This window comes from Pseudomonas sp. GW821-FHT09C09, from assembly GCF_059418105.1.
In genome coordinates, this window is record NZ_JBWKPF010000006.1 from 111,781 (window position 1) to 169,451 (window position 57,671).

Consider the following 57,671-nt stretch of genomic DNA (forward strand, 5'->3'; position numbering starts at 1 on the left):
TGAAGCAGGTGTGCGATGAGTCTGATTGTGTCGATGGCGGCGTTTGCCCTGGCCGCGTCCATTACCCCGGGGCCGGTGAATATCGTGGCGTTGAGTTCGGGGGCGCAGTTCGGCTTTCGTGCCAGCCAACGGCATGTGGCGGGGGCGACGCTGGGGTTTGTGTTGTTGCTGGTGTTGATGGGGCTGGGGCTGCATGAAGTGCTTACGCTGTGGCCGTCGCTGACCCGTATAGTGCAGCTGGCCGGGGTGGCGTTTCTGCTGTTCATGGCCTGGAAACTGGCCACCGATAACGGGCAGTTGAATACGGGAGAGTCGGGCAGGGCGCCATCGATGCTCTACGGCGCAGTCATGCAATGGCTCAATCCCAAGGCCTGGCTGGCCTGTGTGGCGGGTATGGGCGCGTTCGTGGCCGATGGCGAGGCGCGGCTGGTGTGGCAGTTTGCGGCGGTGTATCTGGTGATCTGTTATCTGTCGGTGGGTTGTTGGGTGTATGCCGGGACGTTCTTGCGCGGCTATCTCGGCAACCCGGCAGGGATGCGCTTGTTCAATCGGGTGATGGCGTTGTTGCTGGCGGTGAGTGCGGTGTATTTGCTGTTGCCCTGATCCGTACTCCGGAAAGCGTAGTACGGACCTGAGTTCAACTCATGCGAGAACTCTCAGAAAATGCCGTTGAGCTCCCTGAATACGTGGGGTGGCATGGCCGTGAAGCGGTTATCCCGCAGTTGACTGACTGAATACAAAGCGCTGGCGGTGCGGCCGTTTCCGTCACCGAACCCCTGGAAGCCGACTACAGCCCCCAACACCTGTTTATCAAAGTGCGGATGGCTTGGATTCAGGTTTTTCAGGTGCTGTTCGAGCAAGGCGAATCCGGTAGGGCTGCTGCCGTACTTGGTTGGTGCCCCGGCGTCGCGCACTCGTCCGACAGCCTCCGGCACCAGTTTGCGATGGATGTCCCGGATCACATTCGGGTCGGTCAGGGAGGCTTTGTTCGCTGAATACTCGCGCAACACGCCAAGGACATTGTCGAAGTCGTTGCCGTTGGAGGTCGAGCCTTTCAACATCCAGGCGGTCGCTCGTTGCGAAGGATCGGTATAGCCATGGGGATTGAACAGCGAATCGGGCATCACGTCGTCGTATGGGGATTTGCCCAGATCCAGTTTCAGAATGTTTTGCTGATAGCCCTTCATATACCTGGCTTTTTTGCTTTCAAGTTCGTACAGCACCGCCAGTGTTTCGGTATAGCCCTGCACAGTGCTGCGCGCATCGTTGAGCTGGACAGGATGGCCTTTGACGAACGCCTCCGTTAACTCTTCCAGTGCCTGTCGACCGATCAGCGACTCAAGATCGCCTGCCTGTTTCGACTGGTACGCGGTTTCCTTGACCGCGTTGTTCGCCAGGTGCCGCCATTCTGGTTCGGTAACGCCTCTGGGCAGTTTGAAGTTCTTGTCGCTCAGATGCGTGACAATATGCTGAGCGGTGTTGATCGCATCGGTCTTGAGCAACGCTCGCCCATGGGCCACCGTGTCCAGCGACATCCGCACTTGTGCAGCCGAGCTGGTGTGATCAAGGGCTTTGATAAGGTCATAGCTGTTTGCGCCGCTCAGTATTCGCAGTTGCTCCTTGGCCTGATGCGCAAGAGAGACGGCGTGCCCGCCAAGCTTTGTCACGCTTCGGCCAATGAGTTTGCCACCGGCCTTCAGCAGTTGCGGCAATCCTGACAGCGGGTTGAACAAGCTCAGGATTGTTTTTGCCAATGCCCGTGAAGCCGACAGCAGTTTACCGGCGATTGTCGCAGCTTTGCTGGCGGCTGCGGCAATGCCCGCAGGGGCGGCGAAAAGGGTGATGGCCAGTACGGCTGCGTCGACTATACAGTCGAAAATCGAACCACTTTGCTTTTTTGGATCTCCTGACGTCAGCCCTTCCACGCACCCCTTGAAGGGTATGATCAGGTTGAGAATCACGTTGAAGATGGCTTCGGTCTTTTCAATCGCCTCTTCCCGTACGGTTTGATTGAGACCCAGTTGGTGAATCTCGCTTTCGGTGATGTAAGGGTTCTTTTCGGCGATCAGGCTCGCAAGCTCCACTATACGTTCAGAGCTGAAAGAGGGAATCGGATCGTAGCCGTGGGAGTTGGCGCTGGCAGCAGCAAGCACACCGATCTTGCGTACGTTGATTCTCCATTTGATGCCGCCCGAGGGTACTACGTTCTTTAAGTAGGCTCTCAGATCGACAGGGACGTTTGTCATTTGTTTCTGATCGACGAATCGAGTGTCGAGATTGAAGTCGCCTCCGGAAACCAGCGGTGAAAAGAAGGTTTTCAATTCCGGGTTGTAGCGACACTCCATGCGCAATGGAAACAACTCAAAGCATTTGATGATGTGGTCGTGATGCGCGCACAAAATGATGCCGTAACGCCCCGTTTCGCCCGGGGTGTAGGTGGCAGGGCTGACACCACCGCGTCCGTTGGTTCTTTCGGGTTTGACATTGATTTTCTGAACGCAGTAAACGCCAATTGCAGCTTGTTTGAAAAATTCCGAATCCTGTAGAAACACTTTTGAAATGGCGATCTGGGCGCTGCGTCTCAGGCCTTCGACAATGGCATTGAAGCTGCGGGATGTTTCTGTTTCATAAAGTTCGGCAACGGGCGACAGAAAGGGCAGCTCCGGAAAGGATTTGTAGATACTGGTGCCTTTGATGCGGTCCCAGTCTTGAGTGTGAAGCTCATCCCCCATGTAAAGATCCAGCACCGATACCTTCCTGCCGGCACCACCGCCACTGCCGCGATGTTTCACCAGCAGTTCGTCTGGGTTGCAATTGGGCTCCAGGGATTTCAACTCTTGCAATGCGAGTTGTCTGCGATCGGGAAGCGGTCTGGAAAACTGTTCGGTGGCTTCCAGCACCATGTCGATGTACCGATCGTATTCGCGTATGGCGTGCTCGACGTCTTCCGGGCGGAGGCTGCCTGATGCATCTCGCTTGATGAGACCGTTCATCCAGGCCCAGGACACGATCGGATCCACCGAATCCTCTGCCTTCAATGCTGCCAGTGGCGCGAGCGTCTTTGCCGACTGACTGAACCCCATCAGATGTTGATAAGTCATTTTTCGGCTGACTCCGGGAACCAGCGTTTCGACCAGATGCACCGCCTGCGCAGCGACCACCCAGGCCGGCGTGCCTATCTCCAGGCCGGACGGCCAGTCGGGGAACAGATATTCAGGCGCCATGCCGGCCAGCACCATTTCCGCCACCAGCGGGGCGAGCAGGCTGTTGAGTCCGAGATTATCGACCAGGTGTTTTTCCAGTTGTTCTCGTACATCGCCTGGGTGTTTCATGAAGAAACGTTTGGCGTAAAGATCGAACCCGGCGAAGTGGGTGTTGGCTGCGTCGAGTTCCGGATCAAGGTCCAGCAGCAGAACCGCAATCAATAGCTGTTCTATCAGTTCGGGTGCCGGTTTTTTACTTGTCTCCCCGGGAAACCAGTCCAGTTTGGCCAGGTATTCTTTCGCTCGCCCGGAGCGCCATACCGTGTCCTCGATCAAGCGTTGGATACGATAGTCCGTACTGGTTGGCAGGTTCCCAGCCGAGGCACTCTCGCGTATCAGATCGCTGCCGTAGATGTGTACCAGTATGTCGTCTTCCCAAGTGTAGTGCCGTGTCACCTCGTGAATGATCATCCGGGCGTTTTCATCCAGTTTGAAAGGAGAATCGTCGGGGGTGTCCAGCAGTTCCCAATAGTTGCCGTACTTGGGTGGGAGGGGCAATGTCGAGAAGTTCAGCAGGTCAAGCAGTCCGCGGGTATCTTGCTCGTTGTCCGGTACTTGTAATCCGTTGAAACGCAGCCACTGGCCGAGGCAGATCTCATCACCCGAAACAATCCGGCCACCACTTGAGGCGGCGACCCTGGCCAACAGCTGGAGGGTGGTGTCGAAGTCCGCCAGACCAGCGACATCGCCAGTGATGTCTTGGGGGGAGACATATACTGTGGCCAGCCGATCATTGCTGGAGATCATATTTCGATAACTGAAGTGAAGCCGCCCCGCCTCGTCAACCAGAAAAATTGCATTGTCCGGAATATTGCGTCTTGCACGGACAAAGATTAATTCGTCATGGCGCAGGAGTATTGATAACGACACTTTGCCGTTGCGATGAGCCTGATCAAACGTGCTGCCCTCCACGCACGGAACAAGAATATCGTTCCATGCCCAATCGAGACGTGAAACAGCATATGTATCATCAATGAAGTTTGTGATGCACTCCATTACTTTCTGTTTCTGAAGCGTATTGGCGGAGTTGTGAGCGTAGTTGTCTATTGGCTTCATGATTAAGAATCCATTTTAAATTTTGAAATAAACAGGGTGTGGTGGTTTTTTGTGAAAGTTGTGTTTGTTCAGTAAATAGGTTTTTAGAGTAATGCGATAAAGCGGGAAGAGGGTATGGATTGGAATTCGAAGTGTTTCTTTAGAGGGCAAGAGTAAGGGGAGGAGACTGTTTTAATTGTCTGAGATGTTGCTGGCGATAAGATATGGTAAAAGACCGCGCCCCCTTCAACCGGGAGCGCGGGTTTTGTCGTACCGGTTCAAATCAACGTAATTTGTTGAATAGTGTTGAAGCTTGTGTCCGTGAGGCCACGCAACCTTGCGCCATTGCCTACGCATCCGCCAGAATCCGCCGGCTTGTGGGCCTTGGGGCCGGGTTCTATCGTGTGTCGGTCGCTGACGAATCAGCGATCGGGCTTGACCGTCCGACTCAATCAAGGCGCCAGCGTGCCGTTTCCGTTCAGCTCTCGTGGCTGTTCGTTTTATGGCGGTTGTGCGCGGGATACCTTCGGGTATGCCGGGTTCCTTGATTCCCGGTCGGTCAACCCGCGTACAGCTGCCACCTGTTTCGATTGACCGCGAACGGTTGCAGCTCCGCCATCAAGGAGCTTCACCATGATCAAACCAACACCAAACCCACCCGAAACCGACCCGACCTCGCCCTACGAAACCCTCGACTCCAAGAAATTCCACGAAGCCGCCGAACGCGCCCTCGACCACTACCTCAACCCGTTCCACCCCAGAAAACCTCTGCTCAAACCCAACTCCCGCTACCTCATCGCCCCCGGCATCGCGAACGAAGAACTGCTGGCCGACGCCTGCGAAACCCTGACCTCTGCCAAAACCATGGCCAGCGATTTCGCCGGGATGATCGATGCGCCGCAGCGGCATGTGCTGCTGGGCATCGGGCAACTGATCATGCTGGCGAAACTGGCGGTGAATCGGGTGCTGGATAATCTGGAGGTGGCGGCAGAGCCTCGGCCCTGAGTGATGAAACTGAAACGGCCCCTTCGCGGGGCCGTTTTTTCGTCTGAGGGAAAACTGTTAACGGATGACCATTCGTCTTGAAACCCATCTCGCCTGTCAGATCTGACAGGTGACGATCAACTCCTTTAACGGTGTGATGAGGCTCCATTCCGATATGGCTTGCGCCGGTGCCTGGAGAACAAAATGAACATCAACATCAATTCACTGGAAGCTGATGCAGCGCTGGCGCTGGATCCCTTGCATCTCCCCGGCTCGACACAAAATGTGCAGCCGCCGGGATATGCCCATCTCGGAGTGCCTCAGTCCATTTATCCGGCACCTCCTCCGGCGCCCGCAGGCCTGGCCATCGTGATTGATCCGTGGACGATGTTGGCCGGTTCGCCAAAAGGCGCTTTGGGCGGTGTGTTTGCTGCTTACGATAGCGTGAAGGTGTGGTTAAACGGCATCGCGACTTCCACGGGTGCAACCGTTTTGCCGGGTGATGAGACCAAACGGATATTGCTGTATCTGCCACTGGGATTACTGAGGGACGGTATCAACAAGATGTCTTACCGGGTGGAGCGATTGGGCGGGAATTACGAGGACTCTCGGATATTGGACGTGCTGTACAACAACCCGGCCTCCGGTATCGCGGTCAGCCACCCACCCAGCATCGCCCCGGGGCAGCCGGCCACGTTCACCCTCACGCGCAACTATCCACGCGAATATGACGTGATGACGCTGATCATAGGGACGTGGAGTAAAACAATTCCCTACGTCCATCCAGCCAATCCGGTCACCTACACCCTGACGACCACGGATCTTCAGCAGATCGGTGACGGCACCCATCCGGTGAGTGCCACGGTGGTCGATCAGTTGAGCAACAGCAATGCGTCGCCGACGACTTCAATCACCATTACAGCCAACCAGAAAGTGTATAACCCGCCGATCATCGTGGAGGCGGAGGCGAACAACAGGGTGCTGAACGTGGTAGCACTGAACGGCCAAAACGCCACGATTCATGTGCTGACCTGGACGGGCATGGTTGACGACCAGCCATGCTGGCTCAAATTGCTGGGGTTCAAGGCCGACGGCAGCGCGCATGACCTGCAACTCTGGAACGGCCTGCCGGCGCGGACTAATCCGACCTGGATCAGTCAGGGCAAATATGTGCAGACAGTGCTTAACAGCTATCTGGCGCAACTGGGAGACGGCAGGACACTGACGGTGCAGTTCTGGGTATCGGAGGACAAGAGCAACAACTTTGCGACGGCGACGAAGTTTGCGGATCAGGTTTACAGCGTCGAAGCCTTGGTAGACCAGAAACCAGACATTGGTTCGGTCAAGGGCTCACCAAGCGGCGTGGACATTCCCCCCTATGGCTCCACCTTCGAAACCAGCGTAGTGCTGACCGGTACCGCCGCCATTAACCAGAAGGTCGATGTGCTCGATGAAAGGACCTCAACAGGGGAAGCCACTGCCAGTGACAAGGGGATCTGGACGCACCCGGTCAGCAGTCTGGTGCCGGGGGTTCACCGCTTCATCGCCAAAGCCAAATATGGCAACGGGCAAGAATCGGACGTCAGAGTAATGTACGTCGACCGGGAAGTGACCATTCCAGTCGGAAAGTACCCGGGATTGGTCGCTATTCTTCCGGACGGCTCCTATGTCTACGTGTCTAATGCCGAGAGCAACTCAGTCTCGGTGGTTGATACCCGGAGTCAGACAGTCATCAAGACCATTCCAGTAGGGCAACTCCCGAATGGGATCGCTATTCGTCCAGATGGCACCCAAGCCTACGTGGCTAATCGGAACAACAACTCAGTCTCGGTGATTGATACCCGAAGTCAGTCGGTCATCGAGACCCTCTCACTCGGGGTCGGCGCGTACGATATCGCTTTTCATCCGAACGGTTACCACGCCTACGTATCTAGTTTCACAGAAAATGGTGCAATCTCGGAGATTGATACCCGGAGTCAGTCGGTCATCAAGACCATCCCCGTAGGGAAAAACCCGGCCGGGATCGCTTTTAATCGGGACGGCACTAATGCCTATGTTGCTAATTTCTACGGAAGGTCCGTCTCCGTGATTGATACCCGGAGTCTCACGGTAATAAAGACCATCCCCGACAGGGAGAACCCGCGAGCGTTCGCTATTCATCCGGATGGTTATCATATCTACATGACTGAGTCCGGAAACGGATCAATCTCGGTGATTGATACCCGGAATCAGTCGGTCATCGATACCGGCATCATCTCGGCCTACCCGATATATATCGTTATGCATCCGAACGGCTCCCGTTTCTACGTAACTGATAACAGAGACCATATTGTCTCGGTGGTTGATACCCGGAGTCTCAAGGTTATCAAGACCATCCCCGTCGGAAATGCCCCCCTAGGGATCGCTATACATCCGGATGGCACCCGTCTTTACATCGCTACTGCTTTGAGTAACACCCTCTTAATTGTTGCTGCTAATTAATCGCCCGTTACCCTCACGGCCCGCAGCCACCCGTCGCTACAGGAACAAGGACAACAAAGGGCAATAACAAAGGGGACCAATAACAAAGGGGACGGATTTATTAAATTAAGTCCGTCCTTTTTGCGCAATTATTCAAACCACTCCTGCCGCTCATTGAAGGTGCGTTGAATCAACTCAACCAAGGTCTGCACCTCCCCAACCGTCTGCGATTCACTGTTCACGAAAAAAGGGGACGCATTTATTTACCATGCTGTTGTATCCGTGAACGTGGCGAGCCTTGGGTTTAAAGGTGTTTAAGGATGCTTCCGGCAAGCCACAACGCCTTGCGCCTTTGCCTACGCATCCGCCAGAATCCGCCGGCTTGTGGGCCTTGGGGTCGGGTTCTATCGTGTGTCGGTCGCTGACGAATCAGCGACCGGGTTTCGCAGCCCGGATCAATCAAGGCGCCCAGAGCGTCGTTTCCGTTCAGCTTTTTTTGGCTGATCGCGTAATGGCGGTTGTGCGCGGGATACCTTCGGGTATGCCGGGTTCCTTGATTCCCGGTCTGCGAACCCGCGTACAGCTGTCACCTCCTTTCGTTTCGCAGCGAACCGTGGCAGCTCCATCAATCAGGGAGTTTTACCATGATCAAACCAACGCCAAACCCGCCCGAAACCGATCCGACCTCGCCCTACGAAACCCTCGACTCCAAGAAATTCCACGAAGCCGCCGAACGCGCCCTCGACCACTACCTCAACCCGTTCCACCCCAGAAAACCTCTGCTCAAACCCAACTCCCGCTACCTCATCGCCCCCGGCATCGCGAACGAAGAACTGCTGGCCGACGCCTGCGAAACCCTGACCTCTGCCAAAACCATGGCCAGCGATTTCGCCGGGATGATCGATGCGCCGCAGCGGCATGTGCTGCTGGGCATCGGGCAACTGATCATGCTGGCGGAACTGGCGGTGAATCGGGTGCTGGATAATCTGGAGGTGGCGGCAGAGCCTCGGCCCTGAGTGCTGAAACTGAAGCGGCCCCTGTGCGGGGCCGTTTTTGTTTGTGCTGGAAACCGTTTATCTGGAAAGCACGCTCACCTGTCAGATCTGACAGGTGACGGTGCACTCCTTTCGCGCTGTGATGTAACTCCATCAAAACTGCCACGCGTCGGGAGTACAAGATGAGCAGCTTCGTCCTTTCATCTCAAGTCAGCGCTTTACTCCAGCTCTATCCGATGGCCATCCCCGGAGCGAAAACCAACGTGCTTCCGGCCGGCACTTACGATCTTGGCATCTCCCGGAGCATTCATTCGCCGTCCACCGACCTTTACATGGTGATTGATCCGGTCACGTTTTTTTCCACCGCTTTTGCCGTGGGTGACTCGGTAGAGCTGTACGTCAACGGCCAGGCGACTTCTGTGATCAAACCTATCAAGAAGGGCGAAGAGAACGATCCCATCGAGATGTCGTTGCCATGGGGATGGCTGGTTAACGGCCTAAACACCCTGTTCTATCGGGTGACCCGAGTCAGCGGCAATTTCGAGGACTCGACTCCGATCCTCAATTTGCTGTTCAACAACCCGGCCCCCACCATCATCGTCAGCCATCCGCCCAGCATCGGTCCGGGACAGCCAGCGGTCATTACCCTCACCGTCGGTTACGCACGACCTTACGACACGGTCACCTTGACCATTGGCACCTGGAGCATCACGTTCACCAACCCCGATCCCACCAAGCCGGTCACACACCCCCTGACCGCCGCCGAACTCCAACAGATCGGCGATGGCACCCATCAGGTGTACGCCACTGTGGTCGATCAGTTGAGCAACCGCAATGTGTCGCCAACGACTTCAATCACCATTTCCGCCAACCAGAAAGTGTATAACCCGCCGATCATCGTGGAGGCGGAGGCAAACAACAGGATGCTGGACGTAACAGCACTGAACGGAAAAGACGCCACGATTCACGGCCTGATATGGACGGCAATCGCGGTGGGGCAGCAGGTCTGGCTCAAACTGACCGGACAGAAACCCGACGGCTCGACCGTCATCTTGCAGATCTGGAATGGCGGGGCCAGTCAGGTCAATGCGACCTGGGTCAGCCAGGGGTTCTGGCCCAAACCGTTGCCGGCCAGCTTTCTGTCCCAATTGAGGGATGCCTCCAGTTTGCGGATGGAATTCTGGGTATCGGAGGACAAGAGCAATAACTTTGCGACAGCGACTAAGTTTGCGGATCAGGTGTATACGATCAAGGCAGAGGCACTGGTTGATCCCGTCATCGAAAAAGTGAATGAAAATTCCTCCACTGGTGCGCTCGTCCAGAACGGAGGGTCGACCACGGCAACCACGCTGGTAATCAGCGGCAAGACGAGCGCGGGTAAACAGGTTCAGGTGCTGAAAGACGGGACACTGATCGACACGATCACGGCCAATGCTGCGGGTACTTTCTCTTATACCCACGCGGATGCGACGTTAGGCGAGCGCAGTTATACGGTCAGGGGGATCTACGGAAACTCACCAGTTTCCAGCCCGTACAACCTAACACGGGTAAAGCCGCTTTCGTTTGGCACCGACAGGGCATTGGCTACATCCAATTATCATGTTGCACAAAACAGGCCGCCTGCCAATCCGAACCCAACTGCTACTTACACTCAGGTGCCAGAGGGTGGCACTCCCCCTTATGACTTCTTTTCCAGTAACACGGGTGTGGCAGACATAGATCGTAACGGAAAAGTCCGGGCGGTCGGAAACGGTCAGGCCGTAATGACCGTGCAAGATAGTAAAGGCATGCGAGCAAGTCATACGGTTTCTGTTTCTGGGGTGGTCATCTATTACCATGCCGCCAGTTGGGGTGCACAAATCATGAACAATGCGGCGGCAATGGCTCAAAGCCTTGGTGGGAGATTACCTTCTCGTGCAGAGCTTCATGCATTGCATGCGACTTATCGTCCAGAGGGACAGCCGGATGTCGTGCTGGGATGGATGCGAACCCATCCGTTCTGGACGTATGAAGGTTATCCACTGGTCAATCACTTCTGGACGGTGTACTTCGGCAACAGTCAAGAGTCGTTCGCTCATAGTTGGCAGGGGCCCAGTGCCGTGGCGGTACGATTGAATTAGAAGTAAAAAGAGTAAAAGGGGACGGAGAGTAAAAGGGGACGCATTTATTTACCTACGGCAAATTCATGACCATTGACTTTGCCGGTTATCCCTCACGGCCCGCAGCAATGCGGGCCGTTTTTGTTTTCACCCCCGATACTGCCCCGGCGTAGCCGCCAGATGCTGCTTGAACGCCCGCTGAAAATGCGCCTGATCGGCAAACCCGGCCTCCAGCGCCACGTCCGCAATCAACTGCCCGCGCCGCAGACACTCGCGGGCAAACTGAATACGCTGATTGACCAAAAACGCATGGGGCGTCATGCCGAAGTGCTGTTTGAAGGCGCGGATCAAATAGGACGGTGACAGCTCGGCAGCGGCGCAGATGTCGTCGAGGCTGAGCAGGTCGGTGCAGTTCTGGCGGATGAAGTCGGCGGCGCGTTCGAGTTTGAAGTTTGGCTCGCGCAACGGTTGCGCGATGGGGTTCAGGCGCAGTTGCAGGTCGCTGAAGAACTCTACCGCTGCGCTCTGTTTGCGCAACACGTCTTGCTGCTCGTCGACCAATATCGCGTACAACGCATTCAAGTCGCGAAACAGGCGAGCATCATTCAAATGGGTATCGGAAAACCGCCGAAACTCAAGGTCCGCACTGAACCCCAGCTGATGCTGCAAATCGGTCAGCCACGGCGTTTCCACATACAACATCAGATACGACCACGGCTGATCATCGATCGGGTTGCACGCGTGGACGTCCCCCGGATTCATCAGCACCACCGTGCCGGCCGCCACTTCAAACGAGGATTGCTCATGCACATAGGTGCTGCGCCCGGCGGTGATCGCGCCGATGGAAAAGTGCGCGTGGGAGTGTCGTGAGTAGCAGACCTCGCGGCCATCGGCGATGGCCCGGGCCTCGATGAAGGGCAGGGCGTTGTCGCGCCAGAAACGCGGGGCTTGTTCGGGGTTCTTGGCGGCAACTTTCATTGTTGGGGTTCTCGGCAGGCCAGTGCCCGAGTGTATTAGCTCTGGCCGGCGAAGGCTCGCTCCAGTTCGGCGATGTCGAGCTTTTTCATCCCGAGCATGGCCTGCATCGCCCGTTGGGCCTTGCTCTGGTCGGCGTCGGTCATCATGTGCATGAACGCCACCGGCACGATCTGCCACGACACGCCGAACTTGTCCTTGAGCCAGCCGCATTGCTGCGCCTCCACCGGGCCGCCGGCAGACAGGTTGCCCCAGAAATGGTCGACCTCTTCCTGGTTCTGGCAATTGACCTGAAACGAAATCGCCTCATTGAACTTGAACACCGGCCCGCCATTGAGCCCGGTAAATGTCTGGCCGTCGAGTTCGAAACTGACGGTCATCACCGAGCCTTCGGGGCGGCCGTGAAACTCCTGGCCGGCCTTGCCGTAGTGGGTGAGGGCGGTGATTTTCGAGTGGTCGAAGATCGAGCAGTAAAACTTCGCCGCCGCTTCGGCCTGATCGTCGAACCACAGGCAGGGTGTCAGTTTTTGAAAGCGTTGCATGGCAGTCATCCTCGGCAGGTTGGACACGCTGGATTAATAGCGTAGTCAGTCCGGGGCAGGGCGTAGGCACCATAGATCGACAAGTGCGCCTAGAAACGATTGTCGTTAGACTTGCCGCCCCGATTTTGCCGCAAGGATGCTCTGCAACATGTCTGTCTCTCGTGCGTTGTTTTTTCTCTGCCTGTTTGGCGCCGCTTCGGCCAGTGCCGACCCGCTGAGCTGCCAGCTCACCGATCCGGCAAACAGCTACAGCATCGATGTGAAAGTCGACCACCTGCCGACGCAGAACTTCGAACCGGTGGCGGCGCAAGTCACCCTGCGCGACAAGTCCAGTGGCGAAGTCTTGCAACGCATCGATGCTGTCGAGGCTACGGATCTGATTCCGATTGACGATTCGGCCCGGATATTGCGATGTGACGAACAACGGCTGTTGGTGTTTGGCGACTTCAATTTCGATGGGCATCAGGATCTGGCAATCCGTAACGGCAATGACGGCGGCTACGCGGCAGCTTCCTATGACGTCTATCTGTTCGATCCGTCGAGCCCGGTGCTGGTACTGAACAAGGCGTTGTCGGCGCTGACTCGCGAACCGTATCTGGGGTTGTTCGAAGTCGATTCCACTGCTCGACTGCTCGTCACTCATTCGAAAAGCGGTTGCTGCTGGCGTCAGACTATCAACTGGCAGGTGCAGGACAATTCGCCGGTCAAGGTGGCCGAAAAAGTCGAGGTCGCGCAGCGGCCGTCCGAAGGCAGTCCGCTGATGCCGGCGGGTTATAACGATGTCACCCAGCGGGAATTGAAGGACGGCAAATGGCTGGAGCAGCGTCGCCTTGAAGGACCGGTGGGTGAAGCGCCGGTGATGCTGCGGGGCAAGCTCGACGGCAGGATCGCATTCGAGCTGTGGTGGCAGATGTTGGGTGGCGTCTACATTGGCGAGGTTCGTTATACGAAAACGGGCAATGGCCAACCGATCCGGCTGGTGGGCGAAACCTACGATGATGGAGCCGTGCTGCTGCATGAGCTGGATGCTCAGGGCCGTGTCACCGGCGACTGGTACGTGGCAGGTGAGCCTGATGAGCACGGCTTTCAGGGCGGAACATGGCACAACGGCGACAAGTCCCTGATCTTCGAAGCGCGACCGACTGCTTTCCGGGTTGCACCGCAAAAGTTTCAGACGCCCACGGGCGATCAGCGTGAGGGACGTTACGTGATGATGGCGTCGGACGGGCGATCGGCGTGGCTGACGATCAAGATTACGCCGGCCACCGAGAAGGGCGCGGGTGAGCAGGCGTCCATCCAGATGGCTGTGACGCAGGCGGGAAAACCACCCCGCCAGGAAACCCGGCAATGGCCGTTGCAGGCGGGCAATCTGGTGATTGGTCAGGATCAGCTCGCCGAGCCGCTCTATCGTCTGCGCCTGCTCGACGGAGCGGTGCAAGTGGAGGGTGCCGGTGAGTTCTCTGATTTCAGAGGGGCTTACGCAAAACAACCCTGAAGACGATTGTTGTCTTTATGACAAACATGGAAGTCAATATGACTCTATCTGGGTGGAGTCATAATGACTTCTTTTGGATTATGCAGCTGATTTATAACGATAAAAAAACTGGCACAAGAGTTGATACATCAATCGTACAAACTGATCCGCTCAGGAGTACGAAAAAATGTTCACTTTCTTCGAGAATCCGCTGAACGTTCTGCACCTGTCGAGCAAGATCCTCGTCGCCGGTCTGGTGATGTTGCTGGCCGGTATCTACGGCGCCTACCTTTATCAGGGCCACGTGCCGATTGCGCTGCTGGTGGCGATGCACGCCATGACCATCATCGGTCCGACGCTGCTGAAAATCGGCTACGTGATGCGGCTCCTGTCGCAATATCGGCTGGGCCGGCATCATGCCGCCGTGGTGGCTTGAACATGCGCAGACTCGCCAATGCACCGCTGTTCAGCCTGGGCTTCCGGCCGCTGTTTCTGGCCGGGGCCGGATTCGCCGCGTTGGCGATCCTGATCTGGGGTCTGTGGCTTTACGGCCATTGGTTCGACTTGCAACCGGCGGGCGGCATGCTCGCCTGGCATCGGCATGAAATGCCGTTCGGTTTCGCGACGGCAATCGTTGCCGGTTTTTTGCTGACGGCGGTGCCCAACTGGACGGGGATTCCCGGCGTGCGCGGCGGGGCGTTGATCGTTTTGGTGTCGGTTTGGCTGCTCGGTCGAGTGGTGTGGTGGATGCCGTTGCCCGTTGGATTGATCCTCGCGTTGCAATGGGCATTTCTGCCCCTGTTGGCGGTGGTGCTGGCACGGGATCTGGTCGCCGCGCGCAAACGTGATAACTACCCGATTGTGTTGGTGCTCGGGTTGATGGCGGGGTGTCAGGCGCTGACTTTGATTGGCTTGTACAACGACGACGCAGGTCTGCAACGCCAGGGTGTTCTGGGCGCTTTGTGGCTGGTGGCGGCGCTGATAACCGTGATTGGCGGGCGGGTGATTCCGTTTTTCATCCAGCGCGGCTTGAACCGTCCACCGGCGCCGGCCGCCCATCCGTTGCCCACGCGATTGCTGTTGATCGGCAGTCTGCTGACGGCGATCACGTTTGCGGCGGGTCTCAATAATTCACCCCGGCTGTGGCTGGCAGCGCTGTTTGCGCTCACCGGCAGTTTGCAGATACTGCGGCTGATCCGCTGGCATGATCGCGGGATGTGGAGGGTGCCGTTGCTCTGGTCGTTGTACCTGGCTTACGGCTGGATGGCGCTGGCGATCTGGGCCATGGCAGCGTGGCATCTGGGGCTGCTCGGCCAGCAAAGTCTGGCGACTCATGCGCTGGCCGTTGGCGGTGTCGGCGGCTTGATTCTGGCGATGATTGCGCGAGTCAGCCTCGGTCACACTGGCCGCTTGTTGCAACCGGCGAAGGGCGTGGTGCTTGGATTTGCACTGGTGTTGATCGCGGCGGGTTGCCGGGTGTTGCTGGTGCCGTTTTCCAGTCTGGGGCTTGGGTTGTCGGTGTTGCTCTGGTGCGCGGGGTTCGCGCTGTTTTTACGGCATTACACCGGGATCCTGCTCAAACCGAGGTTGTAGATTCTTTAGCCGCGACGCTCGGCAATCATCAGCAACGACTGCGGCACGGAGCTTTGCGGATGCTGCGGCTCGCGCAGACTGTTCAACTGAAACCCGGCCATGTCCAGCGCATTCAGCCAGCTGGACAAGGTGCGGAAATACCACGGCATCGGCTGCCACTGGCCTTTGAACCCGTCGAAGGTTTCCTCCCGCCAGCCATCCTGATAATCACCCGCGGCCACCGACCATGGATGCAGCGTCTGGATCACCAGCGCGCCGCCGGGCACGAGCAGGGCGTTCATGGCGGCGAGCAGCGGGATGATGTCCTGATGCAGCAGGGAGAAGTTGGCGCAGATCAGGTCGTAGCCATGGCCGATGTCGACTTTTGCTTCCACCAGCTCTTCATAACTGGCGACGTGCACTGGAGACGATCCCGCCGCTTGTGCGGCCTCGACCAGCGTGGCATCACCGTCCACGCCAACTGCTTCGATCCCGCGTTCGGCCAGCGCCCGCAACAGCCAGCCTTCGCCGCATCCCAGATCGAGCACGCGCTCCGGCTGGCGCCCCATCACCGCCAACAGAATCGCCTGATCGGTGACTTGTTGGCGGCTTTCAATGGCGCCACTGCGGATGGCTTCGGTCCAGGCCTGAGCGTTGTGGCTCCAGCTCTGGAGGAGGATGGATTCAGGCGAGGACATGGCGAACTCCAAGAAAGCGGATGCAGGCAAGGATAGGTCAGGTGCAGTCCGCCAGACGAATCCGGTTGCGTCCGCCGCGCTTGGATTCGTAGAGCGCGCTGTCACCCTGTTCGATCAATGCCGCGAGGCTGGCCGGTGGCTGGTCGAAAACCTTGGCGCCGATGCTCAAGGTGACGGCTTCAGGAGTGATGTAGGCCTGCGCAGTCATCGCCTGAAACTGCTCACGCAGCTCGCTGCCCAGCACCATGATCTGTTCGTGGGAAGCATCGCCCAGCAACATGACGAATTCGTCACCGCCCAGCCTTGCCGCCAGCGCGCCCTGAGGCAACTGCGAGCGGATCATTTCGCTGAGCGAAATCAGCAAGCGGTCGCCGGCGGTGTGGCCATACAGATCGTTGATCAGTTTGAAGTTGTCGATGTCGATCAGCAGCAGGGCGCCGGGGCGAGAGCTGGATACTTGATCGAGCAGACGCGGCGCGCGGACTTCGAGGGCGCGGCGGTTGTACAGCGCGGTCAGCGGATCCCGGGCGGCCAGTTCGGCGATCTGTTTTTCCCGGCGGTAGCGCTCGGTGCCGGTCATCGACAGCGCGATCAGCATGATTGCCATCGCGCCTTCGACCAGGGAGACCTGGATGATCTCGCCGCGCAGCGACGCCAGATCGATCAAAGTGCCCGGAATCACCGCGATGATCGCCTTGGTGAAATAGAACGCGCCGTGGATCAGCAGCACATAACGCAGTTGCACGGCGCCGATGCTCAGCGACTTGCCGTGAGGGCGCAGCAACAGACTGGCTCGCAGCATCAACGCGGCAACCAGCAGCGAGTTGGCCACCAGCATGATCTTCGACCACGACGGATCTTCCGGTAACAGCAGCAACGCCAGCCACACGAGGAACATCAAGTACCAGGCTCGCGATAACGACCTCTGGGTAAACCGCGCGACGCCCAGCAGGAACAGCCAGTGAGCCACCACCAGCAAGCCGTTGGCGAACCAGATGCCAATCAGCGGATAACCGTTGGCGCGCAGCAGGGCCAGGCTCGAACCGACGGTGATGGTGGCGAAACCGGCGCTCCAGAACAGCAACGAGGATTCGCGGATGCTGCGCCATTCGACCGCCAGGTAAAGGGCAGCCGCCGCTGCCAGAGCGGTGGAAATGGTCAACATCGTAAGGGGGTCGAGCGCCATGAATGGAGTGGTCTGTCTGAATGGTGGTAATGGGCCACGATTGTAAGCGTTCCCCCAGTGCGCTGCTATTTTCACTCACCGGATATTCCATTTTGCGGGAGGTGTGCCATGGATCGACTGACCGGCGGTTGCCTGTGCGGCGCGGTACGGATTGAAACGACGGGCCGACCCTGGCGAGTTGGCGTTTGCCATTGTCTGGATTGCCGCAAACACCATGGCGCGCTGTTTGCGTCGGCGGCGATCTTTCCGGCGGAGGCGGTGACCATTACCGGCGAAACCCGTGACTACGCCGGGCGGTTTTTCTGTCCGCGCTGTGGATCGTCGGTGTTCGGGCGCAGTGGTGATGAAATCGAGGTCAGTCTCGGCGCGCTGGATGCGCCCGATCAGTTGCAGCCGACTTATGAGCTCTGGACGGTGCGTCGCGAGTCTTGGCTGCCGGCGTTTCCATTGGCCAGACACTATGTGGGTAATCGCGAGGGGGCGGGGAGAACCGAAGAGTAGCCGGGGGCAGGTATGGCGCCTGACCCCGGCCAATAAAATCAGCCGCGAATGAAGGCCAGCAGATCCGCGTTGATCGTCGGCGCCTCGGTGGTCGGCATGCCGTGAGGGAAGCCCGGATAAATCTTCAGCGTGCTGTTCTTCAGCAGTTTGGCGGAGAGCACACCGGAGTCTTCATACGGAACGATCTGGTCGTCATCGCCGTGCATCACCAGCACCGGAATCGAAATACCTTTCAGGTCTTCGGTGAAGTCGGTCTGGGAGAACGCGACGATCCCGTCATAGTGCGCCTTGGCGCTACCCATCATGCCCTGACGCCACCAATTGAGGACGACGGGTTCCGAAGGCTTGGCCCCCGGCCGGTTGTAGCCATAGAACGGACCGGCCGGCACATCGTGATAGAACTGCGCACGATTGGCTGCCAGTTGGGCCTGAAGATCGTCGAACACCGACTTTGGCAGACCACCCGGATTACTTTCGGTTTTCACCATCAGCGGCGGCACTGCGCTGATGATCGCGGCTTTGGAAACCCGATCCTCGCCATGTCGGGCGATGTAGTGAATCACCTCGCCGCCACCGGTGGAGTGGCCGACATGCACGGCTTTCTGCGTCCCCAGATGATTGACCACCGCCGCCACGTCGTCGGCGTAGTGATCCATGTCGTGACCGTCCCAGACCTGGCTGGAACGCCCGTGACCCCGTCGGTCGTGGGCCACCACCCGGAAGCCCTGGGCGAGGAAGAACAGCATCTGCGCATCCCAATCGTCCGAGCTCAGCGGCCAGCCGTGGTGGAAGTGGATCACCGGGGCGTCTTTCGGGCCCCAGTCCTTGTAGAAGATTTCGACGCCGTCTTTCGTTGTGACATAGCCCATGTTCGCTACTCCTGAAAAATGCGGAACGGAAACGTGAAGGGGTGAAGACAAGCGCTATGAACTCTAGGATTGAAGTGCACTTCAAGGTCAAGCAAGTTCCGAACGGTCATCGCTGGCGTGAATGGTGAGCCATAGCCGTTGTGCGCTTGACCTTAAAGTTTGGTTGAATCTTAGAGTGGCGCTGACCGGCCACCTGCCGGGCCACTCATCGAGAAAGGTCAGCGAACATGAGCAAGCGCTTTACAGAAGTCGAATTCGGATCGCACAAGGTCGAGGTGCTGGAGGGCGGCTACTACGACCGTTTCCGCATGAACCCCAACCTCGACGAAGTGGCCCGGGACAAGGCCGCCGGCAACATCGACTTCTTCCGGCGCATTCCCAAGCAGCAGGTGGCATCCCGAGTCGGGCCGACCTGGGCGCCGAACTTCTATTACCGGTCCGGCAGCGTGCAGTTGCTGTTCCTCGCACCGCTGGACCGCTTGCGCGCCACGTTGCCGGCGCCGCTTGAGCCGCTGCGGGCGTTTCCCGGTTATGGGCTGGTGGCGCTGACGTTTTTCTCCTACTCGGTTTGCGACAACGACCCGTACGACGAAGTCTCCGTGGCGATTGTCGTGCGTCGTCCCGGCGCCCGTGGTTCCCATGCGCTGGAACTGGTGGACGCCATGCGCCGGCGCAGTTTCACCGCCCATGTGCTGGCGCTGCCGGTGAACACCGAAATCGCCCGGGTGCGCGGCGTGCACGGCTATCAATTGCCCAAGTGGCGCGCCGACATCAACGTGAACATCGGCACCAGCGTCAGCGCTCGCATCGACGGACCCAAGGGCCTGCCGGACCTGGTCCTGAAAGCGCCGCTGCCGACCCTGAAAAACGTCACGCCGCAATCACGCATGAGCACCGCCACCATGATTCATCAGGTCGATGGCCTGTGGCACCAGAGCGTGGTGCAGAGCAACACACTATCCTTTGCCCAACGCCTGTTTCCCCGCGATGTGCAACTGGATCGCAACGGCGGCCCGCTGAGCCAGTTGCTCGATGGCCTCGGGGGCATCGCGGATCCTGCGTCTGGACGTGATCAAGGACGCCCAGATCGTGCTCAACCTGCCGGTGCCGCTGACGGCACAGCCATGACCGGTGGTCGCGGCGGCTGGTCGTCGGAGCAAAATGCGCTTAGCTGAAAGGGATAAGCCGAGGCGTGCACGGTATCGAAAGCTGTCGCAACGCCCCTTCAGAACACCGTGAGTCTGAGGAAATCCCCGATGCTGACCTTGAACATCAATGGCAAGGATCAGGAGCTCGATGTCCCCGCGGACATGCCGTTGCTCTGGGTTCTGCGCGATGTCGCGCACCTGACCGGCACCAAGTTCGGTTGTGGCATGGCCCAGTGCGGGGCTTGCACCGTGCATGTCGATGGCGCGCCGCTGCGATCCTGCATCACGCCGGCCACCGCCGTCGCCCACGGCCAGAAAATCCTCACCATCGAGGGTCTCTCGACCGACGGTTCGCACCCGGTGCAACAGGCCTGGGCCGAGCTGGACGTGGTGCAATGCGGTTACTGCCAGTCCGGGCAGATCATGTCCGCCGCCGCGTTGCTGGCGAAAATCCCCAAACCCACCGACAGCGACATCGATCAGGCGCTCTCCGGCAACATCTGCCGCTGCGGCACGTATCCAAGAATCCGCGCCGCGGTCAAACGTGCCGCCGACATTGGCTGAGCGAGGGGAGGTGAGTGATGAACAGTCCTGTATCCCGTCGCGGATTTCTCAAGGGCAGCGCCGTGCTTGGCGGTGGTCTCGTCGTGGCGTTCGTGGTGCCCGGCGGCAACCGGTTTGCCACGGCGGCGGAAAATGAAGGCAAGGCCTTTGCGCCGAACGCGTTCCTGCGGATTGCGCCAGACAACAGCGTCACCGTGCTGCTCGGCCATTCGGAGATGGGCCAGGGCATCTGGACCGGCCTGACCATGTTGATCGCCGAAGAGCTGGACGCCGACTGGTCGAAAATCCGCGTCGAGCACTCGCCGGCCTCGGCTGCCGATTACGGCATGCCGGCGTTTGGCGGGATGCAGATCACCGGCGGTTCGACCTCGACCTGGATGGAGTTCGACCGTTATCGGCTCGCGGGTGCCACCGCGCGGCAAATGTTGATCGAGGCGGCAGCCAAGCGTTTCAACGTGGCGCCCTCGACGATCCGCACCGAATCCGGCGTGGTGATTGCCGGTGACAACCGCGCCACTTACGGCGAACTGGCGGACGCTGCCGGGCAACTGCCGGTGCCGGATCCGAAGTCGATCACTTTCAAGGAAGCCAAGGACTGGAAAGTCATCGGCAAACCCACCAAGCGCCTCGATACCCCGGAGAAAATCACCGGCCGCGCCAAGTTCGGCATGGACGTGCAATTCGACGGGTTGATGACCGCCATGGTTGCCCGGGCGCCGGTGTTTGGTGCCAACGTGAAATCCTTCGAAGGTGCGCAGGCACTGGCCATTCCCGGCGTACGCAAAGTGGTGCAGGTGCCCACAGGCGTAGCGGTGATTGCCGATCATTACTGGGCGGCGAAGCTCGGTCGTGATGCATTGAAAGTCGATTGGGATCTGGGGCCACACGCGGATCTGAGCAGCGAAAAGCTGCTGGAGAGTTTCCGCAAACTCGCCGCTACACCGGGCATTTCCGCCAGTCAGGCCGGGGATGCCAAGGGCAGCTTTGGCAAAGCGGCGAAGAAAATCGATGTCGAGTACAGCGTGCCGTACCTGGCTCATGCGCCGATGGAGCCGCTCAATTGCACGGTGAAAATCACCGCCGAGAAATGCGAGATCTGGACCGGCACTCAATTTCAGACGCTGGACCAAATGATCGCCGGCAAGATCACCGGGCTGAAACCGGAGCAGGTGGAAATCCACACGGAATTCCTCGGCGGCGGCTTCGGTCGCCGGGCCAACCCGACCTCGGACTTTGTCGCCGAAGCGGTGCAGGTGGCGAAGGCCGCCGCGATGCCGGTGAAAACCGTGTGGTCGCGGGAGGATGACATTCGCGGCGGCTACTACCGCTCGATGTTCCTGCATCAGGCGCGGATCGGCCTCGGCACCGACGGCATGCCGCAGGCGTGGCAGCACGTGCTGGTCGGGCAGTCGATCATGGCCGGCACCATGCTGGAAAAAACCATGGTCAAGAACGGCGTCGATCAGACCTCGGTCGAGGGCGTGGCCGACAGTCCGTACATCCAGGGGCTGGCGGACCATCAGGTCGATCTGCATTCGCCGGCCACCGGGATCAACGTGCTGTGGCTGCGCTCGGTGGGCCACAGCCACACCGCGTTTGTCATGGAGTCGTTGATCGATGAAATGGCCACGGCAGCAGGCAAGGACCCGGTGGAGTACCGGCGAACCTTGCTCAAGGATCACGCCCGGCACCTTGGCGTGCTGAATCTGGCGGTGGAAAAAGCCAACTGGAAAGCGCCGCTGCCGGACGGCCATGCGCTGGGCGTGGCGGTGCACGAGTCGTTCGGCAGCTACGTGGCGCAAGTCGCCGAGGTGTCTCAGGACAACCTGAAGATCCGCGTGCACCGGGTGGTCTGTGCGGTGGATTGCGGAATTGCGGTCAACCCGCAGAGCATCGCGGCGCAGATGGAGTCGTGCATCACCTTCGGCCTGGGCATGGCGCTGCACAGCAAGCTGACGCTCAAGGACGGGCAGGTCGTGCAGTCCAACTATCACGACTATCAGGTGCTGCGCCTGAACGAGATGCCGGTGGTCGAGGTGCATATCGTGCCGAGCACGGACAAGCCCGGCGGCATCGGCGAGGCCGGTGTGCCGCCGACCGCTCCGGCCGTGGCCAACGCGGTGTTCGCCCTGACCGGGCAGCGCCTGCGGGAACTGCCGCTGCAACTGTCGGGGGTGTGAGATGAAACGACATCTGTTGTTGGGCACGGTGATTCTGCTCGGTCTTGGCGGTTACGCGTCGGATCTGTTCGCTGACGATCAGGAAGCCCTTAAGGCTTTTGGCACGGTGCAGAAAGTGTTCCAGAGCCCGCGTTGCCAGAACTGCCACATCCCCGGCGATTCGCCGTTGCAGTTCGACGCCGGCACGCCCCACGCGATGAACGTGGTGCGCGGCATGGACGGCAAGGGCGCCGCCGGTTTGCCTTGCGCCACCTGCCACGCCGAAAGCAATCCGCCGGCCAGTTACGGCCCCCACTCGCCACCCGGCGCACCGCACTGGAGCCTGCCGCCGGCCTCGCACAAGATGGCCTGGATCGGCCTGCCGCCGGATCGTCTTTGCGCGATGATCAAGGATCGCAGCAGCAACGGCGACCGGGACTTCGCCGCGCTGATCAAACACGTCAGCGAGGACAAACTGGTGCTCTGGGGCTGGAATCCCGGAGCGGGGCGGCAACCGGTGCCGGTGCCCCACGACATCTTCGTCAGTCAGTTCAAGCTGTGGGCGGATGCCGGAGGGCCATGCCCGGTGGCCGGCGGATGAGCATTTGAGTCATCGCCGAATCGGTCTACGCTAAAGACCACTGATGACAATGGAGTGTACTGATGCTGGTTCCAGGCAAACCCGCCAATGAGGCGGCTCGGGTTCAGGCGCTGTATGGATTGAACCTCCTCGATTCCGCCCCCGAAGAACGCTTCGATCGCCTGACCCGTCTGGCCAGGCGCCTGTTCAATGTACCGATTGCCCTGGTCACGCTGGTGGACAAGGAGCGGCAATGGTTCAAGTCCTGCGTGGGGCTGGACACTACCGAAACGCCACGTTCTGTTTCGTTCTGCGGCCACGCGATCCTCAAGGACGAGCTGCTGCTGGTGCCCGATGCCCGCGAGGACGAGCGTTTTCACGACAATCCGTTGGTGACCGGCGATCCGAACATCCGCTTCTACGCCGGTTACCCGCTGACCGTGCCCAACGGCAACAAGATGGGCACCTTGTGCCTGATCGACACCAAACCTCGCGAACTCGACGACGAAGAACGCGAGTTGCTGCGCGATCTCGCCGGCATGGCCGAGCAGGAGCTGATGGCCGTGCAGATGGCGAGCATGGACGAGCTGACGCTGCTGTCCAACCGCCGGGGCTTCAAGATGCTGGCCCAGCATGCGCTGGACGCCTGCGCAAGGATGGACAAACCGGCGACGCTGCTGTTTTTCGACCTCAACGATTTCAAGCAGATCAACGATCTTTATGGGCACGCCGAGGGCGACAGTGCGCTCAAGACCTTCGCCGATGTGTTGCGCATTGCCTTTCGCGAGAGCGACGTGGTGGGGCGTTTGGGTGGCGATGAGTTCGTGGCGCTGCTGACCGGTTCCAGCCACATCGAAACCACGGCGATCATGGCGCGGCTCAAGGAGATCCTTGAGGAGCGCAATGCGACGTTGCATCGGGGTTATGCGATTCGCTTCAGTGTCGGCCAGATCGAATACGACCCGCGACGGCATGAGACCGTGGACAAGCTGCTGGCGGATGCGGATGGGGCGATGTATGCGCACAAGCAGGCGCTGAAGCGTTGTTAGTGCCGACCTCATCGCTGGCTTGCCAGCGATGGCGCCCGGATGAACGCCGCAAAGTCACTTGGCAAACAACTGCCCGATATCCTTGAACGCCTTGAACTCCAGTGCATTGCCGCACGGGTCGAACAGAAACATCGTCGCCTGTTCGCCCACCTGACCCTGAAAACGAATCCCCGGCTCGATCACAAATTGCGTGCCCATGGATTTCAGGCGCTCGGCCAGGGCGTGCCATTCCTCCATTCCCAGTACCACACCAAAATGCGGCACCGGCACGTCATGCCCGTCCACGGCGTTGGTGTGGGCGGCTTCTTGCGAGGCGTTTTTCGGCGCCAGGTGAATCACCAGTTGATGGCCAAAGAAATTGAAGTCGACCCAGTGATCGCTGGAACGACCTTCTTCGAGACCAAACACTTCACGGTAAAAATGCCGGGCGGCGGCGAGGTCGTATACGGGAATGGCCAGATGGAAAGGGCTGAGTGACATAGACGCGGTCTCTACCAACGGTTGGGAAGATTTGAGTCTAGCGCTGTGCATTTCGATTGAAAGACGATAGTTTTTGCGCCGAGCTCAAATTATTTCGATCAATCGAGGCGCCCATGCTGCGTGAACTCAAGACCTTTCTGGCGGTGGCGCAGCACGGCACCTTTGCCGCGGCGGGCCTGCATGTCGGCCTGACGCAATCGGCGGTCAGCGCGCAGATCCGCAATCTGGAACAGGCGCTGGGTGTAAGACTGTTCGATCGCACCGGGCGGCAGGCGATCCTCAATCCGGCCGGGCAGCGCGCGGTGCCGATGGCGCAGGAAATGCTCGCGACTTTCAATCGCATGGCGATCAGTGAAGATGCCAGCGCGTTTCGCGGCGAGCTGAGAATCGGTGCCGTGGCCACCGCACAGACGGGATTGTTGCCTCAGGCCTTGCTTCGCTTGCGCCAACAGGCACCGGGCGTAGAGCCAAAATTGGTTCCGGGTGTGTCGCTGAATCTGCTGAGCCAGGTGGATGCCGGGGAGGTCGATCTGGCGATCATGATCAAGCCACCGTTCGAATTGCCCAAGGAGCTGTCGGCACAGGTGATTCGCCGCGAGCCGTTCGTGCTGATCGTCCCGCCCGACGTCGAAGGCGACGATCCGCTGCAACTGCTGGCCGAACACTCTCACGTGCGCTATGACCGCAATTCGTTTGGTGGACGGCTGGTGACGCGGTTTCTGCGTGAGCAGCGGCTAGACGTCCACGTAGCGCTGGAGCTGGATGAACTGGAAGCGATCGTGAAGATGGTCGAGTGCGGGCTCGGGGTTTCGTTGCTGCCCAGAGCCGGATTGTGGCTGGAGCATCCGCTGAAGGTGAGGGTGATCGAACTGGGAGAGGTGGCGTTTTATCGTGAGATGGTGGTTTTGCAGCGTTATAGCCAGCGCACCTTGCCAATCCATAAGTTGTTCGCCAATTGTCTTGAGTGCGAATGACATTGTGGGAGAGAGAGTCGGCCAATCGGCATCAGCGCTCTGATTTTGCAATAACGCAACTGTCATTTCTGTCAGTAGCGGCCACGCCTGTTTTGATGCAATTGTATTTCGTCAATTGACGCTCCTCCGTTGTCGGGTTTGATAACGGTTCTTGCCCAGGATGGAGAAATTCATATTTGTCGAGGGCGAGAGCATGAGTGCGGTTACCCCAAAAAACACAGCGGGATATCTGGACAAGGGTTTTGCGGAAGAAGGATTGATCAATATTCCTTCGCGCGAGCGTGCAAGCACGCGGTGTATTGCCGAGACTGACAATTTGAAAATTGTCTATGGGGTGTTTGAGCAAGGGTGGTGTGTCTTGCGTCGGGCAATGCAAGATGGCGATGTCGATCCGGAGTTCGGCATGCCGGAGGGGGAAGTCAGATGGCGGTTCAACTTGTCAGAAAATACCCGACCCAAGAAAATTCTGGCCAAGGCAGATGGCAAACTTCTGCTTCTCGGTCTGACCGGTAATGAACCATTCAAGCAACATATCGCTTTCACGCGCTTCAATGAAAACGGCACGCCTGATCTGATCCACGGGACAGTCATTATTCCGTATCCGGATGTCCCCATTCCTCCGGATCATCAGCTGAGTATCCAGGAACCTGACGCCTGTTTGACACCCGATAACCAACTGTTGGTGGCCTTCGGATACGTCGTTTCTGCACCTGATTGTTCAGATACCCGTGCAGGGCTTCTCCAGCGTTTTGACAAGGATGGAAAGCTTGATCCAACGTTCGGGACGCTGGGTTGTGTCGAAGTTCGATTCAAGGGTGAGAAGTCGGTGATCCACAGCGTTTCCGTGCTCCCGGATCAGCGAATCATTGTGTTTGGTACGCTGGATCGCCCTTCGGATGGCTTAACCAACCAGCGGGCGGCGCTGGCGTGCTATTCCGCTCAGGGAGTACTCGACGAAACGTTTGGCGATCATGGTTTTCGGGAGTGGCCAAATATTGAATCACTGGGGAAAATGTCGATTGCTGAAGACCGGATATTCTTCGCAACGTCGGCCACTGTTGATGATGTTTCCCGGCTTGCGGCACATTGCGTATTGCCGAACGGCGTGGATGATCCCTCATTCAACGATGGAAAGGTGTTGTTCATTGATCTTGGTGTGCGTGAGGTATTTCCAGCGGCTATTGTCGTGTCGCCAGATCGGAAAGTTGTCATTGGTTACCACACGTTCGTCTCTCCGGGCCGGCCGCAGCCGCTCGGCTGGCTACGCATCAACCAGGCAGGTGAGCTGGACCCGGCTTTCGGCGAAGAAGGAAAAGTCTGGTACGGCGGTGGCTACATGAGTGATGGCCTGTTTCAGGCGAACAGCAATCGAATCCTGTTTGCTGCCGATGTCGAGCCAAACCTTCAGGAATCCCATCCCAAGGTGATAGGTGTGCTTGGCTGAGAGATCGTTAAACGCAGGCATGAAAAAGCCCGCCTGAACAGGCGGGCTTTTTATCGGCAGCGTGAAGATTACTCTTCGATGTTGCCCATGGCGGTGGTGTTGAAGCCGCCGTCCACGTAGGTGATTTCACCGCTGATGCCGGACGCCAGGTCCGAGCACAGGAACGCGCCGACGTTGCCGACTTCTTCGATGGTGACGTTGCGACGCAGCGGGGTTTGCGCTTCGTTGGCGGCCAGCATCTTGCGGAAGCTCTTGATGCCGGAAGCGGCCAGGGTGCGGATCGGGCCGGCCGATACGCAGTTGACGCGAGTGCCTTCCGGGCCCAGGGAGCCGGCCAGGTAGCGTACGCCGGCTTCCAGCGAAGCCTTGGCCATGCCCATGACGTTGTAGTTCGGCATGGTGCGCTCGGCGCCCAGGTAGGACAGGGTCAGCAGGCTGCCGTTGCGGCCCTTCATCATTTCGCGACCGGCCTTGGCCAGGGCCACGAAGCTGTAGGCGCTGATGTCGTGGGAGATGCGGTAGCCTTCACGGGTGGTGACTTCGGTGAAGTCACCGTCCAGCTGGTCGCCCGGTGCGAAGCCTACGGAGTGCACGATGCAGTCCAGGCCGTCCCACTTCTTGCTCAGTTCTTCGAAGACCTTGGCGATTTCCGCATCGCTGGCCACGTCGCACGGGAAGCACAGCTCAGGGCTCGAGCCCCAGCCCTGTGCGAACTCTTCAACGCGACCTTTCAGTTTTTCGTTCTGATAAGTGAAGGCAAGCTCAGCGCCCTCGCGATGCATGGCGGCAGCGATGCCGGATGCGATGGACAGCTTGCTGGCGACACCGACGATCAGTACGCGCTTACCGGCGAGAAAACCCATGTGTTGCTCCTCTTTCAGGTTATTGCGCAGTGGCTGGTGCCAGAAAAGCGGCTTCCAGCAACTGCTGTGTATACGGATGTTGGGGGGCGGCAAAAATACTTTGCGCGTCTCCCTGTTCGACCACTTGGCCATGCTTGACCACCATCAACTGGTGGCTCAGCGCTTTCACAACAGCCAGATCATGGCTGATGAACAAATACGTCAGGTTGTACTTGGCTTGCAGTGAACGCAACAGCTCCACCACTTGCCGCTGCACCGTCCGGTCGAGGGCCGAAGTCGGCTCGTCCAGAAGGATCAGCGCCGGTTTGAGCACCAAAGCCCGGGCAATGGCGATACGCTGCCGCTGCCCACCGGAAAATTCGTGGGGGTAGCGGTGCCGGGTTTCCGGATCCAGACCTACCTCCTTCAATGCCGCAATAATTGCCGCTTCCTGCTCGGCGGCGGTGCCCATCTTGTGGATCCGCAGGCCTTCGCCAACGATGTCGCTCACGCACATCCGCGGGCTCAGGCTGCCAAACGGGTCCTGGAACACCACCTGCATCTCCCGACGCAACGGGCGAACCTCGTTCTGCGTCAGGCAGTCTAGCTGCTTGCCCTCAAAACGGATCGCGCCTTTGCTGCCGATCAGCCGCAAAATCGCCAGGCCCAGGGTGGATTTGCCGGAACCGCTTTCCCCCACGATCCCCAAGGTCTGACCCTGAGGCAGGCTGAAATTGATGCCGTCCACTGCCTTGACGTGATCTACCGTGCGCTTGAGCAGGCCCTTCTTGATCGGGAACCAGACTTTCAAGTCCTCGACCTGCAACAACGGCGCGCCGATTTTATTGCTCGCCGGGCCTCCGCTGGGCTCCGCCGCCAGCAGTTCCCGAGTGTACGGATGCTGCGGAGAACGGAACAGCTCTGCGCACGATGCCTGTTCGACGATGCAACCGCGCTGCATGACACATACGCGATGCGCAATTCTTCGCACCAGGTTCAAATCGTGACTGATCAGTAGCAGCGCCATGCCCAATCGAGCCTGCAATTCCTTGAGCAGGTCGAGGATTTTCAGCTGAACGGTCACGTCCAGCGCGGTGGTCGGCTCGTCGGCGATCAGCAGTTCCGGCTCGTTGGCCAGGGCCATGGCGATCATCACCCGCTGGCGCTGGCCGCCGGACAATTCGTGGGGCAGGGCCTTGAGGCGCTTGTGCGGCTCGGGGATGCCGACCATCTCCAGCAATTCCAGCGTGCGCTTGGTCGCGACCTTGCCGGTCAGGCCTTTGTGGATGCCGAGGATCTCGTTGATCTGCTTTTCGATGGAGTGCAGCGGGTTGAGCGAGGTCATCGGTTCCTGAAAGATCATCGCGATTCGATTGCCACGGATGTGACGAATGGTCTTTTCGCTCAGTTCCAGCAGGTTTTGCCCGGAATAGGTGATGCTGCCGGCCGGATGCCGGGCCAGCGGGTAGGGCAGCAGGCGCAGGATCGAGTGCGCCGTCACCGACTTGCCCGAGCCGGATTCGCCCACCAACGCCAGGGTTTCGCCACGCTTGATGTCGAAGCTGACGCCCTCGACCACCCGGTGCGCGCGATCGCCCGTGCCGAACTCGACGGCGAGGTCGCGGATTTCGATCAGATTGTCCTGATTCATTTCACTTCCTCGGGTCGAAGGCATCGCGAGCGGACTCGCCGATAAACACCAGCAAACTCAGCATCAGCGCCAGCACCGCAAACGCGCTCATGCCCAGCCACGGCGCCTGCAGATTGGATTTGCCCTGGGCCACCAGTTCACCCAGCGACGGACTGCCGGCCGGCAAGCCGAAACCGAGGAAATCCAGCGCGGTGAGGGTACCGATGGCGCCGGTCAGGATGAACGGCATGAAGGTCATGGTCGAGACCATTGCGTTGGGCAGAATGTGGCGGAACATGATCGCGCCGTTCTGCATCCCCAGCGCCCGGGCCGCACGCACGTATTCGAGGTTGCGCCCGCGCAGGAACTCGGCGCGCACCACGTCCACCAGGCTCATCCACGAGAACAGCAGCATGATCCCCAGCAGCCACCAGAAATTCGGCTGGACGAAACTGGCGAGGATGATCAGCAGGTACAGCACCGGCAAGCCCGACCAGATCTCCAGAAAACGCTGGCCGGCCAGGTCGACCCAGCCGCCATAGAAGCCCTGCAACGCGCCGGCGATCACGCCGATGCTCGAACTGAGCACGGTCAGGGTCAGGGCGAATAGCACGGAGATACGGAAGCCGTAGATCACCCGCGCCAGCACATCGCGGCCCTGATCGTCAGTGCCCAGCAGGTTGACCGTCGACGGTGGGGCGGGGGCCGGGACTTTCAGGTCGTAGTTGATGCTCTGGTAACTGAACGGAATCGGCGCCCACAGCACCCACGCGTCCTTGGCCTTGAGCAGTTCCTGGATGTACGGGCTCTTGTAGTTGGCTTCCAGCGGGAATTCGCCGCCGAAGGTGGTTTCCGGGTAACGCTTGATCGCCGGGAAGTACCAGTTGTTGTCGTAGTGCACCACCAGCGGCTTGTCGTTGGCGATCAGTTCGGCGCCGAGGCTCAGGCCGAACAGGATCAGAAACAGCCACAGCGACCACCAGCCACGCTTGTTGGCCTTGAAAAGTTCGAAGCGCCGGCGGTTGAGAGGGGACAGGTTCATCTCAATGCTCCCGGCTGGCGAAGTCGATGCGCGGATCGACCAGGGTGTAGGTGAGGTCGCCGATCAGTTTCACCACCAGCCCCAGCAGGGTGAAGATGAACAGGGTGCCGAACACCACCGGGTAATCGCGGTTGATCGCCGCTTCGAAACTCATCAGGCCGAGGCCGTCGAGGGAGAAAATCACTTCCACCAGCAGGGAACCTGTGAAGAAGATGCCGATGAACGCCGACGGGAATCCGGCGATCACCAGCAGCATCGCGTTGCGGAATACATGGCCGTAGAGCACGCGATGGCGGGGCAGGCCCTTGGCTTTGGCGGTGACCACGTATTGTTTGTTGATCTCGTCGAGGAAGCTGTTCTTGGTCAGCAGGGTCATGGTCGCGAAGTTGCCGATCACCAGTGCGGTCACCGGCAGCGCCAGGTGCCAGAAATAGTCGAGGACCTTGCCGCCCAGGCTCAACTCGTCAAAGTTGTTCGAAGTCAGCCCGCGTAAAGGAAACCAGTCCAGATAACTGCCGCCGGCAAACACTACGATCAGCAGGATGGCGAAGAGGAACGCCGGGATCGCATAACCGACGATGATCGCCGAACTGGTCCAGACGTCGAAGTGGCTGCCGTGCCGCGTGGCCTTGGCGATCCCCAGCGGGATCGACACAAGGTACATGATCAGCGTGCTCCACAGCCCCAGCGAGATCGATACCGGCATCTTTTCCTTGATCAGGTCGATGACCTTGGCGTCGCGGAAAAAGCTGTCGCCGAAATCCAGCCGGGCGTAGTTCTTGACCATGATCCACAGTCGTTCCGGCGCCGACTTGTCGAAACCGTACATGTGCTCGATTTCCTTGATCAGCGCCGGGTCCAGACCTTGCGCGCCGCGATAGGCGGAGCCGGCCACCGACACCTCGGCACCGCCGCCGGCGATGCGGCTGGTGGCGCCTTCGAAGCCCTCAAGCTTGGCGATCATCTGCTCCACCGGCCCGCCGGGCGCGGCCTGGATGATCACGAAGTTGATCAGCAGAATGCCGAACAGGGTCGGGATGATCAGCAACAGTCGCCGAAAAATGTACGCCAGCATCTGATTACTCCGTGCCCACAGGGTCGGCTTGCAGTTGGGTTTGCACTTCTACCGCAGGTTTCGTGTCGGGCTTGACCCACCAGGTATTAATGCCGATGTCGTACTTGGGGGAGACTTTCGGGTGACCGATGTGGTTCCAGTAAGCTACGCGCCAGCTCTTGATGTGCCAGTTGGGGATCACGTAGTAACCCCATTGCAGCACGCGGTCCAGCGCCCGGGCGTGGGCCACCAGGCTTTTGCGCGAGTCAGCGTTGATCAGGCTTTCGACCAGATGATCGACGATCGGGTCTTTCAGGCCCATGGAGTTGCGGCTGCTCGGCTTGTCGGCGGCGGCGCTCATCCAGAACTCACGTTGTTCGTTACCCGGTGAGTTGGATTGCGGGAAGCTGCCGACGATCATGTCGAAGTCCCGCGATCGCACGCGGTTGACGTATTGCGAGACGTCGACGCGGCGGATCACCAGATCGATGCCCAGGTCGGCGAGGTTGCGCTTGAACGGCAGCAGCACCCGTTCGAATTCGGTCTGGGCCAGCAGGAACTCGATGACCACCGGTTTGCCGGTGGTGTCGACCATCTTGTCGTCGACGATCTTCCAGCCGGCCTCTTGCAGCAGTTGATAGGCTTCGCGTTGCTGCAGGCGGATCATGCCGCTGGCATCGGTCTTGGGGTTTTCGAAGGCTTCGCTGAACACCTGCGCCGGGAGCTGGCGGCGGAACGGGTCGAGAATCGCCAGTTGATCGGCGTCCGGCAGGCCGGTGGCGGCCATTTCCGAGTTCTCGAAATAACTGCGGGTGCGCACATAGGCGCTGTTGAACAGTTGCTTGTTGGTCCATTCGAAGTCGAGCAGCAGGCCCAGCGCCTGACGCACACGAACGTCCTGGAACACCGGACGGCGCAGGTTGAAGACGAAGCCCTGCATCCCGGTCGGGTTGCCGTTGGGGATCAGTTCCTTGACCAGCCGGCCTTCGGTGACGGCCGGAATGTTGTAGGCGTTGGCCCAGTTCTTCGCGGTCATTTCCAGCCAGTAGTCGAACTGGCCGGCCTTCAGCGCTTCCAGGGCGACGGTGTTGTCGCGGAAGTAGTCGGTGGTCATCACATCGAAATTGTAGAAGCCGCGATTGACCGGCAGGTCCTTGCCCCAGTAATCCTTGACCCGCTCGTAACGTACCGAGCGCCCGGCCTTCACTTCGGCGACCCTGTACGGGCCGCTGCCCAGCGGGATTTCCAGATTGCCTTTGTTGAAATCGCGACTGGCCCACCAGTGTTTCGGCAGTACCGGCAACTGGCCGAGGATCAGCGGCAGCTCGCGATTGTTGTTGTGTTTGAACTTGAACAGCACCGTGAGCGGATCTTCGGCAACGGCCTCTTCGACGTCGCTGTAGTAACCGCGAAACATCGGCGAGCCTTCCTTGGTCAGGGTCTCGAAGCTGAACACCACGTCTTCGGCGCGCACCGGGTGGCCGTCATGGAAGCGTGCTTCGGGGCGCAGGTAGAAACGCACCCAGCTGTTGTCCGGGGCCTTTTCGATCTTGCCGGCGATCAGGCCGTACTCGGTGAAGGGTTCGTCGAGGCTGTGCCGGGTCAGGGTGTCGTAAATCTGCCCGACATCGTCCGCCGGCACGCCTTTGCTGATGAACGGGTTGAGGCTGTCGAAGCCGCCGAAACCGGCCTGGCGGAAAACCCCGCCCTTGGGGGCGTTGGGGTCTACGTAATCGAAATGCTTGAAATCGGCGGGGTATTTCGGCGGCTCGTTGTACAGGGTCACGGCGTGTTGCGGGGCGGCACAGGCCAGCCCGGCGAACAACAGGCCGCAAGCCTGCACGAGCAGGGTGCGAACGGCGTTCATTGACCTTTCTCCGAAGATTTCAGCCACCATGCGCTCAGGCCCAGGGTGTAGGGCGGCGTGGTGACGAAGGCGAACCGGTTGCGGTACGCCAGACGGTGATAATTGAGGTACCAGTTGGGAATGCTGTAGTGCTGCCAGAGCAGCACGCGATCGAGTGCCTTGCCGGCGGCGACCTGTTCATCGCGGGTGCGGGCGGCGAGCAATTGCTCAAGCAGATGGTCGACCACCGGGTTGGCGATGCCCGCGTAATTCTTGCTGCCCTTGACCCCGACCTGGCTGGAGTGGAAGTACTGCCACTGTTCCAGTCCCGGGCTGAGGGTCTGGTTGAGGGTCATGAGGATCATGTCGAAGTCGAACTGATCCAGGCGCTGCTTGTATTGGGCGCGATCCACCGTGCGCAGGCGCGCGTCGATGCCGATGCTGTTGAGGTTCTCGATGTACGGCTGGAGGATCCGCTCAAGGTTCGGATTGACCAGCAGCAGTTCGAAACTCAGCGGTTGCCCGGCGGCGTTCTGCAGGCGCTGGCCATTGAGCTTCCAGCCGGCCTCGGCCAGCAGCGCCAGGGCCTTGCGCATGGTTTCCCGGGGAATGCCGCGCCCGTCGGTCTGTGGCAGCGTGAACGGCTCGGTGAACAGCCGGGTCGGCAGTTGATCCTTGTAGGGCTTGAGCATCAGCCATTCGTGACCGACCGGCAGGCCGCCGGCGCTGAATTCGCTGTTCGGGTAGTAGCTGGTGGTGCGCTGGTAGGCATCGCTGAACAGCGCGCGGTTGGTCCACTCGAAGTCGAACATCAGGCCCAGGGCTTCGCGGGTCTTGACGTCCGCGAAGGTGGCTCGCCGGGTGTTCATGAACAGGCCCTGGCTCTGGGTCGGGATCTGGTGCGGAATCTGCGCCTTGATCACGTCGCCACGACGCACGGCCGGGAAGTTGTAGCCGTTGGCCCAGTTCTTCGCCTGATGCTCGATATAGATGTCGAACTCGCCGGCCTTGAACGCTTCGAAGGCCACGTCGCTGTCGCGGTAGAACTCGACTTCCATGCGATCGAAGTTGTACTTGCCGTGATTGACCGGCAAGTCCTTGCCCCAGTAATCCTTGACCCGTTCGAAAATCAGCTGCCGCCCCGGCGTCACCGAGGTGATGCGATAAGGCCCGCTGCCGAGCGGCGGCTCGAAGGTGGTGGCCTTGAAATCGCGACCCTTCCAGTAATGCTGGGGCAGCACCGGCAACTCGCCCAGGCGCAGGATCAGCAGCGGATTGCCCGAGCGCTTCATGATGAAGCGGATGCGCTGCGGGTTGAGGATGTCGACCCGCGACACCTCCCGCAGCGCCGTGCGGTACAGCGGATGACCTTCCTTGAGCAGCGTCCGATAGGAGAACGCCACGTCGTAGGCGGTGATCGGCGTGCCATCGTGGAAGCGCGCTTCCGGGCGCAGGTTGAACACCACCCAGCTGCGGTCTTCGCTGTATTCCACCGATTGCGCGATCAGGCCGTAGCTGGAGGCCGGCTCGTCGCCGGACGGCGAATACTGACCGGTGCCGACCATCAACGGCTCGTTCAGCTCGTTGATGCCGTACTGCAGGAAATTCGGGGTGGTGACCGGGCTGGTGCCCTTGAAGGTGTAAGGATTGAGCGTATCGAAGGTGCCAAACGCCATCACCCGCAAGGTGCCGCCCTTGGGCGCTTGCGGGTTGACCCAGTCGAAGTGGGTAAATCTGGCCGGGTACTTGAGCGTGCCGAACTGCGCATAACCGTGACTTTCGGTGATCGTGGCGCTGACGGGGGAGCTCAAGGCCAGGCTGATCAGGAGCAGGAGAAGGGGACGCTTCAAGTCAGATCCGATCCAGGCGGCTTGGGCTTTGTGGGCCGTACAGTAACAGCTTGTATGGACAGGAAAAAGACAGGGGCTTAATGCGCGGTTAATTGCGGCAGTGGCCTGCATAGCCAGCAAAAAATGACAGGCAAAAAAAAGCCCCTGAAATTCAGGGGCTCTTTGTCAGTGCGGCTGATAGACCGTGAGCATCTGCCCAGGCTTGAGCGCCTTGCCGGCACCCGGGTTCCAGCGCTTGAGATGCTGCATCTCGACGTTGAAACGCTTGGCAACAACATACAGCGTGTCGCCGCGCTGGACCTTGTACTGGGTCTGTTGCTTGCTGTCGTCCTTGGCTTTGCTCTTGCTGTTGGCCGCGATCACGGTGTTGATGCGCCCGCCGGTCTTGCCGGCCGGAGTGCGTTTGGTGGTGTCCTGCATGACCAGGGTCTGGCCGACCTTGAGGTTCTTGCCGGTCAGCTTGTTCCAGCGTTGCAGGTCCTTGACGTCGACCTTGTTGGCCTTGGCGATGGAGCCGAGGTTGTCGCCGCGCTTGACCCGGTACGCACGCTTGAGCTTCGCGACTTCGGTCGGGTCGGCGCCTTCGAAGACCGGCTTCAGCGAACGAGGGCTGATCAGTTCTTCAGGGCGCATGGTCTGCAGGCTGGCGGTCAGCAATTGCGCCTTCGACGTCGGCACCAGCAGGTGTTGCGGGCCGTCGATGGTGGTGCGCTGCTTGAACGCCGGGTTGAGCTGGAACAGTTCGTCTTCGTCGATGTTGGCCACGGCGGCGACCTTGGACAGGTCCATGCGCTGGTTGATTTCGACGACCTGGAAGTAAGGTTCGTTGGCGATCGGGTTGAGGTTGACCCCGTAGGCTTCCGGCGACAGCACCACTTGCGACAGCGCCAGCAGTTTCGGCACGTAGGCCTGGGTTTCTGCCGGCAGCGGCAGGTTCCAATAGTCGGTCGGCAGGCCGAGCTTTTCGTTGCGCTCGATGGCGCGGCTGACCGTGCCTTCGCCGGCATTGTAGGCCGCCAGGGCCAGCAGCCAGTCGCCGTTGAACATGTCGTGCAGGCGGGTCAGATAATCCATCGCTGCCGTGGTCGAGGCGGTAATGTCTCGACGGCCATCGTAGAAGCGGGTCTGGCGCAGGTTGTAGTAACGCCCGGTGGAAGGGATGAATTGCCAGAGCCCCACCGCGTCGGCCCGGGAATAGGCCATCGGGTTGTAGGCACTTTCAATCACTGGCAGCAGGGCCAGTTCCAGCGGCATGTTGCGTTCTTCGAGGCGCTCGACGATGTAATGAATGTAGAGGCTGCCGCGCTCGCCGGCGTTCTCGAGAAAGGAAGGGTTACTGGCGAACCACAGGCGCTGTTGCTCGATGCGCGGATTCACGCCCAGGCCTTCCTGAAGCTGAAAACCACCGCGCATGCGTTCCCAGATGTCCTGGGGCACCTGCGGGCTGGGCTTCTCGGACAACCAGATCGGCTTCTGCTTGGCTCGCGCAGCAATGTTCGGCGTATGGGTCGCTTCAGTCTGCGGAGCATGGCTGGAACAGCCCGCCAGCGTGGCGGACACAGCCACCGCGATGGCTTGCGCCAGGCGGGTCAATGCGTCTGAATTGACGGACTTACGTATGGATGACGACATTGGCTGGAAGTAAGTTCCGGGCAAAAATGTCGGGCGATTCTAGAAAGCGCACCCCCTGCGGTCAACCATTCAGCGTTTTTGTACCAAGTGGTGAACGGCTTAGAACTTATCTTTCCAAGCCCGCAGAGCCGCAAAAACCTCACTCGGCGCCCGGTTTTGAGCGCCATTCCGTTCGTCCACTTTTTGTGTAACTAATGTTTCACTGGTACGCAGAAACGGGTTTGTGAGCTTTTCCAGGGCAATGGTCGAGGGCAGGGTCATGACCCCGTTCTGCCGTTGCTGGCTGACTTTTTCCAGACGGGCGGCAATGTCCGGGTTGCCCGGCTCCACCGCAGCGGCGAATTTGAGGTTGCTCAGGGTGTATTCGTGGGTGCAGTAGACCAGCGTGTCTTCCGGCAGCGCCGCCAGACGGCCGAGCGAATGGTGCATCTGCTCCGGCGTGCCTTCGAACAACCGGCCGCAACCGGCGGCGAACAGGGTATCGCCGCAGAACAGCAGGCCGTGATGGTAATAAGCGATGTGCCCCAGGGTGTGGCCGGGAACGGCGTAGACATCGAAATCCCAGCCGAGCACGCGAACCTTGTCGTTATCCTTGAGCGCCACATCCCGCCCCGGAATGCTTTCGCTGGCCGGACCGTAGACGGTGGCGCCCGTAGCCTTTTTAAGCGTCTCGACACCGCCGACATGATCATGGTGATGATGAGTGATCAGAATGTCGCCCAGCACCCAGCCCGGATGCGCGGCAAGCCACGCCTGCACGGGGGCGGCATCGCCCGGGTCGACCACCGCGCAACGCTGGGTGGCATGATCCTGTAACAACCAGATGTAGTTGTCGGTGAAGGCGGGCAGGGCACTGATCTGTATCATCTTCGGATTCGCCAAGCGGGTAACATTGGCGCATCTTAGAGGTTCCTGGCGTGTTGGAGAATGCAATGATCGATAAAGCGTTCGCTCAGGCCGATCCTGACTGGCTGGCCCTGATCGGGGCGGCCCGTGAATGGCTGTCCGGTCCCCTCGGGCAATTTCTGCTCGACGAAGAGCGGCGCATGCTCGAAGACGAGCTCGGCCGGTTCTTCGGCGGCTATCTGGTGCATTACGGCCCTTCTGCAGAAACACCGCCGTCGGCGCCGCAGGTGCAGCGCAACGTGCGGCTCGGTGCGCCGTTGCCCGGTGTCGAGATCGTCTGCGAAGAGCAGGCCTGGCCGTTGAGCGAGCACGCCGCCGACGTGGTGGTGTTGCAGCACGGTCTGGATTTCTGCCTGTCGCCCCACGGCCTGCTGCGTGAAGCGGCCAGCAGCGTGCGCCCCGGCGGGCATCTGCTGATTGTCGGCATCAATCCCTGGAGCACCTGGGGCCTGCGCCATGTGTTCGCTCACGATGCGTTGCATCAGGCGCGCTGCATCTCGCCATCGCGGGTCGCCGACTGGCTCAACCTGCTGGGCTTCGCGCTGGAGAAACGCCGCTTCGGGTGCTATCGTCCGCCGCTCGCGTCACCCAAGTGGCAGGCCCGTCTGGCCGGCTGGGAACGCAAGGTCGGCGACTGGCAACTGGCGGGCGGCGGTTTCTATCTGTTGGTCGCGCGCAAGATCGTGGTCGGCCTGCGTCCGGTGCGTCAGGAGCGCCGCGAGCCGATGGGCAAGCTGATTCCGCTGCCGATGGCCAAGGTCAATCGCCGCCGTATCGAACCGTAAACCTTCTTTTATTGTGGCCGGGTCTGTCCCGGCCCGGGCCGTTGTCGATCCGTGATCGACGAGGCCACGCATTTTTCTGGATAGATTGGCATGAGCGAAAGCGTCGATAGCGTAGAACTGTTCACCGACGGCGCCTGCAAGGGCAACCCCGGCCCCGGCGGCTGGGGCGCCTTGCTGGTGTGCAAGGGCGTCGAAAAGGAACTGTGGGGCGGCGAAGCCAACACCACCAACAACCGCATGGAGCTGCTCGGCGCGATTCGCGGCCTCGAAGCCCTCAAGCGTCCGTGCGAAGTGCTGCTGGTGACCGACTCGCAATACGTGATGAAAGGCATCAACGAGTGGATGGCCAACTGGAAGAAACGCGGCTGGAAAACCGCTGCCAAAGAGCCAGTAAAAAATGCCGACCTGTGGAAAGAGCTGGACGAGCAGGTCAACCGCCACAAGGTCACCTGGAAATGGGTTCGCGGCCACATCGGCCACCACGGCAACGAACGGGCCGACCAGTTGGCCAACCGTGGCGTGGATGAAGTGCGCGGCTACAAGCAGGATTGATTACAGCATCAGAATGGCGCTCGCCAATTGCAAGTCAGTGGCGGACAGTTCCGGCAACAGGCTGCGAATTCGCTTGAACGCCGCTTCCATTTGCGCGCCACGAATGTCCCCGTCGCTGGCCACGAAGGCCGCCGCGTCGTCCTTGGCGGCCAGCACGATCTTGTCGTCCTTGAACGACCCGCTGGTGCCTTTGGTGGAGCTGAGCGTCAGGCTCAGGGTGATGTCGGTGCTGATGACAAAACTGGTGGCGTGCGCTTCAGTCATCAGCAAGCAGCCGCCGAGCAATAGAAACCGTGCAGTCTTCATGAGGGGTTCGAGTCCGTGAGAAACAGGCCGCGCACGCTAACAAGCCGGTTTGCCCCAGACTTTATGAACATTGCTAATGATTGTTAAAAACTGCATGAGCGCCGATCACCCGGCGGTGCGCGTCTCGCGCCACCAGCGTGTTAACATCGCCGCTTTTGCACGATTGACCCCGTTGAGAGCTGAACACTGATGGCCACCAGATCCGTTGTACTCGATACCGAAACCACCGGCATGCCGGTGACCGATGGTCACCGGATCATTGAAATCGGTTGCGTCGAGCTGATCGGTCGGCGCCTGACAGGCCGGCACTTTCACGTCTATCTGCAACCGGACCGCGAAAGTGACGAAGGCGCGATCGGCGTTCACGGCATCACCAACGAATTCCTGGTCGGCAAACCGCGTTTCGCCGAAGTGGCCGATGAGTTCTTCGAGTTCATCAACGGCGCGCAACTGATCATCCATAACGCGGCGTTCGACGTTGGCTTCATCAACAACGAATTCGCCCTGATGGGTCAGCAGGATCGCGCGGACATCACGCAGCACTGCACGATCCTCGACACCCTGATGATGGCCCGGGAACGTCACCCGGGTCAGCGCAACAGCCTCGATGCCCTATGCAAACGCTACGGCGTCGACAACTCCGGCCGTGAGCTGCACGGCGCATTGCTCGACTCGGAGATTCTTGCCGACGTCTACCTGACCATGACCGGTGGCCAGACCAGCCTGTCCCTGGCCGGCAACGCCTCCGACGGTAACGGCACGGGCGAGGGCGCTGACAACTCCGCCACCGAAATCCGCCGTCTGCCGGCGGATCGCAAGCCGGGGCGGATCATTCGCGCCACCGAAGCCGAACTGGCCGAGCACCAGGTGCGTCTGGAAATCATCGCCAAATCCGCTGGCGCACCGGCGCTGTGGACTCAGCTGCTGGAAGCCGAAGCCCAGGCGTAAAACGCAAAGGATCGTCCGAATGCGCAGGCCGCGTTCGGACGATCCTTTGTTTTTGGCAGTACTGACAACTGGCCACCCTCGCCACATCCGCTCCGACCCTCTACCCTGAGGACATTGGCAGATCACTCTCCGCCGCCTCAGGACACTGAGTCTCATGTACAAAGATCTGAAGTTCCCGGTGTTGATCGTCCACCGCGACATCAAGGCCGACACGGTTGCCGGCGAACGCATTCGCGGCATTGCCCGTGAACTCGAGCAGGAAGGTTTCAGCATCGTTTCGGCCACGGACTACACCGAGGGCCGGCTGGTGGCGTCGACCCACCATGGTCTGGCGTGCATGTTGATTGCCGCTGAAGACGCCAGCACCAATTCCCATTTGTTACAGAACATGGCCGAACTGATCGGTCTGGCCCGGGTGCGGGCGCCGGATCTGCCGATCTTCGCCCTCGGCGAGCAGGTCACCCTGGAAAACGCCCCGGCCGATGCCATGGCCGAACTGAATCAGTTGCGCGGCATTCTCTACCTGTTCGAAGACACCGTACCGTTTCTGGCACGGCAGGTGGCGCGGGCGGCGCGCAAGTATCTGGACGGGTTGTTGCCACCGTTCTTCAAGGCGTTGGTGCAGCACACCGCTGACTCAAACTATTCCTGGCACACCCCGGGGCATGGCGGCGGGGTGGCCTATCACAAGAGCCCGGTGGGGCAGGCGTTTCACCAGTTCTTCGGCGAAAACACCCTGCGTTCGGATTTGTCGGTGTCGGTGCCGGAGCTGGGTTCGCTGCTCGATCACACCGGGCCGCTGGCCGAAGCGGAAGCGCGGGCTGCGCGCAATTTCGGCGCCGATCACACCTTTTTCGTGATCAATGGCACCTCGACCGCCAACAAGATCGTCTGGCATTCGATGGTCGGGCGCGATGATCTGGTGCTGGTGGATCGCAACTGTCACAAGTCGGTGTTGCACGCGATCATCATGACCGGCGCGATTCCCCTATACCTGTGCCCGGAGCGCAACGAACTCGGGATCATCGGCCCGATCCCGCTGAGCGAATTCAGCCGCGAATCGATCCAGGCCAAGATCGATGCAAGCCCGCTGACCAAGGGGCGGGAGCCGAAAGTCAAACTCGCGGTGGTCACCAACTCCACTTACGACGGCCTCTGTTACAACGCCGAACTGATCAAGCAGAGCCTGGGCAACAGCGTCGAAGTCCTGCATTTCGACGAAGCCTGGTACGCCTACGCGGCGTTTCACGAATTCTTTGCCGGACGCTACGGCATGGCCACCTCGCGCAGTGCCGACAGTCCGCTGGTGTTTACCACCCATTCCACCCATAAACTACTGGCGGCGTTCAGTCAGGCTTCGATGATTCATGTGCAGGACGGCGGCGCTCGGCAACTGGACCGCGACCGGTTCAACGAAGCGTTCATGATGCATATCTCGACGTCGCCGCAATACAGCATCATCGCCTCGCTGGACGTGGCCTCGGCCATGATGGAAGGCCCGGCCGGGCGTTCGCTGTTGCAGGAAACCTTCGATGAAGCCCTGAGCTTTCGCCGGGCACTGGCCAATCTGCGGCAACACATCGACGCCAATGACTGGTGGTTTTCGATCTGGCAGCCGCCAAGTGTCGAGGGTATTGACCGGGTGCAGACCGAAGACTGGCTGCTGAAGCCCGAGGCGGACTGGCATGGCTTCGGCGAAGTCAGCGACGACTATGTGCTGCTCGATCCGATCAAGGTCACTCTGGTGATGCCCGGCCTGACCGCTGGCGGCGCTTTAAGCGACAAGGGGATTCCGGCGGCGGTAGTCAGTCGTTTCCTCTGGGAGCGCGGACTGGTGGTGGAGAAAACCGGGCTCTATTCGTTTCTGGTGCTGTTCTCCATGGGCATCACCAAAGGCAAGTGGAGCACGCTGTTGACCGAGCTTTTGGAGTTCAAGCGCAGCTACGACGCCAACGTCAGCCTCGACACCTGCCTGAAGTGTGTCGCTCAGGAAGACCCGGCGCGCTATCGCGGCATGGGTCTGCGCGACCTGTGCGATCAGCTCCACGCCTGCTATCGCAGTAATGCCACCGCCAGGCACCTCAAGCGCATGTACACCGTGCTGCCGGAAATCGCCATGAAACCGGCCCACGCCTACGATCAACTGGTGCGCGGCGAAGTCGAGGCGGTGCCGATCGATGAGCTGGAGGGGCGGGTCGCGGCGGTGATGCTGGTGCCTTATCCGCCGGGGATTCCGTTGATCATGCCCGGTGAGCGTTTTACCGAATCCACCCGGTCGATCATCGATTACCTGAAGTTTGCCCGAACGTTCGATGCGAGTTTTCCGGGTTTCGTGGTCGATGTGCACGGACTGCAACACGAAGACGAGGGCAATGGACGGCACTACACCGTCGATTGCGTCAAGGAATGAGGGCGTTTCCCAGTATGCAACCGGTCATGAATCCAAAATACCCCGGGCTGTCGGTACGGGTCGCCGACGACGGTTTTGCCGCGTACATCTGGGGCAGCGATTTCAGCTTCGAGGTCGCCGCTTATGGCGCCGCCGAAATCGGCAAACCCGTAGCGCAGTGGGGCGTGACGCCCATCGTGCCGTACCGCAAGTGCTACGGCATTGACCCTGAAGAGTTCAGCAGTTTTCGCGATGCCGCCGACAGTGCGATTTTCATGGCGTATCTGGAAGACCAGCCGGTGGGGCATCTGGTAATCAGCACCAACTGGAACGGTTTCGCCCATATCGATGAGCTGGCGGTGCATGCGCCGGCGCGGCGCCATGGTGTGGCCAAGGCTTTGCTCGATGTTGCGCAGTTCTGGAGTCGCAAGAAAAAACTGCCGGGGATCATGCTCGAGACCCAGAACAACAACCTCGGCGCCTGCCGCTTGTATGAGCGCTGCGGTTATGTGATCGGTGGCATCGACCATCTGCGTTATCGCGGTATCGACCCGAACACCGCCGAGGTGGCGTTGTTCTGGTATCGATTGTTCGATAATCCGCTGGAAAACCCGATCAGCTCGCCAGCATCGCCTCGGCTTGTTCCGTAACGATACCCAGCAATGTCTGGACTGCCGATGTCGGCGGCGCGTGCTTGAAGGTCAGTGCATAGAGGCTGATCGGCACCGCCGGTGACAACGGACAAGTGTCGATCCCACTGGCCCGGGCACCCAGCGCAGTAAACGGGTCGACGATGGCCAGGCCTTCGCCGGCCTCGACCATGCTGCGCATCATCTGATGGGTCTGCACCCGGGTGTGGATGCTCGGTGCCGGGCGCAAGGCCTGGAGTTTGTGTTCCAGCGCCGGGCTCAGCGGGTCCTGACCTTCGAGGCCGACCATTGCCTGACCGGCCAGGTCCTGCAGCGAAATGTATTTCTGCTTCGGTTGCAGCCAGCCGTGGGGCGCGAGCAATTGCAGCTTGCCTTGGGCCAGCGGCTGGCAATGGATATCCGGATGCTCGGGATCGTGCAGGCTCAGGCCCAGATCGCTTTCGCGCAGCAACAGACTGCGAACGATGTGGCGGGTGGGTTCACTGAGTAGCGTGCAGGGTACGTCCGGCAGGCGCCGACGCAATGCGGCGAGGCTTTGCGGCAACAATTGCTGGGCCAGCGGCGGGGTGCCGATGATGCGCAGAGGCGGGGCAAGGTATTGCTTGAGGCTGCTGGCCAGTCGTTGCACCGGCTCCAGCGCGTCATAGATGTGGGCGATTTCGACTTGCAGCGCACGGGCTTCGGCTGTCGCCTGAAGCCGCCCGCGCACGCTGGCGAACAGCATGAAACCCAACTGACTCTCGGCTTCGCGCAGTCGCTCCTCGACATCGCCCGCCGGCAATTGCAGCCATTCGGCGGCGGTGCCCACGTGACCCGTCTGTAAAAGCGCCTGTATCACCTCGATATGACGTAAACGCATGCGTGAAGTCCATGTCCGGCCGTTGGGGTCAGTGGCTGAATCCTACCCCAACTCGGCGCGGATGACTTCTGCTCATAACAATCGGTTATGAAGCGACAGTCGGCTCGGGTTCGCGAATCAACGTGATGCCCGACTGAACCAGCAGGAATTCGTTGTCGTCGATTTTATTGACCCGATCGCCAATCGCCAGTTTGTAGGTGGTAACAGGCTCCATGCCGGTGAAACCGTCTGCCGACGGGTTGGATTCCTGGAACTCATGCACGGAATAAACGCGGCCTTCCGCATCTCTTGCATGGAACTGACCGACGAGTACTGCTGCCATCTGCTTAGAACCTCTGGAGATAAAACGCTTGATTTGCGGCTTGGTAGACCGTCATCGAGCTTGGTAAGTTTTCCTACAGGAAAAAAATAATCCGGACGCGGGAAATATCCCTCGTCGTCTGGTGGAATCGTCGTCGGATCATCTATAACTACAGGCTCCTCCCACGGACAGTCGAGAGTCTTCCCATGAGCAATGTCTATAACGTCGCGGTAGTGGTCGGCAGCCTGCGTAAAGCTTCGATCAATCGCAAGGTCGCGCTGGCGCTGGCGGAACTGGCACCGGCCAACCTCAAGCTGAACATTGTGGAAATTGGCGATCTGCCACTCTATAACGAAGACATCGACGGCGATTCACCGCCGGCAGCCTACAGCACTTTTCGGCAAAAAGTGGCGTCATCCGACGCGGTGCTGTTTGTCACCCCGGAGTACAACCGTTCGGTGCCGGCACCGTTGAAGAACGCGATTGACGTTGGCTCGCGGCCTTATGGCAAGAGTGTCTGGGGTGGCAAACCGGGCGCAGTGATCAGCGTTTCACCGGGTGCCATCGGCGGTTTCGGCGCCAACCAGCATTTGCGCCAGTCCTTTGTTTTCCTCAACGTGCCGTGCATGCAGCAGCCGGAGGCCTACCTGGGCGGCGCCGGTACGGCGTTCGATGAGTCGGGCAAGCTGAACGAGTCGGTCAAACCGTTCCTGCAGAGCTTCATCAATGCCTATGGTGAGTGGGTAGCGCAGCACAAGAAGTGATCCACGGATTTTTCTGACTACATAACGAACCTGTGGGAGCTGGCTCCCACAGGTTTTTTTGTGGTCTGATTCTTTCCCTTTTATTGAAGGCTGTCGCGAATGCTCGCTGCGTCACTGATTTTCCTGCTGACCATTACCCTGGTGATCTGGCAACCCAAAGGCCTCGGGGTCGGCTGGAGTGCAACGTTCGGCGCCATCGTCGCGCTGCTTTTTGGCGTGGTGCACCTGAGTGATATTCCGCTGGTGTGGCAGATTATCTGGAACGCCACCGGCACTTTTGTGGCGCTGATTATCATCAGTCTGTTGCTCGACGAGGCCGGTTTCTTTGCCTGGGCCGCATTGCATGTGGCGCGGTGGGGGCGTGGCAGCGGGCGCAAGCTGTTCGCCTTCATGGTGTTGCTCGGTGCGCTGGTGTCGGCGTTGTTCGCCAATGACGGCGCGGCGCTGATCCTCACGCCGATCGTGATTTCCATGCTGCTGGCCCTGCGTTTTTCGCCGGCGGCGACTCTGGCGTTCGTCATGGGCGCGGGGTTTATCGCCGATACCGCGAGCCTGCCGCTGGTGGTGTCGAACCTGGTCAACATCGTCTCGGCAGACTTTTTCCACATCGGTTTCAATCGCTATGCGGCGGTGATGGTGCCGGTCAACTTCGTCAGCGTCGCGGCCACGCTGGCGGTGTTGTTGTGGTTCTTTCGCCGCGACATTCCGAAAGACTACGACCCTGAACAGCTTGAGCACCCGGAGACGGCGATCCACGACAAGGCCACGTTCTACGCCGGTTGGGCGGTGTTGCTGATCCTGCTGGTGGGCTGTTTCGCCCTGGAGCCGCTGGGGATTCCGATCAGTGCTATCTCGGCAGTGTGCGCGGCGCTGTTGCTGGGTATCGCTGCCCGCGGGCACAAGATTTCCACGCGCAAGGTGATGAAAGAAGCACCGTGGCAGATCGTGATTTTCTCCCTGGGCATGTATCTGGTGGTCTACGGTCTGCGCAATGCCGGGCTCACGGATCATCTGGCCGGTTGGCTGGATGCCTTTGCCGGGTATGGCGTGTGGGGCGCGGCCATGGGCACTGGCGTGCTGACGGCCTTGTTGTCGTCGATCATGAACAATCTGCCGACGGTGCTGATCGGTTTGCTGTCGATCGATGCCAGTCAGGCGACCGGTGTCGTGAAAGAGGCGATGATCTACGCCAACGTGATCGGCAGCGACCTGGGGCCGAAGATCACCCCGATCGGCAGTCTGGCGACTCTGCTCTGGCTGCATGTGCTGGAGCGCAAGGACATCCGGATCGGCTGGGGGTATTACTTCAAGGTCGGGATTGTGCTGACGGTGCCGGTGTTGCTGGTGACATTGGCGGCTCTGGCGCTGCGGTTGAGCGTCTAACTCTGCCCGGGCACGTTCGGCCACAGATCCGAAACCAGAAACAGCCGCTCGGCTTCTTCCCATTCGCCCCGGGCATTCTCGGTCAGGCGCACCATCAACTGCGCCGGGGCCAGCGGTTCGAGCTCATCGAGCCAGGTCCGCAACTGCTCGTGGCTCCAGGCCTGATCTGCCGGGTAATGTGCCGGCGCCAGCCACGCATGGCGGGGCAGGGGTTGCCAGCGTCCGGCCGGGCGCTGGGCGATAAACGCCGGCCAGTCCTTTTGATGCAGCCAGCTGCCACGCAAATGCTGCGGATGGGCGCCGCTCGGTGGTTCGGACTGACCGGGCCATGGATACAGCAGGTAGCCGCCCAGCCACAACTGCGCACTGAATGACTCGATATCCAGCGCCGCCAGGGCCTCGCGGCTTTCAGGGCGGGCGGAAATCGGTAACTGGTGCTCGCTAAGATGGGCCAGTTTGCGGTCCAGTCGATCATGGCAGCCGGGGCCGAGCCACGACGCCGGATCACGGCCGTCACCGTTCTGCGGGCCGAGGTAGAGCTTGATCGCCAGTTCCAGGTGATGCACGCCGTCACGGTCGCGCAGCAGCATGTCGAGTTCGCCGAGGGTGTGGCCTTCGCGGCGGATGGGCAGGTTGGCGGCGATCAGTTCAATCCCCGGCGCATGCTCCACGGCAAACTGCCACAGCCGCTCGTAATACAGGCCCAGGCGCCGGGTGCGAGCCTGGGACAGCCATTGCAGCAGACCGTAACTGTCCCGGTCGAGCCGGTGCAGCCAGTGCGCCAGCCGCTCGGGGTCGTGCACCCAGTCGCTGCCCGCCAGCGGATGACGTTGCGGCCACGGCGTGGCGGCGAGCATCGGCGGGGCGAGGATCACCCACGCCAGATCGCGCACTTCCGGGTGGCGCAACTGATGGGGCAACTGGAGCAAGTCGGGAAATAGGATCATCTTGCGAGCATAGCCTTAAACGCAGGCGCACTCTCGGGCTGAAAGGGTTTTGTCTATCCGGCGCTTTCGCCCATAATCGTCGTTTTCGCCGTCGCAGCCCCAGCAGGAGTCCCATGGAGCAATTTCGTAATATCGGCATCATCGGTCGCCTGGGCAGTTCCCAGGTGCTGGATACCGTCCGCCGACTGAAACGCTTTCTGCTCGATCGTCACCTGCATGTGATCCTCGAAGACACCATCGCCGAAGTCCTGCCCGGCCATGGCCTGCAAACTTCGTCCCGCAAGATGCTCGGCGAAGTCTGCGACATGGTCATCGTCGTCGGCGGTGACGGCAGCCTGCTCGGTGCGGCCCGGGCGCTGGCCAAGCACAACATTCCCGTGCTCGGGATCAACCGTGGCAGCCTCGGCTTTCTTACCGACATCCGCCCGGACGAGCTGGAAATCAAGGTCGCCGAAGTACTCGACGGCCACTATCTGGTGGAAAACCGCTTCCTGCTGCAGGCCGAAGTCCGCCGCCACGCCGAGGCCATCGGCCAGGGCGATGCGCTGAACGACGTGGTGCTGCACCCGGGCAAATCGACGCGGATGATCGAGTTCGAGCTGTACATCGACGGCCAGTTCGTCTGCAGCCAGAAGGCCGACGGCCTGATCGTCGCCACGCCGACCGGCTCCACCGCGTACGCGCTGTCTGCTGGTGGGCCGATCATGCATCCCAAGCTCGACGCTATTGTGATTGTGCCGATGTACCCCCATACCTTGTCGGGTAGACCGATCGTGGTCGATGGCAACAGTGAGCTGAAAATCGTCGTGTCCAAAGATATGCAGATCTATCCGCAGGTCTCCTGCGACGGGCAGAACCACTTCACCTGCGCACCGGGCGACACCATCACCGTCAGCAAGAAAGCGCAGAAGCTGCGGCTGATCCATCCGCTCGACCACAACTACTACGAGGTCTGCCGCACCAAACTCGGCTGGGGCAGCAAGCTGGGTGGTGGAGGCGACTGATGCTCGATCCCGCGCGCAGTTATGACCTGATCGGTGACGTGCACGGATGCGCCCTGACCCTGGAACACCTGCTGGACCGTCTCGGTTATCACAAGCAGGGTGGGGTCTGGCGGCATCCTTCGCGCATGGCCGTGTTCGTCGGCGACATCATCGACCGTGGCCCGCGGATCCGCGAGGCGCTGCACATCGTCCACGACATGGTCGAGGCCGGCCAGGCCTTTTGCATCATGGGCAACCACGAATTCAACGCACTGGGCTGGAGCACACCGGCGCCACCGGGCAGTGGCAAGCAGTTCGTGCGCGAGCACACGCCGCGTCATGCCCGTCTGCTGCATGAAACCCTGACTCAATTCGAAGACCATCCCGGTGACTGGCACGACTTCCAGCGCTGGTTCTATGAACTGCCGCTGTTTGTCGACGCCGGGCGCTTCCGGGTCGTGCATGCCTGCTGGGATGCCGGCCTGATCGAGCCACTGCGCGCGCTGTTCCCCGATGGCTGCATCGATGAGCACTTCCTCCAGGCTTCCGCCGTACCGGGCAGCTTTGCCTGCACCGTGTTTGATCGCCTGCTGCGCGGCACCGACATGCGTCTGCCGGATGGTTTGACCATGACCAGTGGCGACGGTCTGGTGCGTTCGTTCTTCCGCACCAAATTCTGGGAAGACGATCCGCAGACCTACGGCGACATCGTGTTCCAGCCCGATGCACTGCCGGAGCCGGTGGCGCAGAAGCCGCTGACCTCCAGCGAAAAGAATTCCCTGCTGCGCTACGGCGTCGATGAGCCGTTGCTGTTCGTCGGCCACTACTGGCGCAGCGGCAAACCGGCGCCGATCCGCCCGAACCTCGCGTGCCTGGATTACAGCGCCGTGCTCTACGGCAAACTGGTGGCTTATCGTCTGGATCAGGAAACCCGCCTGGATCCACATAAATTTGTCTGGGTCGATGTCGAGCGGCCGGAGGTGCTGCGATGAGCGCGGTAGCGGTATTGCGTCTGCCACTGGCGGCGGACCTGAGCGGTTTCGTCAAACTGCTGCAACGCATGCAGGTGCCTCACCGCGTCAGCGAAGAATCGGGCGAGCAGGTGCTGTGGGTGCCGTCGGAAATCAGCGAAGACGTGCGTTCGCTATACGAACGCTTCCCGGCGGGTGATCCGGATCAACAACTGGACATTCCGGTGGCACCGACCTTCAAGCGTCCGAGCTTTGCCGAGCAACTGAAACACGCCAAGGCCACCGGGTTCATCCTGTTGCTGAGCCTCCTGGTGGGCGGCCTGACGTATCTGGGCGACAACCTCGACACGATGCGCTGGCTGACTTTCCTCGATTTCCGCGTGGTCGGCGACTACATCCATTTCACCTCGCTGGCCGACAGCCTGGCGGCAGGGCAGTGGTGGCGTCTGTTCACGCCGATGCTGATCCACTTCGGCATCCTGCACCTGGCCATGAATGGCATGTGGTACTGGGAACTGGGGCGACGCATCGAGTCGCGTCAGGGCAGTATCAACCTCATCGGCCTGACGCTGCTGTTCAGCCTCGTTTCCAACTATGCACAGTTTGCCTGGAGCGGCCCGAGCCTGTTCGGCGGCCTGTCCGGCGTGCTTTACGGGTTGCTCGGCCACTGCTGGATCTTCCAGCTGCTGGCGCCGACCCCGGCCTATCGTCTGCCCCGCGGCGTGCTGGTGATGATGCTGGTGTGGTTGCTGGTGTGCATGTCCGGGCTGATCTCGATGATCGGCTTCGGCCAGATCGCCAATGCCGCCCACGTCGGCGGGTTACTCATCGGATGCTTCACCGGTTTGTTGGGCGGTTTGTACAACCGCCGTAAACTGGCCGCCTGAATTTTTGAATAAAGAGCACGGAGACCCTGATGTCCTCTTTTAACGACCTGATCAAGAACATCACCCCGGATATCTACCAGAGCCTGAAACTGGCCGTGGAGATCGGCAAATGGTCCGACGGTGGCAAGCTCACCGCCGAACAGCGCGAGCTGTCGCTGCAGGCGATGATCGCCTGGGAAATCCAGAACCTGCCCGAAGAAGAGCGCACCGGTTACATGGGCCCGCAGGAGTGTGCGTCGAAGTCGATCGAAGTACCGAACATCCTGTTCAAGTCGGACGCCATCCATTGATCGAGATTGGCCGCGGTGCAATCAGCAAAATGTCGGCGCGCCTGGACGGGCCGAACGTGCAATACGCGTTTCGTCTGGATGACGTCGAGGTGCCGGTCAACCCGTTGATCGGCACCACGGTGCGTCTGGAATATCTGGGGGCGATTCACTGCACCCATTGCGGACGCAAGACCAAGACCAGTTTCAGTCAGGGTTACTGCTACCCGTGCATGACCAAACTGGCCCAGTGCGACGTGTGCATCATGAGCCCGGAGCGCTGCCACTTCGACGCCGGCACCTGCCGGGAACCGGAGTGGGGCGAGAAGTTCTGCATGACCGACCATGTCGTCTACCTGGCCAATTCGTCGGGGATCAAGGTCGGCATCACTCGCGCCACCCAACTGCCGACCCGCTGGCTCGATCAGGGCGCCAGCCAGGCGCTGCCGATCATGCGCGTCGCCACGCGCCAGCAGTCCGGATTCGTCGAAGACCTGTTCCGCAGTCAGGTCGCGGACAAGACCAACTGGCGCGCACTGCTCAAGGGCGATGCGGCGGCGGTGGATCTTGCCGAGGTGCGCGACCAGTTGTTCGCCAGCTGCGCCGAAGGTTTGCAGGGCTTGCAGGAACGTTTCGGTCTGCAGGCGATTCAGCCGGTCATCGACGTCGAGCCGCTGGAAATCCGTTACCCGGTCGAGCAGTACCCGGCCAAGATCGTCAGCTTCAACCTGGACAAGAACCCGATTGCCGAAGGCACGCTGCTGGGGATCAAGGGTCAGTACCTGATCTTCGACACCGGCGTGATCAACATTCGCAAGTACACGGCCTATCAGCTCGCCGTGCATCAATAAGGACTTCAGCATGCGCACCGAACAACCGAAGATGATTTACCTGAAGGACTATCAGGCGCCCGAGTACCTGATCGATGAAACACACCTGACCTTCGAGTTGTTCGAGGACCACAGCCTGGTCCACGCGCAACTGGTGATGCGCCGCAACCCGGCCCGTGGCCCGGGCCTGCCGCCGCTGGTGCTCGATGGCCAGCAGCTGGAACTGCTCTCGGTGACCCTGGCCGACCAGGAACTGAGCGCCGCCGACTACCAGTTGACCGAGAATCACCTGACCCTGCAGCCGAAGAGCGAAACCTTCACGGTCGACACCAGCGTCAAAATCCACCCGGAAACCAACACCGCGCTGGAAGGCCTGTACAAGTCCGGCACGATGTTCTGCACCCAGTGCGAGGCTGAAGGCTTCCGCAAGATCACTTATTACCTCGACCGCCCGGACGTGATGAGCAAGTTCACCACCACGGTGGTCGCCGAGCAGCACAGCTATCCGGTGCTGCTGTCCAACGGCAACCCGATTGCCAGCGGCCCCAGCGAAGACGGCCGGCACTGGGCGACCTGGGAAGACCCGTTCATGAAACCGGCGTACCTGTTCGCGCTGGTGGCCGGTGACTTGTGGTGCGTTGAAGACTCTTTCACCACCATGACCAACCGCAACGTGGCGCTGCGCATTTATGTCGAGCCGGAAAACATCGACAAGTGCCAGCACGCCATGAACAGCCTGAAGAAGTCGATGCGCTGGGACGAAGAGGTCTACGGTCGCGAGTACGATCTGGACATCTTCATGATCGTCGCCGTGAACGACTTCAACATGGGTGCGATGGAGAACAAGGGTCTCAATATCTTCAACTCCAGCGCCGTGCTGGCCCGCGCCGAAACCGCCACCGACGCCGCGCACCAGCGGGTCGAGGCGATCGTCGCCCACGAATACTTCCACAACTGGTCGGGCAACCGCGTGACATGCCGCGACTGGTTCCAGCTGTCGCTCAAGGAAGGCTTCACCGTATTCCGCGACGCCGGTTTCTCTTCCGACATGAACTCGGCCACGGTCAAGCGCATTCAGGACGTGGCGTACCTGCGTACCCACCAGTTCGCCGAAGATGCAGGTCCCATGGCCCACGCCGTACGCCCGGACAGCTTCATCGAGATTTCCAACTTCTACACCCTGACCGTGTACGAAAAGGGCTCGGAAGTGGTCGGCATGATCCACACCCTGCTGGGCGCCGAAGGCTTCCGCAAGGGCAGCGACCTGTACTTCGAACGCCACGATGGCCAGGCCGTGACCTGCGACGATTTCGTCAAGGCCATGGAAGATGCCAATGGCGTCGATCTGACCCAGTTCAAGCGCTGGTACAGCCAGGCCGGTACGCCGCGACTGGCGGTGAGCGAGTCTTACGACGCCGCCGCGAAAACCTACAGCCTGACCTTCCGCCAGAGCTGCCCGGAAACCCCGGACAAGGTTGAAAAGCTGCCGTTCGTGATCCCGGTGGAACTGGGCCTGCTCGACAGCCAAGGCAACGAGATTGCCCTGCGTCTGGCCGGTGAGGCCTCGGCCCAAGGCACTACCCGAGTAATCTCGGTAACCGAAGCCGAGCAGACTTTCACCTTCGTCGACATCGCCGAACAACCGCTGCCGTCCTTGCTGCGTGGTTTCTCGGCGCCAGTGAAACTGAGCTTCCCGTACAACCGTGATCAACTGATGTTCCTGATGCAGCACGACAGCGACGGTTTCAACCGCTGGGATGCCGGCCAGCAACTGTCGGTGCAGGTGTTGCAGGAACTGATCGGTCAGCAGCAGAAGGGCGAAAGCCTGGTGCTCGACCCACGTCTGATTTCTGCCTTGCGTACGGTACTGGCTGACCAGACGCTGGATCAGGCGATGGTCGCGGAAATGCTCTCGCTGCCGAGTGAAGCCTACCTGACCGAGATCAGCGAAACCGCCGACGTGGATGCAATCCACACCGCCCGTGAATTCGCCCGTCAGCAACTGGCGGACAACCTGTTCGATGCCCTGTGGCAGCGTTATCAGGCCAACCGCGAACTGTCGAAAAAGACCCCGTACGTGGCTGAAGCCGAGCATTTCGCCCGTCGCGCGTTGCAGAACATCGCACTGTCGTACCTGATGCTCAGCGGCAAGCCTGAAGTGCTGGCGGCAACGCTGGAGCAGTTCGACAGCTGCGACAACATGACCGAGCGCCTGACCGCGCTGGCGGTGCTGGTCAACTCGCCGTTCGAAGACGAGAAGGCCAAGGCCCTGGCCAGTTTCGCCGAGCACTTCAAGGACAATCCGCTGGTCATGGATCAGTGGTTCAGCGTGCAGGCCGGCAGCACTTTGCCGGGCGGTCTGGCGCGGGTCAAAGCCCTGATGCAGCACCCGGCGTTCAACATCAAGAACCCGAACAAGGTGCGTGCGCTGGTCGGTGCGTTCGCCGGGCAGAACCTGATCAACTTCCACGCGGCGGACGGTTCGGGTTATCGCTTCCTCGCGGATCTAGTGATCGAACTCAATGGCTTCAACCCGCAGATCGCTTCGCGTCAATTGGCGCCGCTGACGCGCTGGCGCAAGTATGACGGTGCTCGTCAGGCGTTGATGAAGGCTGAGCTGGAGCGGATTCTGGCATCCGGTCAGCTGTCCAGTGATGTGTATGAAGTGGTCAGCAAAAGCCTTGCCTGAAGCTGTTTCAGGGCAATAAAAAACGCCGCTCGATGAGCGGCGTTTTTGTGGGTGGATGAAAAACTATTGGCGCAAATCAAACCGATCCAGATCCATCACCTTCGCCCAAGCCGCAACGAAGTCGTTGACGAACTGTTCCTTCGCATCGGAACTGGCATACACCTCGGCCAGCGCCCGCAGTATCGCGTTGGAGCCGAACACCAGATCGACGCGCGTTCCTGTCCATTTCACATTGCCGGTGTTGCGGTCGCGCCCTTCGAACTCGTCCGCTGCCTTGGACGTCGGTTTCCATTCCACGCCCATGTCCAGCAGGTTGCGGAAGAAGTCGTTGGTCAGGGCGCCGGGCTTGTCCGTGAAGACGCCGTGTCTGGTCTTGCCGACGTTGGTGTCCAGCACCCGCAGGCCGCCGACCAGAACGGTCAACTCCGGTGCCGAGAGCGTCAGCAGCTGCGCCTTGTCGATCAGCAACGCTTCGGCCGGCACGCGATAGGTGCTGGCGGCGTAGTTGCGGAAACCGTCGGTGTGCGGTTCAAGGAAGCCGAACGATTCGACGTCGGTCTGCTCCTGAGACGCATCGGTACGGCCGGGCGAGAAGGGCACCGTGACCGAATGGCCGGCATTTTTTGCGGCCTGTTCGACCCCGGCATTACCGGCCAGCACGATCAGGTCCGCCAGCGAGACTTTCTTGCCCGACGCCCCGGCGTTGAACTCGTTCTGAATGCCTTCGAGGGCTTTGAGCACCTTGTCCAGTTGCTCCGGCTGGTTGGCTTGCCAGAACCGCTGAGGTGCCAGACGCAGGCGACCGCCGTTGGCGCCGCCACGTTTGTCTGAACCACGGAAAGTCGAAGCGGCCGCCCAGGCGGTGGAGACCAGTTCCGAAACCGACAGCCCCGACGCCAGTACTTTGCCTTTCAGTGCGGTGACATCGGCGTCGCCTATCAGCGGGTGATTGGCTTCTGGAATCGGGTCTTGCCACAGCAGTTCTTCCTGGGGCATTTCCGGACCGAGATAGCGTGACAGCGGGCCCATGTCGCGGTGGATCAGTTTGTACCAGGCGCGGGCGAAGGTGTCGGCCAGTTGATCGGGATTGGCCAGGAAACGCCGCGAAATCTTCTCGTAGGCCGGGTCGAAGCGCAGGGCCAGGTCGGAGGTGAGCATGGTCGGGTCGATGCGTTTGTTCGGGTCGTGGGCATGGGGAATGGTGCCGGCTCCGGCGCCGTTTTTCGGTTTCCACTGGTGGGCACCGGCCGGGCTTTTGGTCAGTTCCCACTCGAAGCCGAACAGGTTTTCCAGGTAGTTGTTGCTCCATTTGGTCGGAGTGGTGGTCCAGGTCACTTCCAGACCGCTGGTGATGGTGTCCGCGCCTTTGCCGCTGCCGAAGCTGTTTTTCCAGCCCAGGCCCTGAAGCTCGAGGCCGGCGGCTTCCGGTTCCGGGCCGACGTTATCGGCCGGGCCGGCACCGTGGGTCTTGCCGAAGGCGTGGCCGCCAGCGATCAGGGCGACGGTTTCTTCGTCGTTCATGGCCATGCGGCCGAAGGTTTCGCGGATGTCCCGGGCCGAGGCCACCGGATCGGGATTGCCCTCGGGACCTTCCGGGTTCACGTAGATCAGGCCCATCTGTACGGCGGCGAGCGGGTTTTCCAGATTGCGTTCGCCCTGATTGGTGCGGCTCTGTTCATGGCCGTGCTCGGCAGGTTCGGCCACCAGGGTGCCGTCGCCCGGTTCCTGCATGGCTTCGGGGTGTTTGCCGTAACGGGTGTCGCCACCCAGCCAGGTGTTTTCCGAACCCCAGTAGACGTCTTCGTCCGGCTCCCACACATCGGGACGTCCGCCGGAGAACCCGAAAGTCTTGAAGCCCATGGATTCCAGCGCGACGTTGCCGGTGAGGACGATCAGGTCGGCCCAGGAAATGTTGCGGCCATATTTCTGCTTGATCGGCCACAACAGGCGCCGGGCCTTGTCGAGGCTGACGTTGTCCGGCCAGCTGTTGAGCGGGGCAAAACGTTGCTGGCCGGAGCCGGCGCCGCCACGGCCGTCAGCGGTGCGATAGGTGCCGGCGCTGTGCCAGGCCATGCGGATGAAGAGCGGGCCGTAGTGGCCGAAGTCGGCGGGCCACCAGTCCTGGGAGTCAGTCATCAGCGCCGTCAGATCGCGTTTCAGGGCCTGGAAATCCAGGCTTTTGAAAGCCTTGGCGTAGTCGAAGTCCTTGCCCAGCGGATCGGAGGCGGGCGAGTGCTGACTCAGGATTTTCAGGTTCAGTTGATTCGGCCACCAATCGCGGTTCGTCGTGCCACCGCCGGCGGCGTGATTGAACGGGCATTTCGATTCATTTGCCATGTTCGGGTCCTTATCAGGTCTTCTGCGGCCGGCTCGTGCCGACTTCGGATTAGTAAGGCTAGACCCGACTGGGCAGGTCAGCTAATAGGCCGACTATTGGTGGCCGATAGGCAAAGTCTTTTACAGCTGTCTGTTCAGGATTTTTTCGAAGAAACGCAGGACGTGCGTGCGCAAGCGGCGATACCGCGTGCTGAAAGACCCGTCCTTGAGCGGTTGTTGTAAACATCGGGCAAGAATCGTGATGGCCATTGGAAATGTTATTGTATAACATAAAAATGATTTCATCTGATCGATGTCACTGACATGTCCGTGTGGCAGTGGCATCGATCCTTACCTTTCTGCCTTACGGAATACTAGAAATGTCAGCCCGTTTTCCCTCCTTCCCGCCAAGTCTGCTGGCCTCTGCGCTGCTGATCGCATCCCCCGCGTTCGCTGCCGAACCCCTTGAACTGCAACCGCAAGTCATCACCGGCAATCCACTGGGCAGCCAGACCCTGGCTTCGCCCTCGACCGTGTTGAGCGGCGATGACTTGACGCTGCAGCAGAAGGGCAGCCTGGGCGAAACCCTGAACAAGCAGCCGGGCGTGTCGTCGTCCTACTTCGGCCCGGGCGCCAGTCGTCCGATCATTCGCGGGCAGGACGGCGATCGCATCCGCATCCTGCGCAACGGCGTCGGCGCGCTGGACGCCTCGTCGCTGTCCTACGACCACGCCGTGCCGCTGGACCCGATCAACGTTGACCGCATCGAAATCGTCCGTGGCCCGGCCGCGTTGCTCTACGGCGGCAGCGCCATCGGCGGGGTGGTCAACACCTTCGACAACCGCATCCCGACCGAAGCCATCGACGGCATCCACGGTGCCGGCGAGTTGCGCTATGGCGGCGCCGACACTACCCGCAGCAGCGCGGGCAAACTCGAGGCCGGCAACGGTCAGTTCGCCTTGCACCTGGACGCCAGCGCTCGCGAGTTCAAT

General features: G+C 60.2%; 50 protein-coding genes (1 of these 50 running past the window's edge). 30 read left to right on the top strand and 20 right to left on the bottom strand.

Annotated elements, in window-relative coordinates; genetic code table 11:
- Positions 1-15: 15 nt before the first annotated feature.
- Positions 16-603, top strand: coding sequence for a LysE family translocator (locus tag AC07NR_RS20230; RefSeq protein ID WP_495079267.1), 588 nt, complete (start codon positions 16-18; stop codon positions 601-603).
- A gap of 53 nt (positions 604-656) precedes the next feature.
- Here the strand turns inward: AC07NR_RS20230 and AC07NR_RS20235 are convergent, their stop codons facing one another.
- Positions 657-4,319, bottom strand: coding sequence for a hypothetical protein (locus AC07NR_RS20235; protein ID WP_495079268.1), 3,663 nt, complete (start codon positions 4,317-4,319; stop codon positions 657-659).
- 612 nt (positions 4,320-4,931) lie between these two features.
- On the opposite strand from AC07NR_RS20235, the gene AC07NR_RS20240 reads away from it, so the two are divergent.
- From AC07NR_RS20240 to AC07NR_RS20255, 4 genes are all read left to right on the top strand, one after another.
- A complete protein-coding gene (locus AC07NR_RS20240; protein WP_495079269.1) occupies positions 4,932-5,303 on the top strand; it encodes a DUF6124 family protein in 372 nt (123 codons plus the stop codon).
- Positions 5,304-5,486: 183 nt separating this feature from the next.
- On the top strand, positions 5,487-7,763 hold the full coding sequence (locus AC07NR_RS20245) for a YVTN family beta-propeller repeat protein (protein WP_495079270.1): 2,277 nt from the start codon (positions 5,487-5,489) through the stop codon (positions 7,761-7,763).
- A 623-nt stretch (positions 7,764-8,386) separates the two neighbouring features.
- Positions 8,387-8,758 (top strand): DUF6124 family protein, encoded by a 372-nt coding sequence (locus tag AC07NR_RS20250; RefSeq protein ID WP_248738967.1) that lies wholly within the window; start codon positions 8,387-8,389, stop codon positions 8,756-8,758.
- 161 nt (positions 8,759-8,919) lie between these two features.
- Positions 8,920-10,857, top strand: a complete 1,938-nt coding sequence (locus AC07NR_RS20255; protein WP_495079271.1) for an immunoglobulin-like domain-containing protein — start codon at positions 8,920-8,922, stop codon at positions 10,855-10,857.
- A 126-nt stretch (positions 10,858-10,983) separates the two neighbouring features.
- Here the strand turns inward: AC07NR_RS20255 and AC07NR_RS20260 are convergent, their stop codons facing one another.
- Positions 10,984-11,814: an AraC family ligand binding domain-containing protein gene (locus AC07NR_RS20260; protein WP_495079272.1), complete on the bottom strand. Its 831-nt coding sequence runs from the start codon at positions 11,812-11,814 to the stop codon at positions 10,984-10,986.
- 35 nt (positions 11,815-11,849) lie between these two features.
- Positions 11,850-12,353 carry a VOC family protein gene (locus AC07NR_RS20265; protein ID WP_495079273.1) on the bottom strand — a complete coding sequence of 168 codons (504 nt, stop codon included), beginning with the start codon at positions 12,351-12,353 and terminating at the stop codon, positions 11,850-11,852.
- 148 nt (positions 12,354-12,501) lie between these two features.
- Here AC07NR_RS20265 and AC07NR_RS20270 point away from each other — a divergent pair, with 148 nt between their 5' ends.
- The 3 genes from AC07NR_RS20270 to AC07NR_RS20280 all read left to right on the top strand — a co-directional run bounded on the left by AC07NR_RS20270 (position 12,502) and on the right by AC07NR_RS20280 (position 15,420).
- A complete protein-coding gene (locus AC07NR_RS20270; protein ID WP_495079274.1) occupies positions 12,502-13,848 on the top strand; it encodes an FG-GAP repeat protein in 1,347 nt (448 codons plus the stop codon).
- Positions 13,849-14,014: 166 nt separating this feature from the next.
- The gene (locus AC07NR_RS20275; RefSeq protein WP_495079275.1) at positions 14,015-14,263 is read left to right on the top strand and encodes a transmembrane sensor/regulator PpyR; all 249 of its coding nucleotides are present in this window, start codon (positions 14,015-14,017) and stop codon (positions 14,261-14,263) included.
- Between the two features lie 2 nt (positions 14,264-14,265).
- Positions 14,266-15,420, top strand: coding sequence for an NnrS family protein (locus tag AC07NR_RS20280; protein ID WP_495079276.1), 1,155 nt, complete (start codon positions 14,266-14,268; stop codon positions 15,418-15,420).
- Positions 15,421-15,425: 5 nt separating this feature from the next.
- Here AC07NR_RS20280 and AC07NR_RS20285 read toward each other — a convergent pair whose 3' ends face one another.
- A complete protein-coding gene (locus AC07NR_RS20285) occupies positions 15,426-16,097 on the bottom strand; it encodes a class I SAM-dependent methyltransferase (protein ID WP_495079277.1) in 672 nt (223 codons plus the stop codon).
- 37 nt (positions 16,098-16,134) lie between these two features.
- Entirely contained in the window at positions 16,135-17,283 is a 1,149-nt protein-coding gene (locus tag AC07NR_RS20290) for a GGDEF domain-containing protein (protein ID WP_495079278.1), read from the bottom strand.
- Between the two features lie 108 nt (positions 17,284-17,391).
- On the opposite strand from AC07NR_RS20290, the gene AC07NR_RS20295 reads away from it, so the two are divergent.
- Entirely contained in the window at positions 17,392-17,784 is a 393-nt protein-coding gene (locus AC07NR_RS20295; protein WP_248738976.1) for a GFA family protein, read from the top strand.
- Between the two features lie 38 nt (positions 17,785-17,822).
- Here AC07NR_RS20295 and AC07NR_RS20300 read toward each other — a convergent pair whose 3' ends face one another.
- On the bottom strand, positions 17,823-18,653 hold the full coding sequence (locus tag AC07NR_RS20300; RefSeq protein ID WP_305836174.1) for an alpha/beta fold hydrolase: 831 nt from the start codon (positions 18,651-18,653) through the stop codon (positions 17,823-17,825).
- A gap of 227 nt (positions 18,654-18,880) precedes the next feature.
- Here AC07NR_RS20300 and AC07NR_RS20305 point away from each other — a divergent pair, with 227 nt between their 5' ends.
- From AC07NR_RS20305 to AC07NR_RS20325, 5 genes are all read left to right on the top strand, one after another.
- Entirely contained in the window at positions 18,881-19,828 is a 948-nt protein-coding gene (locus tag AC07NR_RS20305; protein WP_495079279.1) for an acetoacetate decarboxylase, read from the top strand.
- Positions 19,829-19,909: 81 nt separating this feature from the next.
- Positions 19,910-20,365 carry a (2Fe-2S)-binding protein gene (locus AC07NR_RS20310; RefSeq protein ID WP_085708608.1) on the top strand — a complete coding sequence of 152 codons (456 nt, stop codon included), beginning with the start codon at positions 19,910-19,912 and terminating at the stop codon, positions 20,363-20,365.
- Positions 20,366-20,382: 17 nt separating this feature from the next.
- On the top strand, positions 20,383-22,545 hold the full coding sequence (locus AC07NR_RS20315; RefSeq protein ID WP_495079280.1) for a xanthine dehydrogenase family protein molybdopterin-binding subunit: 2,163 nt from the start codon (positions 20,383-20,385) through the stop codon (positions 22,543-22,545).
- A 1-nt stretch (position 22,546) separates the two neighbouring features.
- Positions 22,547-23,125 carry a hypothetical protein gene (locus AC07NR_RS20320; protein WP_495079281.1) on the top strand — a complete coding sequence of 193 codons (579 nt, stop codon included), beginning with the start codon at positions 22,547-22,549 and terminating at the stop codon, positions 23,123-23,125.
- Between the two features lie 62 nt (positions 23,126-23,187).
- Positions 23,188-24,153 carry a sensor domain-containing diguanylate cyclase gene (locus AC07NR_RS20325; RefSeq protein ID WP_134827263.1) on the top strand — a complete coding sequence of 322 codons (966 nt, stop codon included), beginning with the start codon at positions 23,188-23,190 and terminating at the stop codon, positions 24,151-24,153.
- A 54-nt stretch (positions 24,154-24,207) separates the two neighbouring features.
- On the opposite strand, the gene AC07NR_RS20330 is transcribed toward AC07NR_RS20325, so the two are convergent.
- Complete coding sequence (locus AC07NR_RS20330) at positions 24,208-24,633, bottom strand: VOC family protein (RefSeq protein ID WP_495079282.1); 426 nt, start codon at positions 24,631-24,633, stop codon at positions 24,208-24,210.
- 113 nt (positions 24,634-24,746) lie between these two features.
- Here AC07NR_RS20330 and AC07NR_RS20335 point away from each other — a divergent pair, with 113 nt between their 5' ends.
- Entirely contained in the window at positions 24,747-25,607 is an 861-nt protein-coding gene (locus AC07NR_RS20335; protein WP_495079283.1) for a LysR family transcriptional regulator, read from the top strand.
- 193 nt (positions 25,608-25,800) lie between these two features.
- Entirely contained in the window at positions 25,801-27,051 is a 1,251-nt protein-coding gene (locus tag AC07NR_RS20340) for an NHL repeat-containing protein (RefSeq protein ID WP_495079284.1), read from the top strand.
- A 68-nt stretch (positions 27,052-27,119) separates the two neighbouring features.
- Here the strand turns inward: AC07NR_RS20340 and fabI are convergent, their stop codons facing one another.
- The 8 genes from fabI to gloB form a co-directional block, all read right to left on the bottom strand.
- Positions 27,120-27,914, bottom strand: coding sequence for an enoyl-ACP reductase FabI (gene fabI, locus AC07NR_RS20345; protein ID WP_085708603.1), 795 nt, complete (start codon positions 27,912-27,914; stop codon positions 27,120-27,122).
- A 19-nt stretch (positions 27,915-27,933) separates the two neighbouring features.
- Positions 27,934-29,544 (bottom strand): ABC transporter ATP-binding protein, encoded by a 1,611-nt coding sequence (locus AC07NR_RS20350; RefSeq protein ID WP_134827261.1) that lies wholly within the window; start codon positions 29,542-29,544, stop codon positions 27,934-27,936.
- 1 nt (position 29,545) lies between these two features.
- Positions 29,546-30,565, bottom strand: coding sequence for an ABC transporter permease (locus AC07NR_RS20355; RefSeq protein ID WP_495079285.1), 1,020 nt, complete (start codon positions 30,563-30,565; stop codon positions 29,546-29,548).
- A gap of 1 nt (position 30,566) precedes the next feature.
- The gene (locus tag AC07NR_RS20360) at positions 30,567-31,640 is read right to left on the bottom strand and encodes a microcin C ABC transporter permease YejB (RefSeq protein WP_495079286.1); all 1,074 of its coding nucleotides are present in this window, start codon (positions 31,638-31,640) and stop codon (positions 30,567-30,569) included.
- 4 nt (positions 31,641-31,644) lie between these two features.
- Positions 31,645-33,486 (bottom strand): extracellular solute-binding protein, encoded by a 1,842-nt coding sequence (locus tag AC07NR_RS20365; protein WP_423205396.1) that lies wholly within the window; start codon positions 33,484-33,486, stop codon positions 31,645-31,647.
- Entirely contained in the window at positions 33,483-35,315 is a 1,833-nt protein-coding gene (locus AC07NR_RS20370) for an extracellular solute-binding protein (RefSeq protein WP_495079287.1), read from the bottom strand. Before AC07NR_RS20370 ends, AC07NR_RS20365 begins: the two co-directional genes overlap by 4 nt.
- 165 nt (positions 35,316-35,480) lie before the next feature.
- A complete protein-coding gene (locus AC07NR_RS20375) occupies positions 35,481-36,947 on the bottom strand; it encodes a transglycosylase SLT domain-containing protein (RefSeq protein ID WP_495079288.1) in 1,467 nt (488 codons plus the stop codon).
- A gap of 99 nt (positions 36,948-37,046) precedes the next feature.
- The gene (gloB, locus tag AC07NR_RS20380; protein WP_114886648.1) at positions 37,047-37,814 is read right to left on the bottom strand and encodes a hydroxyacylglutathione hydrolase; all 768 of its coding nucleotides are present in this window, start codon (positions 37,812-37,814) and stop codon (positions 37,047-37,049) included.
- A gap of 65 nt (positions 37,815-37,879) precedes the next feature.
- Here gloB and AC07NR_RS20385 point away from each other — a divergent pair, with 65 nt between their 5' ends.
- The gene (locus AC07NR_RS20385) at positions 37,880-38,638 is read left to right on the top strand and encodes a methyltransferase domain-containing protein (protein WP_495079289.1); all 759 of its coding nucleotides are present in this window, start codon (positions 37,880-37,882) and stop codon (positions 38,636-38,638) included.
- 90 nt (positions 38,639-38,728) lie between these two features.
- Positions 38,729-39,190 (top strand): ribonuclease HI, encoded by a 462-nt coding sequence (gene rnhA, locus AC07NR_RS20390; RefSeq protein ID WP_039770807.1) that lies wholly within the window; start codon positions 38,729-38,731, stop codon positions 39,188-39,190.
- Here the strand turns inward: rnhA and AC07NR_RS20395 are convergent, their stop codons facing one another.
- Positions 39,191-39,496 (bottom strand): DUF2388 domain-containing protein, encoded by a 306-nt coding sequence (locus AC07NR_RS20395; RefSeq protein ID WP_495079290.1) that lies wholly within the window; start codon positions 39,494-39,496, stop codon positions 39,191-39,193.
- A 189-nt stretch (positions 39,497-39,685) separates the two neighbouring features.
- Here AC07NR_RS20395 and dnaQ point away from each other — a divergent pair, with 189 nt between their 5' ends.
- The 3 genes from dnaQ (at position 39,686) to AC07NR_RS20410 (ending at position 43,483) form a co-directional block, all read left to right on the top strand.
- Positions 39,686-40,444, top strand: coding sequence for a DNA polymerase III subunit epsilon (dnaQ, locus tag AC07NR_RS20400; RefSeq protein WP_085708594.1), 759 nt, complete (start codon positions 39,686-39,688; stop codon positions 40,442-40,444).
- A gap of 154 nt (positions 40,445-40,598) precedes the next feature.
- The gene (locus tag AC07NR_RS20405) at positions 40,599-42,854 is read left to right on the top strand and encodes an Orn/Lys/Arg family decarboxylase (RefSeq protein WP_248738986.1); all 2,256 of its coding nucleotides are present in this window, start codon (positions 40,599-40,601) and stop codon (positions 42,852-42,854) included.
- Positions 42,855-42,868: 14 nt separating this feature from the next.
- Entirely contained in the window at positions 42,869-43,483 is a 615-nt protein-coding gene (locus tag AC07NR_RS20410; RefSeq protein WP_085708592.1) for a GNAT family N-acetyltransferase, read from the top strand.
- On the opposite strand, the gene AC07NR_RS20415 is transcribed toward AC07NR_RS20410, so the two are convergent.
- Together AC07NR_RS20415 and AC07NR_RS20420 are read right to left on the bottom strand one after the other, a co-directional pair.
- Positions 43,449-44,342, bottom strand: coding sequence for a LysR family transcriptional regulator (locus AC07NR_RS20415; RefSeq protein ID WP_119426590.1), 894 nt, complete (start codon positions 44,340-44,342; stop codon positions 43,449-43,451). The genes AC07NR_RS20410 and AC07NR_RS20415 overlap by 35 nt on opposite strands.
- 85 nt (positions 44,343-44,427) lie before the next feature.
- Entirely contained in the window at positions 44,428-44,664 is a 237-nt protein-coding gene (locus AC07NR_RS20420; RefSeq protein ID WP_085708590.1) for a hypothetical protein, read from the bottom strand.
- Between the two features lie 185 nt (positions 44,665-44,849).
- Here AC07NR_RS20420 and AC07NR_RS20425 point away from each other — a divergent pair, with 185 nt between their 5' ends.
- Both AC07NR_RS20425 and AC07NR_RS20430 read left to right on the top strand, forming a co-directional pair.
- Complete coding sequence (locus tag AC07NR_RS20425) at positions 44,850-45,407, top strand: NADPH-dependent FMN reductase (RefSeq protein WP_114882292.1); 558 nt, start codon at positions 44,850-44,852, stop codon at positions 45,405-45,407.
- Between the two features lie 99 nt (positions 45,408-45,506).
- On the top strand, positions 45,507-46,790 hold the full coding sequence (locus AC07NR_RS20430; RefSeq protein WP_495079291.1) for an arsenic transporter: 1,284 nt from the start codon (positions 45,507-45,509) through the stop codon (positions 46,788-46,790).
- On the opposite strand, the gene AC07NR_RS20435 is transcribed toward AC07NR_RS20430, so the two are convergent.
- Positions 46,787-47,737, bottom strand: a complete 951-nt coding sequence (locus AC07NR_RS20435; protein WP_495079292.1) for a DUF1853 family protein — start codon at positions 47,735-47,737, stop codon at positions 46,787-46,789. The genes AC07NR_RS20430 and AC07NR_RS20435 overlap by 4 nt on opposite strands.
- Before the next feature lie 113 nt (positions 47,738-47,850).
- Between AC07NR_RS20435 and AC07NR_RS20440 the strand changes: the two genes are divergently transcribed.
- Genes AC07NR_RS20440 through pepN form a run of 6 tightly spaced genes read left to right on the top strand, consistent with a single transcriptional unit; the run spans position 47,851 to position 54,363 of the window.
- Positions 47,851-48,741 carry an NAD(+) kinase gene (locus tag AC07NR_RS20440; protein WP_011333623.1) on the top strand — a complete coding sequence of 297 codons (891 nt, stop codon included), beginning with the start codon at positions 47,851-47,853 and terminating at the stop codon, positions 48,739-48,741.
- Positions 48,738-49,712 (top strand): metallophosphoesterase, encoded by a 975-nt coding sequence (locus tag AC07NR_RS20445; protein ID WP_495079392.1) that lies wholly within the window; start codon positions 48,738-48,740, stop codon positions 49,710-49,712. Before AC07NR_RS20440 ends, AC07NR_RS20445 begins: the two co-directional genes overlap by 4 nt.
- Positions 49,709-50,578 (top strand): rhomboid family intramembrane serine protease, encoded by an 870-nt coding sequence (locus tag AC07NR_RS20450; RefSeq protein ID WP_495079293.1) that lies wholly within the window; start codon positions 49,709-49,711, stop codon positions 50,576-50,578. Before AC07NR_RS20445 ends, AC07NR_RS20450 begins: the two co-directional genes overlap by 4 nt.
- A gap of 29 nt (positions 50,579-50,607) precedes the next feature.
- Positions 50,608-50,868, top strand: a complete 261-nt coding sequence (locus tag AC07NR_RS20455; protein ID WP_085698878.1) for a YeaC family protein — start codon at positions 50,608-50,610, stop codon at positions 50,866-50,868.
- Positions 50,865-51,695: a DUF2797 domain-containing protein gene (locus AC07NR_RS20460; protein ID WP_495079294.1), complete on the top strand. Its 831-nt coding sequence runs from the start codon at positions 50,865-50,867 to the stop codon at positions 51,693-51,695. The genes AC07NR_RS20455 and AC07NR_RS20460 overlap by 4 nt, the downstream gene beginning before the upstream one ends.
- A gap of 10 nt (positions 51,696-51,705) precedes the next feature.
- Positions 51,706-54,363 carry an aminopeptidase N gene (gene pepN / locus AC07NR_RS20465; RefSeq protein WP_495079295.1) on the top strand — a complete coding sequence of 886 codons (2,658 nt, stop codon included), beginning with the start codon at positions 51,706-51,708 and terminating at the stop codon, positions 54,361-54,363.
- Positions 54,364-54,426: 63 nt separating this feature from the next.
- Here the strand turns inward: pepN and katG are convergent, their stop codons facing one another.
- A complete protein-coding gene (gene katG / locus AC07NR_RS20470; protein ID WP_495079296.1) occupies positions 54,427-56,700 on the bottom strand; it encodes a catalase/peroxidase HPI in 2,274 nt (757 codons plus the stop codon).
- A 359-nt stretch (positions 56,701-57,059) separates the two neighbouring features.
- On the opposite strand from katG, the gene AC07NR_RS20475 reads away from it, so the two are divergent.
- On the top strand, positions 57,060-57,671 hold the 5' end (the start) of the coding sequence (locus AC07NR_RS20475) for a TonB-dependent receptor (RefSeq protein WP_495079297.1). Its footprint extends 1,419 nt past the window's final position; only the first 612 of its 2,031 coding nucleotides appear in the window; its start codon is at positions 57,060-57,062; its stop codon lies off the right edge, out of view.

Coding starts and splice junctions, on each gene's coding strand:
- AC07NR_RS20230 (WP_495079267.1), top strand. CDS start 16: ATGAGTCTGATTGTGTCGATGGCGGCGTTTGCCCTGGCCGCGTCCATT.
- AC07NR_RS20235 (WP_495079268.1), bottom strand. CDS start 4,319: ATGAAGCCAATAGACAACTACGCTCACAACTCCGCCAATACGCTTCAG.
- AC07NR_RS20240 (WP_495079269.1), top strand. CDS start 4,932: ATGATCAAACCAACACCAAACCCACCCGAAACCGACCCGACCTCGCCC.
- AC07NR_RS20245 (WP_495079270.1), top strand. CDS start 5,487: ATGAACATCAACATCAATTCACTGGAAGCTGATGCAGCGCTGGCGCTG.
- AC07NR_RS20250 (WP_248738967.1), top strand. CDS start 8,387: ATGATCAAACCAACGCCAAACCCGCCCGAAACCGATCCGACCTCGCCC.
- AC07NR_RS20255 (WP_495079271.1), top strand. CDS start 8,920: ATGAGCAGCTTCGTCCTTTCATCTCAAGTCAGCGCTTTACTCCAGCTC.
- AC07NR_RS20260 (WP_495079272.1), bottom strand. CDS start 11,814: ATGAAAGTTGCCGCCAAGAACCCCGAACAAGCCCCGCGTTTCTGGCGC.
- AC07NR_RS20265 (WP_495079273.1), bottom strand. CDS start 12,353: ATGCAACGCTTTCAAAAACTGACACCCTGCCTGTGGTTCGACGATCAG.
- AC07NR_RS20270 (WP_495079274.1), top strand. CDS start 12,502: ATGTCTGTCTCTCGTGCGTTGTTTTTTCTCTGCCTGTTTGGCGCCGCT.
- AC07NR_RS20275 (WP_495079275.1), top strand. CDS start 14,015: ATGTTCACTTTCTTCGAGAATCCGCTGAACGTTCTGCACCTGTCGAGC.
- AC07NR_RS20280 (WP_495079276.1), top strand. CDS start 14,266: ATGCGCAGACTCGCCAATGCACCGCTGTTCAGCCTGGGCTTCCGGCCG.
- AC07NR_RS20285 (WP_495079277.1), bottom strand. CDS start 16,097: ATGTCCTCGCCTGAATCCATCCTCCTCCAGAGCTGGAGCCACAACGCT.
- AC07NR_RS20290 (WP_495079278.1), bottom strand. CDS start 17,283: ATGGCGCTCGACCCCCTTACGATGTTGACCATTTCCACCGCTCTGGCA.
- AC07NR_RS20295 (WP_248738976.1), top strand. CDS start 17,392: ATGGATCGACTGACCGGCGGTTGCCTGTGCGGCGCGGTACGGATTGAA.
- AC07NR_RS20300 (WP_305836174.1), bottom strand. CDS start 18,653: ATGGGCTATGTCACAACGAAAGACGGCGTCGAAATCTTCTACAAGGAC.
- AC07NR_RS20305 (WP_495079279.1), top strand. CDS start 18,881: ATGAGCAAGCGCTTTACAGAAGTCGAATTCGGATCGCACAAGGTCGAG.
- AC07NR_RS20310 (WP_085708608.1), top strand. CDS start 19,910: ATGCTGACCTTGAACATCAATGGCAAGGATCAGGAGCTCGATGTCCCC.
- AC07NR_RS20315 (WP_495079280.1), top strand. CDS start 20,383: ATGAACAGTCCTGTATCCCGTCGCGGATTTCTCAAGGGCAGCGCCGTG.
- AC07NR_RS20320 (WP_495079281.1), top strand. CDS start 22,547: ATGAAACGACATCTGTTGTTGGGCACGGTGATTCTGCTCGGTCTTGGC.
- AC07NR_RS20325 (WP_134827263.1), top strand. CDS start 23,188: ATGCTGGTTCCAGGCAAACCCGCCAATGAGGCGGCTCGGGTTCAGGCG.
- AC07NR_RS20330 (WP_495079282.1), bottom strand. CDS start 24,633: ATGTCACTCAGCCCTTTCCATCTGGCCATTCCCGTATACGACCTCGCC.
- AC07NR_RS20335 (WP_495079283.1), top strand. CDS start 24,747: ATGCTGCGTGAACTCAAGACCTTTCTGGCGGTGGCGCAGCACGGCACC.
- AC07NR_RS20340 (WP_495079284.1), top strand. CDS start 25,801: ATGAGTGCGGTTACCCCAAAAAACACAGCGGGATATCTGGACAAGGGT.
- fabI (WP_085708603.1), bottom strand. CDS start 27,914: ATGGGTTTTCTCGCCGGTAAGCGCGTACTGATCGTCGGTGTCGCCAGC.
- AC07NR_RS20350 (WP_134827261.1), bottom strand. CDS start 29,544: ATGAATCAGGACAATCTGATCGAAATCCGCGACCTCGCCGTCGAGTTC.
- AC07NR_RS20355 (WP_495079285.1), bottom strand. CDS start 30,565: ATGAACCTGTCCCCTCTCAACCGCCGGCGCTTCGAACTTTTCAAGGCC.
- AC07NR_RS20360 (WP_495079286.1), bottom strand. CDS start 31,640: ATGCTGGCGTACATTTTTCGGCGACTGTTGCTGATCATCCCGACCCTG.
- AC07NR_RS20365 (WP_423205396.1), bottom strand. CDS start 33,486: ATGAACGCCGTTCGCACCCTGCTCGTGCAGGCTTGCGGCCTGTTGTTC.
- AC07NR_RS20375 (WP_495079288.1), bottom strand. CDS start 36,947: ATGTCGTCATCCATACGTAAGTCCGTCAATTCAGACGCATTGACCCGC.
- gloB (WP_114886648.1), bottom strand. CDS start 37,814: ATGATACAGATCAGTGCCCTGCCCGCCTTCACCGACAACTACATCTGG.
- AC07NR_RS20385 (WP_495079289.1), top strand. CDS start 37,880: ATGATCGATAAAGCGTTCGCTCAGGCCGATCCTGACTGGCTGGCCCTG.
- rnhA (WP_039770807.1), top strand. CDS start 38,729: ATGAGCGAAAGCGTCGATAGCGTAGAACTGTTCACCGACGGCGCCTGC.
- AC07NR_RS20395 (WP_495079290.1), bottom strand. CDS start 39,496: ATGAAGACTGCACGGTTTCTATTGCTCGGCGGCTGCTTGCTGATGACT.
- dnaQ (WP_085708594.1), top strand. CDS start 39,686: ATGGCCACCAGATCCGTTGTACTCGATACCGAAACCACCGGCATGCCG.
- AC07NR_RS20405 (WP_248738986.1), top strand. CDS start 40,599: ATGTACAAAGATCTGAAGTTCCCGGTGTTGATCGTCCACCGCGACATC.
- AC07NR_RS20410 (WP_085708592.1), top strand. CDS start 42,869: ATGCAACCGGTCATGAATCCAAAATACCCCGGGCTGTCGGTACGGGTC.
- AC07NR_RS20415 (WP_119426590.1), bottom strand. CDS start 44,342: ATGCGTTTACGTCATATCGAGGTGATACAGGCGCTTTTACAGACGGGT.
- AC07NR_RS20420 (WP_085708590.1), bottom strand. CDS start 44,664: ATGGCAGCAGTACTCGTCGGTCAGTTCCATGCAAGAGATGCGGAAGGC.
- AC07NR_RS20425 (WP_114882292.1), top strand. CDS start 44,850: ATGAGCAATGTCTATAACGTCGCGGTAGTGGTCGGCAGCCTGCGTAAA.
- AC07NR_RS20430 (WP_495079291.1), top strand. CDS start 45,507: ATGCTCGCTGCGTCACTGATTTTCCTGCTGACCATTACCCTGGTGATC.
- AC07NR_RS20435 (WP_495079292.1), bottom strand. CDS start 47,737: ATGATCCTATTTCCCGACTTGCTCCAGTTGCCCCATCAGTTGCGCCAC.
- AC07NR_RS20440 (WP_011333623.1), top strand. CDS start 47,851: ATGGAGCAATTTCGTAATATCGGCATCATCGGTCGCCTGGGCAGTTCC.
- AC07NR_RS20450 (WP_495079293.1), top strand. CDS start 49,709: ATGAGCGCGGTAGCGGTATTGCGTCTGCCACTGGCGGCGGACCTGAGC.
- AC07NR_RS20455 (WP_085698878.1), top strand. CDS start 50,608: ATGTCCTCTTTTAACGACCTGATCAAGAACATCACCCCGGATATCTAC.
- pepN (WP_495079295.1), top strand. CDS start 51,706: ATGCGCACCGAACAACCGAAGATGATTTACCTGAAGGACTATCAGGCG.
- katG (WP_495079296.1), bottom strand. CDS start 56,700: ATGGCAAATGAATCGAAATGCCCGTTCAATCACGCCGCCGGCGGTGGC.